This window comes from Sphingomonas sp., from assembly GCF_003248515.1.
GTDB lineage: Bacteria > Pseudomonadota > Alphaproteobacteria > Sphingomonadales > Sphingomonadaceae > Sphingomonas_I.
This window is the reverse complement of sequence record NZ_QFOB01000008.1, coordinates 54,769-112,439: the sequence shown is the minus strand read 5'-3', so window position 1 is coordinate 112,439 and position 57,671 is coordinate 54,769. Positions and strand designations below refer to the sequence as shown.

Sequence of the window (57,671 nt, the reverse complement as noted above, 5' to 3'; positions counted from 1 at the left end):
CGCCCCCGCCTCTTCGGTCGCGATGCGCGGGTTGGGATGATGCCAGTCGACAACGCTTTCCAGCGCGGGGCTGCCGGGAACGGTGCTGCCCATGCCGACCCCCGACGTGACGATAAGCGGACGCGACGAGCCGGCAAGCGCCTCCGCCAACGCCCCGATCACGCGACGGTCCTTCTCGCAATTTGCGGCGAGGCGCGAGAAATCGTGATCGAAGGCCGTGTGTATCACCGCGTCGGCCGTGGCCGCCGCACGCGCGAGGCCGCCGGGATCCTCAAGTGTGCCGCGATAGACCTCAATGCCCTTATCCTCGAGCGCACGCGCACCAGCATCGGAACGCGTCAAACCCACCACCTTGTGCCCGGCGCCGAGAAGCTCCGATGCGATCCGCGAGCCGATGAAGCCCGTCGCACCAGTCAGAAACACGCGCATGCCGAAACCCTCCAGATTGTCCGAAGGCCGATTTCGCGCTACTCCTGTCCCTATTAAAGTAGTGATCTTATACTGGTATAATTTCCAACAGGATCACTGCCACGGGATCGCCCATGCCTCAGCCCGCCGACACATTGGGATCCTATCTTCGCGATCGCCGCACCCGGCTCGATCCGGCGACGTTCGGCGTTGCGGGCGGGCGACGGCGCACCACCGGCCTGCGGCGCGAGGAGGTGGCGCAGCGGGCCAATATCAGCCCTACCTGGTATACGTGGCTGGAGCAGGGGCGCGGCGGCGCTCCGTCTGCCGCCGTGCTCGATCGGATCGCGCAAGGGCTGATGCTCACCGAACCCGAGCGCGAGCATCTCTTCATGCTGGGGCTCGGCCGCCCGCCCGAAGTCCGCTACTCGCCCGTCGACGGCATCACCGCCCGCCTCCAGCGCGTGCTCGACGGCATGGAACTGAGCCCGGCGATCATCAAGACCGCAACGTGGGACGTGGTGGGTTGGAACAGGGCCGCCGCCGCCCTGCTGACCGACTATGCGCAGATCCCACGGGAGCAACGCAATATCCTGCGCCTGATGTTCGGCAATTCGAAAGTCCGGGCGGTACAGGATGATTGGCAGAGCGTCGCCCGTTTCGTCGTTGGCGCCTTCAGGGCGGATGTCGCCCGCGCCGGCGCCAGCCGCAGCGAGGAATGCGCGATGCTCGTCGATGAACTCTGCGGCCTGAGCCCGGAATTCGAGGCGCTGTGGCGGGACAATGACGTGATCGCGCATGGCGAGGGCACCAAGCGGATCCATCACCCGGCTGCGGGAACCCTCAGTCTGGAATTCTCCTCCTTCGCCGTGGAGGGACGCCCCGAACTGGCGATGATCGTCTACAATCCCGCATCAGCGACCGATGCCGATCGCATCCGGCAGCTCATCCTCGCGAAGGACAAGCCATTGCCCCCTAGCCTGACGGATCGCTGAAGAAGCACGCTGCCAGCCGACGGCCCGACGCCCCGGGGCTCGCGGTCACCGCACGAGTTGCCTCGTCAGCAGCACCTCCAGCCAGTCCGCGAAGACCTGCACGCGGCGGGATCGATGCCGGCGATGCGGATAAAGCAGGGCCATGGGCAGTGGCTCCGCGAGATGATCGGGCATTACCTCCACCAGTTCGCCCGCATCGAGATGGCCGCGAACGTCATAGGCCGGAATCTGGATCAGGCCGAGCCCGGCGAGGCAGCAGGCGATATAGGCCTCCGCCCCGTTCACCGTCACGCGGCCGCGCATCGGCAACGCCCGCAGCGCGCCCTCTTCCATCCATTCCCACGGCTCGACCCGCCCGGTCGAAGGCGACGCGTAATTGACCGCGAGATGATCCCGGAGATCGTCGGGCGTGCGCGGCATGCCGTGGCGCGCGAGATAGGCGGGGCTCGCGACATTGACGAGCGCGAGGCTGCCGAGCGGCCGCGCGACAAGCGTGGAATCGGTGAGCGGGCCAACGCGCAGAACGCAGTCCACGCCACCCTCCACCAGATCGATCGCCCGATCGGTAACGCCCAGGTCCAGATCGATCTCCGGATAATCCTCCAGGAAGGCCGGAAGCGCCGGGGCGAGGATCAACCGGCCGATCCGGCCTGGCACGTCGACGCGCAGCTTGCCGGAGGGTTTGGACGCGCTCTGCCGGAACAGGCCCTCGCTTTCCTCCACATCGGCGACGAGGCGCAGACATCGTTCGTAGAAGACGGCGCCGTCCTGCGTGGGCGAAACCCTGCGCGTCGTGCGATTCAGCAGCCGCGCACCGATGCGCTTTTCCAGTTGCGCCACCGCCGCTGAGACGGAGGAACGCGGCATCCCCAGCGTGTCCGCCGCGCGGGTGAAGCTTGCCGCCTCCACCACGCGAATGAAGATGCGGAAAAGATCGATCCGGTCCATGCGCGCCCGCCGATTGTTCGCCATTTCTGACAGATGATGTCAGATCGAGGGTCTTTATCGGAAATATCCCGGACAGCATCCTCTTCTCGACAGCGGCCATCGCTGCGCGTCTCGAGGAGCTTCGTTTCATGACCGATCATTCCATCCGGAACAAAACCGTCATCATTGCCGGGGGCGCCAAGAATCTGGGCGGCCTGATCGCGCGCGATCTGGCGGCGCAGAGCGCGAAGGCGATCGCCATTCACTATAACAGCGCCGCCACCAGGGCGGATGCGGATGCCACCGTCGCGGCGGTCAGGGCGCTCGGAGCCGAAGCTGCCGCCTTCCAGGCCGACATGGGCACGGCGGGCGCGGTGGAAACGCTCTTCGCCGAGGCCGTCGCCGCCTTCGGCCGCCCGGACATCGCGATCAATACGGTGGGCAAGGTGTTGAAGAAGCCGATCCTCGACATCTCCGAAGCCGAATATGACGAGATGGCCGCCGTGAACGCCAAATCGGCCTTCTTCTTCATCAAGGAAGCGGGCCGGCATCTCAATGACAATGGCAAGCTGGTGACGCTCGTCACCTCGCTTCTGGGCGCCTTCACGCCTTTCTATTCCACCTATGCCGGCACGAAGGCGCCGGTCGAACATTTCACGCGCGCCGCCGCGAAGGAATATGGGGAAAGGGGCATTTCGGTCACGGCGATCGGCCCCGGCCCGATGGACACGCCCTTCTTCTATGGGCAGGAAGCCCCCGAGGCGCAGGCCTATCACAAGTCGGCGGCCGCTCTCTCAGGCCTCTCGAAGACGGGGCTCACCGATATCGAGGATATCGTGCCCCACATCCGCTTCCTCGTGTCGGACGGCTGGTGGATGACCGGCCAGACAATCCTCGTGAACGGCGGCTACACAACGAAGTAAGGGCGCGCGACGCGCCCCCGCCCGCCCCCGCCCTACCAAAGTACAGGCGATCCTGAGCCACGGCTCATGATCGCCCCGTCCGCCCGGCTTATGAAAAGGGTGCAGGCGGGGTCGCCCGTCGGCAAATGGGTATGGGGCGTCGGGATACCCCTCTTACCTGCCGTCCGGATCGGTCGAAGATTCCCTCTCCCCCGATCCGGACGGCGCCTCGCCTGACAGCCCCCCGTCGCCGCGGGCTATTGTCAGCCGAAGCCCAGTATCGCCTTGGTCTCCAGATATTCCGCCAATCCGAACGCCCCATATTCGCGGCCGTTGCCGGATCTTTTGTATCCGCCGAACGGAGCATGAGGATCCCAGCCCGGATGGTTGAGATTGACCTGGCCGGTGCGGATCCGGAGCGCTACCGCGCGCGCCGCATCAATATCCGCGCTCTGGACATGGCCGCCGAGCCCGAAGACGGTATCGTTGGCGATCGCGATCGCCTCCTCCACATCGTCATAGGGCATGATCGACAGGACCGGACCGAAAATCTCCTCCTGCGCGACCCGCATCGCACCCGTCACGTCCGAGAAAATGGTCGGCCGCGCGAAGAAGCCCGTTTCATGCCCCTCGGGGCGCCCCGGCCCGCCGCATAGCAGCCGCGCGCCCTCCGCCATGCCGGCCGCGATCATCTGCTGCACGCGATCGAACTGGGCGCGATTGGCGATCGGGCCGAGGACGGTGCGTTCGTCCGCCGGATCGCCGATGACGATCGCTTCCGCCGCCGCGCGCGCCATCGCCTCGATCTCGGCCAGGCGCGCGCGCGGCACGATCATTCGCGTGGGCGCCGCGCAGGACTGGCCGGCATTGCGAAACGCCGTCGTCACGCCCAGCGGCACCACGCGCGCGAAATCGGCATCCGGCAGCATCAGGTTCGGGGATTTGCCCCCAAGCTCCTGCGTCACCCGCTTGATGGTCGGTGCTGCCGCCTGAGCCACGAGCATCCCCGCCCGATTCGATCCGGTGATCGAGATCATGTCGATATCCGGATGCGCCGCCATGCCCGCGCCGATCTCCGGCCCGCTGCCGTTCACGAGATTGAAGACACCCTTCGGCACGCCCGCATCCTGCACGATCCGCGCGAACAGCAGCGCGTTCAGGGGGGAAAGCTCGCTGGGCTTCAGCACCATCGTGCAGCCCGCCGCCAGCGCGGGCGCCACCTTCGCGGCGATCTGATAGAGTGGCCAGTTCCAGGGGGTGATGAGCCCGCACACGCCGATCGGCTCGTGCACGATCGCGGTTGTCCCGCGCATCGTCAGAAACGGATAATCCGCCAGGGCATCGGCGGCGGTGCGGACATGGGCGGCGGCGAGCGCGACATGAGATGCGCGCGCATGGGAAATCGTGGCCCCCATCTCGCTGGTGAGGGTGCGCGCCAGCGGCTCGGCGCGTTCGAGGATCAACGCGCGGATCCGCTCCAGCAGGGCATGCCGTTCCGCGACCGGGGTTTGCGAGAAAGCAGGAAAGGCCGCCCGCGCCGCCGCGACCGCACGATCGAGATCCGCCGCGCTGCCGGCCGCGACGTGGGCGATCGCCGTTTCGCGCGCGGGATCGATCACCGGCAGCATTTCGCCGCCCGACGCCTCCACCCATGCGCCATCGATATAAGCGGATGCATGAACCGCATCCGTGCAGACGGATCCGCCCGCAAAATCCATCGTCATCCCGTCACGTCCCATGGCCGATGTCCGATCCTGTCGCTCACCATCCCCCCATCCTCGGCCATTCGGCCACCACCATCCGGCTGCCCGTCTCGATCACGTGATAGGATAGGTGCTGCGCGCCGGTGGCGCAGGCATGGTTGGGCAGGATCCGCACGCGCGAGCCGACCGGCAGTTCAGCCAGCCCGGCCGCGCTTCCGGGGCGGATCCTGACGATGCCATGCTCCTGGCTCGCATCCCCCACGATCAGATCGCCGAACGGCCGGCCGTCGATATCGCAGACCAGCCCATAGCCCTGATCGATCGGATGCGCCTGCGTGCCACGATCGCGCGACATCGCCATCCAGCCCGCGTCGATCAGGATCCAGCCCTTTTCGGGCCGGTGGCCGATCACCGTCGCCAGCACGGAGAGCGCGATATCCTCCACCGTGCAGACGCCGATGCCCAGCATCACCAGATCGAAGAACATGAACACGCCCGCGCGCACCTCGGTCACGCCATCCAGCGTGCGGGCGAAATGCGCGGTGGGCGAGGAACCGACGCTGACGACAGGCGCGGCATGGCCCTGCGCGCGCAGGATCGCCGCCGCCGTGACGACCGCCGCCCTCTCCCGCTCGGCCGCCTCGGCCAATCCCTCGCCATTGCGGCAGGCATAGGATTCTCCGGCATGGGTGAGCACCCCGCGCACCTCCACGCCCCCCTCGCGCAATATGCCCGCAATTTCCGGCAGCGCGGGATCCTCCGGCACCACGCCACCGCGATGGCCGTCGCAATCGATCTCAATCAGCACGCCCGGCATCGCATCGCCGGCCCGCGCCGCATCCGCCAGCGCCGTCGCCTGCTCGCGCGTGTCGATCAACACCGAGAGAGTCACGCCGCGCGCGACAAGCGCACGGGCTCGAGCGATCCTGTCCGGGGCGAGGCCCACCGCGTAGGTGATGTCCGCAAAGCCCGCCGACGCGAAATATTCGGCCTCGGCCAGCGTCGAAACCGTGATCGAGCCAACACCATCCGGGAATAGCCGCCGCGCCACATCGATCGATTTCGCGGTTTTCACATGCGGGCGAAACAGAACCCCCAGCGCATCCAGATGCGCGCGCAGCCGCGCGATGTTGCGATCCACCTTCACGATATCCAGCAGCAGCGCAGGCGTCCCGATCGCGTCGAGGCTTGCGCCTCCGATCGTGGCGGGCGGCGGGTTCGGGGCGTGGGCCATCGGGATCTTCCTGCTCCTGATTGTCCGCCGGAGATAGCCCTCCCCCGCCGCCGGCGCACGCCATCAACGCGGCCTTCCGCGCAAGTGACCGCGCAGGTCAGAACCAGGTGCGTATTCCCGCCACCGCCGCCGTGCCGCGCACAGCCTCGCCGGCGGCGCGTGCATAGCGCGCCGTCCGCCCGGCCCTCCCTTCCCATGACACGCCGACATAGGGCGCGAATGCCCGCCGCACCTCATAGCGAAGGCGCAGGCCCAGTTCGGCCATCGAAAGGCCATGGCCGATCGCCTGCTCGCGCACGTCCTGCGCCGCCAGATTGAGCTCGACGCGTGGCTGGAGGATCAGGCGCTGGGTGATGCGCTGGTCATACCATGCCTCCACCCGGCCGAGCAGATCGCCCTTGTCGGAAAGGAACAGGCTGCCCTCCGTCTCGAACCAATAGGGGGCCAGCCCCTCGATCCCGATCACGGCATAGGTGCGCCGGGGGCCACGCCCCAGATCCTGGCGGATGCCGGCCTGGAGATCGTGATAGGGCCCGATCGCGCGCGAGAAGAGTGCCTGCGCCTCTGCCGCTTCCAGCGATCGGCCGAACCGGCCCTCGCCCTCGCTCTTCACGACGAAGCGGTTGATGTCACCGCCCCACCAGCCCTCGGCATCCCAGCGATAGCCCTCGCGGCCGCGCCGGGCCTGTATCTCGGCCAGATTGAAAAGGATCTGGTGCAGCCGCATGCCGCCATGCTCGCGCCGCAGATCCGCGCGCGCCGCCGCCATCGCACCGGCATCGTAAAAGGCATCGGCGGCATGATCCGCAGGCGCGGCCGGCGCGGGCGCGGCGTCGGCCGACACAGGCAGGTCCGTCCCGGCGGGAGCGGGCATGGATGCGGGGGCGGCGGCCGGCTCGGACAGGACGGGCGCGGAGTCCCCCGTTGGCGTCGGCGTCTGTTCCTGCGTGGACGCGGGCGGGGGCGCCGGCTTTGATTTCCGTGTCGGCTTCGGCTTCGATTTGGGCGGCTGTACTTTCCCGGTGGCGGGAGCCGCCGGCGATGCGTTGCCATGCTGATGGCCGGACATGTCCATGCCTTGCATCGTCATGCCCGGCATCATCATGCCGTGCGATCCGTGCTGCATCTGCATGGTGGACTGGCCGTGGCCCCTGCCCGTTATCAGCAGGGCCGCCAGAAGCGTCGCCACTCCGCGCCCGCTCATGCCGCCGCTCCCGGCCGCACCGTGACGACCTGCATCATGCCGGCATGCATGTGATAGAGCATGTGGCAGTGGAACGCCCAGTCTCCCACGGCATCGGCCGTGAGATCGAAGGTGACGGTGCCGCCCGGCTGGACGTTCACGGTATGCTTGCGCGCCGCATGATCGCCCTTGCCCGTGACCAGTTCGAAGAAATGGCCGTGCAGGTGGATCGGGTGGTTCATCATCGTATCGTTGACGAGCGTGATGCGCACCCGCTCGCCGGCGGTGAAGGCTATGGGTTCCTTCACCTCATTCAGCTTTAGCCCGTCGAACGCCCACATATAGCGTTCCATGTTGCCGGTGAGGTGGATGCGCATCGCACGGCCGGGCGCACGCACATCGGGATTGCGCTCCAGTGCCGCGAGATCGGCATAGATGAGCACCTTGTGCCCCACGTCCGCAAGGCCCTGTCCCGGCTCGCCGGTCCGGTCCGCCGGCATCGGTGCGATCGTCTGGACGCCGGGGCCAAGCGGCAGGGCCGGTGCGTTTCGCCGGTCGCGCATGCCCATGTGCATCTCCGGCATCGGCGCGTCCGGCATCGGCATATCCGTCATATCCGTGTGGGACATGCCCTTCATGTCATCCCCCATGGCGGACATATCCATGCCCATGTCCCGCATCGTGGCGAGCGGGCGGCGGCGGAGCGGCGGCGCCGCCGCGGCAAGGCCAGGCCTCGGCGCGAGCGTCGCGAAGGCCATGCCGGAGCGATCGATCGCCTCGGCCACCAGGCCATAGGCACGATCGTCGGCCGGCGTGACGATCACGTCATAGGTTTCGGCATTGGCGATCTGGAATTCCTCGACCGCGACGGGACGCACCGGGATGCCATCGGCCGCGACGACCGTGAGCGTCAGGCCGGGGATGCGGACGTTGAAGATCGTCATCGCCGCCGCATTGATGAAGCGCAGCCGCACGCGTTCGCCCGGCCGGAACAGCGCCGTCCAGTTGTCCGCCGGGCCGTGGCCGTTGACCAGATAGGTATAGGTGGATCCCGTCACGTCCGAAATGTCGGCCGGGTCCATCCGCATCCCGCCCCATGCGAACCGGTCACGCCCCTTCTGGTCCCGCCCGGCCCATTGCCCGGCGAGAGTCTGCTTCTGATAGTTGAAATAGCCGCCCTGCTGCTTCAGCCGGGTGAAGATCTTGTGCGGGTGAAGCGGGCTGTGATCGGAAAGCAGGATCACATGCTCGCGATCATGGCCGATCGGATCGGCGGCGGCCGGATCGATGATGATCGGGCCATAATGGCCGATCTGCTCCTGCAGCCCGGAATGGCTGTGATACCAGTAGGTGCCCGCCTGCCGCACCGGAAAGCTGTAGCTGAAGCGGGTGCCCGGCCTGATGCCCGGAAAGCTCACGCCGGGCACGCCATCCATCTGGAAGGGCACCAGCAGGCCATGCCAGTGGATCGAAGTATCCTCGTCGGGAAGATCGTTGATCACGGTCAGGCGCACATCCTGCCCCTCGCGCAGGCGCAGCAGCGGCCCCGGCACCATATCGTTCAGCCCGATGGCGTGCATGTCCCTGCCATCGATGCGCAGCATGCGGTGGGCCACGCGCAGCTCGATATCCGTGCCTTCGAGTGCGGGCGACGACGGCGCCAGCCCCGGCGAGACAGGCGCCGCCCAGGCCGGCCAGAAGGGCGCCAGCAGCGCCGCGCCGCCCGCCTTCAGCACATGCCGCCGTCCCAGTTCCGCCGCGCCGCGCGCCATCCGTGTCCGTATCATGCAGGCTTTTACGCGCGGCGCGCGATCAGCCCTCGCCCAGCAATGCGGAAAGGTGTGCTCGGGCGCGATAGAGGCGGGTTTCCACGGCCTTCTCGCTGATCGAAAGCGTGCGTGCCGTCTCCGCCTGGCTCAGGCCCTCGATCGCGCGCAGCAGCAGCGTTTCACGCAGCCGTTCGGGCAGTTGCGCGATCGCGGCCCAGACGCGCTCGAGTTCGATCCGGCCGGCCGCCACCGTCTCGGGCGAGGGCGCGTCGTCAGGAACCGTCTCTGCCGCCTCCGCATCGCCGAAGCCGAACAATCTGCGGATGCGGCGGCGGCGATGCCAGTCCCGGCTCCGGTTGATCGCGATCCGCGCGAGCCAGGGCCGCAACGGCAGCGCCGGATCGAAGCGCGCGAGATGGCGCCATGCGCTGGCAAAGGATTCCTGGACGAGATCCAGCGCCGCATCCTCATCGCCGATATGGCCACGGATCAGGCGATAGAGCGGCTCGCGGTGGCGCCGCATGATTTCCCGGAAGGCATCGTCGCGGCGCGCGGCCGCCAGAACGACGAGCGCCCCATCGTCGAGCGCCGCGAGATCGTTGCTCACCGCCCCGGATCGGTCAGGCTTCCGGCCACCGCCGCATCGAAGCGCGCGATCTGATCGGCCCGCAGCAATTTGCGGATCGCGAAGATGTGCGCCACCGTTTCCTTCTGGAGCGTCCCCATCGCGACATGGGATGCGTTGATCGCGGCGGCCACTTCCGGGCCATAGCCATGTTCGCTCTCGATCGCGGCGGCGAGCCGGGCATTGTCCGCCCGCATCTCGGCCTCCAGCGCGGCCCGCCGTGTCGCATAGAGCCGCTCCAGCACCTCCAGCTTCCGGCTCTGCCCGGCATCGAGATCGAGGCGATCGTGGAGAAGGCTGTGCAGTTCGGCGCCCGGCTCCCGGCTCGCCGGCCAGATCGCCCGCCCGACGCCGACACCCGCCACGGCCGCGGCGAAGACGAGCACCAGCGTCGCCACGAGAACGAGCCCTCGATTCACGGCGTGCTGTCGAGCAGGGTGGAAGGCGCCAGCATGGTCGGCACGAGCATGGAGGCGCCTCGGTCGGGATGGCCGGTCGGGATGGCCGCCCCCGCAAGGCCCGCCAGCGTCGCCGTGCCGATCGCCGCGATCATGCCCTTGCGCATGCTGCGTCCGGCGCGCGCATCCTCGGCGATCCGCGCGAACACACCTGCCTCCACCTCATCCAGCCCGGGATGCGCGGCGGATGCGGCCAGCCTCGCCAATGTGTCGTCGATCGTCATCTCTGCCTCCGCACGGGATCATACGCGCCCGGCAGGCCCATCCCTCATCCCGGCGCCCCGAAGCGCGCCGGAAGCGGATGGCCCGCCGCCGCGCATTCTGCCCGCGGGCGCCATTCTGACAATGGCGTTCGTGCGGAGAGCTATCCCGCCTGCGTCACGCCATCGAACAGTGTGACGGTCCGGCCGCCGACCCAGACCTGCCCGTCACCGTCCCGCGAGACCGGCACCCGGCCCGTCCGCCCCAGCCGCGTGCCCTGCGCGGCCGCATAGGCGCACGTCACGCGGCCGCTTTCGAACAACCACTGGCCGATCGAGGCGTTGAGGCTGCCGGTCACCGGATCCTCGATCAGCGCGCCGAACGCATCATTGAAGATGGCGCGTATCTCGAACGCCGCATCGCCGCCTGCCGTATGCGGCCCGACAATGCCGATCGCGGTCGGCCGGTCATGATGGCGCATCGGTTCCACCGCGAGCACGGCTTCGGCCGAGGGCAGCAGGATCGCGATCCAGCCGGGCCCATTATCCACCCAGCGCGCATCGACGATCGCCGCGGGATCGATCCGCAGCACCGCGCAGGCATCCCCGATCTCTTGCCGGGTGGGGCGATCGCCGCGCAGCAGGGGAGGAGCGGCGAAGGCCAGTTGCCCGCCATCGCTGCGGACGCGCACCAGCCCCGCGCCGCATTGCTGCACGATCATCTCCTCCGCCGCCGGGCGGCCTCCCGCCTCGAGCCAGGCGTGGCAGCTTCCCAGGGTGGGATGCCCGGCAAAGGGGAGCTCGTGCGCGAGCGTGAAGATCCGCACGCGATAATCGGCGCCGGGCATCGTCGGCGGCAGCAGGAAGGCGGTTTCGGACAGATTCAGCCAGCGCGTGATGCGCTGCATCTCCCCGCTCGAAAGATCATCGGCCCCGGCGATCACCGCCAGCGGATTGCCGGTGAAGGCGCCGGTGCCGAAAACGTCGACCAGCCTGAACGGATAAGCCATACCCGCCCCTCCTCAGGGGCGCTGCGCATAAGCGAGGCGCAGCGCCGGATCGCCGATGCGCGCCACTGCATCCGCCATGCCATCCTTCCAGCAGGCCGACTGGCGGGTCGCGGCCTTCACCTCGCGCAGGCTGAAGTCCGAAGCGCCGCAGACTTCCAGCAAGGCGCGATCGATCCGCACCAGCACGCGCCGTGCGGCCGCCGGCGTGGCGGGATGGCGATCGAGGCGTGCGATCCGCACGGTGGCGGTGGCCGTGCCCGCTTCTGGCTGGCGGGCAGCCGCCGGCGCGACGAGGGCCAGCCCGAACAGGGCGAGCACGAACGGGTGGGCGGGCGTCTTCGGGTTCATCATCATTCTCCTCCGGCGCGGCAGATGCGCCGAAGGGGCTGGCGGGAACAGGGACGGACAGGTACGATATCGATAAACTGTACTGCCCAATGAAAGAGTACGATCAGGATGAACGACGGCGGAGACACGCGCATCGGAATGGTGATGGAAGCCGTGCGCCACCGGATCGAGCGGCGGACGCTGACGCCCGGCGCGCAGCTTCCCTCCGTCCGTGCGATGGCGGGCCAGACCGGCTTTTCCAAATCGACCATCGTGGAGGCCTATGGCCGGCTTTCGGCCGAAGGCGTGATCCGCCCGCGCGCCGGATCCGGCTTCTATGTCGCGGCCCCGCTCGCCCCGCTCGCGCTGGACAGGATCGGGGCGGCGGTGGAGCGCGAAGTGGATCCGCTCTGGATGCTGCGCCAGTCGCTCAACGGGCGCGCGGGCGCGATCCTGGCCGGCTGCGGCTGGCTGCCCGACGATTGGCTGCCGGGCGATGCGCTGCGCAAGGCGATGCGCGCCGCCGCCCGCATCGACGCGACCGAGGCGCTGACGGCCTATGCCACCGCGCAGGGCCCGCTCCCGCTGCGCGCGCTGCTTGCGCGCAGGCTGGCCGATCAGGGCGTGGATGCGTCACCGGATCAGATCCTGCTCACGGACAGCGGATCCCACGCCGTGGATCTCGTGTGCCGCTTCCTGCTTTCGCCCGGCGATACGGTGCTGATCGACGATCCCTGCTACTTCAATTTCCTGGCGCTGCTGCGGGCGCATCGCGCGAAGGTGGTGGGCGTGCCGATGACGCCGCACGGGCCGGATGTCGCCGCCTTCGCCGCCGCCGTCGCCGAACATCGCCCGCGTTTCTATCTCACCAATTCGGCCGTCCACAATCCCACCGGCGCCACCCTCTCCGCCCCGATCGCGCACCGGCTGCTCAAGCTTGCCGAGGCGCACGATCTGATCGTGGTGGAAGATGATATCTTCGCGGATTTCGAACATGTCACCGCGCCGCGACTGGCGGCCTTCGACGGGCTGGAGCGCGTGATCCGCATCGGCAGCTTTTCGAAATCCGTCTCGGCGGCTGTGCGCTGTGGCCATATCGCGGCCAAGCCCGCCTGGATCGAGGCGCTCACCGATCTGCGCATCGCCACGTCCATGTCCGGCAATCCGCTCTCGGCCGATCTTCTCTATGCGGTGCTTACCGACAGCAGCCATCGCCGCCATATGGAGATGGTGCGCGCGCGGCTCAGTTGCGCCACCGCGCGGACGCTCGCGCAATTGCGCGCGGTGGGCATCGAACCCTGGATCGAGCCCGCCGCCGGCCTGTTCGTCTGGGCGCGCCTGCCGGAAGGCATGGATGCCGTGGCGCTCGCCCGCCGGGCGCTGGAGGAGAATATCGTGCTCGCGCCCGGCAACGTCTTCAGCCCTTCCGGCGCGTGGGGCGATCATCTGCGCTTCAATGTCGCGATGAGCGAGGATGACCGGATCTTCGCCTTCCTCGCCCGCGCCTGCCGCGAATAGGGAGGGCCGGCCCATCGCCGCCCTCCCCGCGCCGCCGGAGACTATTCCGCCGCGCCCTTCGCGATGATCTCCGAAGCTTCCTTGCGCCCCTCATCCGGCTTGATCTCGCCCGAGGCGATATCGTCCGCGATGAGCATCAGTTCGTGCCCGGTGACCGAGCCGTTGTCCGCCTCCTCGCCGAGGCGAAGCCCCTGCCCCTTCGCGATCGCCTTGTCCCAGTCCGCGCGCACCGATGCCCAGTAATCGGCGGTCTTCGCCCAGTAGGTTTCGGCCGCCGCGATCGGGAAATCGCGCGCGGGCACATAGGAGTTGATCACCACTTCATGGACGAAGGTGGCGTCCGTGCCGTCCTTCGGCCCGATCTTGGCATTGTCCTGCTCCTGCACCCAGCCATCGGGTGTGAGCGCGTGACGATTGGTGCCGAGATAATGATCGTAGGGCGGATGGCGGGTCGCGTCGCGCCGCGCGAGCGGGCGGCGCGTCTCCTCGCTCATCCAGCGCGCGACGCCATCGTCATAGCGCCAGCGCCCGATCGCGCCGTAACGCGGGCTGTCGTCCGTCTGCCACACGGTCTGCGACCAGTTCCCCTGCGCCTCGGCCGCCGAAAGCGGGCGCAGCGTCCAGCGGCCCGGGCCTGTATAAACGAGCACGGATTTGGGCTGCCACGTCCAATCCTGTCGCCAATGCTTGATGACGAGCGGCTTGGCGGTGCCCGTATCCACCACCAGCAGATGCTGGAGGATGATGTGGCCGGGCGTGTCGAGCACGGCCTTCACCACCTCATGCCCGCCACTGATCTTGGCCTCATAGGGCTTGTAGCCGGCGACGAAGGGCACCGTCTCGCGCATGTCGAACGTCACCTTGTAGGTGCCGGCCATGCGGAGGATCGAGGCATGGTCGCGCGCTTGATCGGCCTGTGCCGCGCCGGGACCCGGTCGGGCCGAGATGATCGCAGCGGGGCAGACGGCCAGCGCGAGCGCGGCGGCGATGAGGGGGGAACGGATCATCCTGTTGCTCCGGATCACAGCGAGAAGCTCAGCGAGGCGCCCGCCTTGCGGCCGGGCTGCGAGAAGGCGTCCTTGATGGTGGAATTGGAGGCGAGGCCGCGCACGTCGCTCCACCAGAAATATTTCTTGTCGAAGATGTTGAAGAGGCCCGCGCGCAGCGTCGCCCTGTCGAAGAGGCGATAGGAAATGGTCGCGTCGAACACCCAGAAGCCGGAAGGCGTGAAGCAGCTCGTCGTCGCCGTGTTGCAGCTGTTGTTGGTGCGCGACAGCTTCTTGCCGGCCGAATGCGTGGCCATGATCTGGCCGCTGAACGGCCCCTCGTCCGGCCGGTAGAAGACGCCCGCGACGATCTTCACGGGCTCCACGCTGTCGAGCGGACGCGATCCGGCAACGCCGGTCTGGCGCACGCTGCCCTTCGCATAGGAGAAGGCCGCCTGCGCGCCGAAGCCGCTGGGATGACGATAATCCCCCTTCGCCTCCAGCCCGTGAATCTTCACCCGGCCGAGATTCACATATTGATAGACGGCCGGATCGGCGGCGGTGAAGGATCCCCGGATCTGGATCTGATCGATGAAGTTCCGGTAGCGGCCATTGAAGGCCGTGGTGCTGACGGACCAGCCATCGCCGTTCAGGCGCACGCCGCCCTCATAGCTTTCGCTCGTCTCGGGCTGCAGATCCGGATTCGGAATGGACTGATAATTCACGACGACATTGGCGAAGCCGTTGTTGATCTGGTTCGGCTCGGGCGATTTGAAGCCGCGCGTATAATTGGCGAACAGCCGGATCATCTCGGTCGCCTTCACCACCGCGCCGATGCGCGGCGTCACCTTCGATCCGCTCTGGCCGCGCGGCACGAAGGTGGTGAAGAGCGGATCATTCTTCGGATCCAGCCTGTAATGATCGTAGCGCAGCGACGGAAAGACCGTCAGCAGCCCGCCGCCGATCGAGATTTCATCCTGCACGAAGGCGCCGATCAGCGTGTTGTCAGTCGTCGGGAAGGCGCGCGTCGGATAGGTTTCGCCCACCGGCGCCACCGTGCCGTCGCGCACGCCCGTCTGGCGGTTATGCGCGTAATCGGCGCCATAGACGAACAGATGCTCGATCGCGCCGGTCGTGATGCGGCTCTCCAGTTGCAGCATGCCGCCATAGATTTCGTTGCGGAACCTGTTGATGCGCGTGCGATCGGCGGCGGTGTTCCGGTCCTCATAGGCATCCTGAAGGTTGCTGCTGCGCTGGTAGTAGCCGGCCGCGCGGATGCCGCTGACGAAGCCGTCGCCCTTGTAGCGATAGTCGATCGTGCCGCGGTTGCGCCGCGTCTCGTCGGTCGCGGAGAGGCCGATCACGGAGGTGGAGGTGAACGTCGGCTTGGCGATCGCGCTCAGCACGTTGGTATCCACGTCGGAGTCGAAATGCTCGTAGGTGAAGCGCAGGCGATGCGCGTCGCTGGGCGACCAGACGGCCCGGGCCAGCACGGCATTGGAGAAAGTGTCCTGCGGATTGGGCGTGGTGCGATCCGTATTGGCGGAATCGTTCGTGCCCTTGTTGTCGATCTCGTGGCCGTCGCGGCGCGTATAGGCCAGCATGGCCGAGACGGTGCCGCTCTTGCCGGCGACGACGAGGCTCTCGGCCCAGCTTTCGTCGCTGGCATCATAGCCGACACGCATGCCACCGCCCAGCGCCTGCCCCTCCTTCAGGAAATCGCCGGGATCCTTGGTGACGAAGCTCACCGCGCCGGCCACGCCATCGCTGCCGTAGAGCGCGGAGGCAGGGCCGCGCAGGATCTCGACCGATTTCACCAGATCCAGATCGACATAGTCGCCACGGCCCACGGATTGCGCGCCGAAGCTGAACGCGTCGGGCACGCGCACGCCATCGACCGTAATCATCACGCGATTGCCCTCGATGCCGCGAATATTGAATCCGCTGTCGCGATCGCGGCCGGTCGAGGCACCTGCGGCGGTGAAGCGGGCGGGCGCGCGGCGCACCGTGACGCCGGGCTCGTAACGGATCAGATCCTTGATATCGTTCACGAAGCGATCGGCGATCTGGCGTGCGTCGATCACGGAAACGGTGGCGGGCACATCCTCCACCGGCTTTTCGGTGCGCGTGGCCGTCACCGTGATCGTCTCGGCCGCATCCACCCCAGCGGCGGCATCGGCATCCGCCAGCCCGGCGGCATGGAGCGGGGCGCACAGCGCCAGAAGAGCCACGGGTGCGATGCCGGCGCGCAGATATTTCGTGTTCATCGAGGTCCCTTTTTCGTTGTCGGCTTGCTAGTGCGAGTCATTCTCATTAGCAAGCCGACAACGAAACGATCGGGACGAAGTGATGCGACGCTCCAGAACGGGACATATGACATGGGCGGCGGTGGTGGTGGCAGGGACGGGAATCGCCCTGGCCCTGACCGGGACCCCGGCCGGCGCACATATGCCCTATGTGCTGCCCAGCACCTTCGAAGCCGGCGCACGCAAGCAGGTGACGATCGAGGCGGCCTTCGGGGAGGATGCCTTCCGGCCGGAAATCGGCATGCGGGACGCGCCCTTCGAGATCACAGGACCGGACGGCATGACGACCCGGCTGGACACACCCGCCCTGCTCACGGACATGACGATCGTGGAAGCCCCGCTGGCGCGGGATGGCCTCTATCGCCTCTCGTCAGGCCAGCGGCTCGGCCGGATGAACAAGATGTATCGGGAGGGCGGCGCCTGGAAGATTGCCGGGGAGGATGGCGAGGTGCCGGCGGGTGCCGCGATCGTCACCGCGCAGAGCACCACCCTTGCCGACGCCTACGTGCTGCACGGCCGGCCCGGGAGCATGGCGGCACTGAAGCCGCGCGGTACGGCGCTGGAAATTCATCCGCTCGGCGATCCCAGCGCCTATGGTGCGAAGGAAGCCGCGACCTTCGAAATCCTCTATCGGGGCAGGCCGCTCGCCGGCACGCTCGTCACACTGTTTCGCGAGGCCGGCTATTATGACGGCACCAAGCAGGTGATCGAACTCAAAACGGATACGGCTGGCCGCGTCTCGCTCACGCCGCCCGATGCGGGCCGCTATCTGATGCTGGTGCGGCACCGGGATGCGGCACCCGCCGGGGCCGCCGCGCCCTATTACAGCTACACGGTCACGCTCGCCTTCCAGGCGATGTGACGCGCCCCGTCAGGAATCCAGGCGCAGGCGATAAATGTAGGTGTCGCCCCGGAACACGCCCTCGACATATTCCACCATCGGCCCGTCGCGCAGATAGGTGCGCCGCTTGATGAGCAGGCATGGCACCGCCTCCTCGAAACCGAATATGTCGCGTTCGGATTGGGTGGGCGGCGTCGCCTCGATCGTCTGGTCGCAATGGGCCGGGATCAGCCCCTCCGCCGCGAGCTGGCCATAGATGGAGCCTTCGAGATCGGCGCCCTCGAGGAAGGGCGCCGCATCCAGGCTGTACCACGCCGTCTCGCGCGAGAGCGGCACATCGTCTCCCAGACGAATGCGGACGAGGAAGAGGAAGCGTGCCGTCGACGGCAGGCCGAACAGCGAGGCCACCGAACGATCCGTGACGATGCGATGCTCGAGAACGCGGGTGGAGGCGGTACGTCCCAGCTCCGCCATTTCCTGCGTGAAGCCACGCAGCCTGTCCATTCCGGAACGCAGGCGGGCGGCCTCCGCCGGCACGATCGAGCCTTGTCGCCCCTGCCCCACGATCATCCGCCGTTCGCGCAGCATCGTGTAGCTCTGCTGCACGGTGGAGCGGCTCACTCCCAGATCCTCGGCCAGCTGCCGTTCGGAGGGAAGGCGCGTGCCACCGGTGATCTGGCCGGTGGTGATGAGTTCCGAAATCTGTTCCTCCAGCTGGAGGTAGAGCGACCGGGTGGATTCGTGATCGAGGCGGATCAGATGCTGCAATGGAACGGATCCTGCCGCATGCTCGTCACATCATCGGGGGAGGATTCGTGACGAGAAATAGGGGCGTCGTGCATGATGGGGGGCGTCTGGCTCGTCTATTGGGGAAGCGAGACTCACCTATAACAGAATCGCGGAGAGCGTGAACAGCAACTCACCTCTTTTCGTGATCGGCAGTTTCGTCGCGGCGCTCTCGATGAAGGTCGCGCGGCTGCCCGTTCCTGGCCAGTCCCTGCTGGGCGAGGATCTGCTGCTGGAAGCAGGCGGCAAGGGCCTGAACGTCGCGATCGCCGCGCGCCGGCTGGGCGCCCTGGTCGACGGGATCGTCGCGATCGGCAGCGACAGTTTCGCGCCGATGGCGGTGGAGGCGCTGGCGAAAGCCGATCTGCCCGAAGACATGCTGGTGCGCTTCGCCGGGCCGAGCGGCACCGGCGTCGGCCTGATCGACGCGCATGGCGAGAATATGATCGCCGTCTATCCCGGCGCGAATGGCCTGCTTTCGGCGCGCGAGGCGAAGGCCGCCGCCGCCCGCATCGCCGCCGCGGGCGCGGTGATCGCGCAATATGAGGTGGGAGACGAGGTGATCACCGCCGCCTTCGCGATCGCGCGCGCGGCGGGCGTGCCGACCATCCTGAACCCCTCGCCCTATCGTCCGATCCGGGCAGACATTCTCGCGACGACGGACATGCTGGTCGTCAACACGACCGAGGCGGCGGCCCTGATCGCGGAACTCGCCGCGCCGTCGACCGAAGGAAGCGGGGGCTTCGCATCCCTTGCCCACGCGCTGTTTGAAAATGGGATCGAGACGCTCGTCGTGACGCTGGGAGCCGAAGGCGCGCTCCTGTGGCGGCGCGACGGCACGCATCTGCGCCAGCCCGCTTTCCCGGTGGCGGCGGTGGACGCGACAGGCTGCGGTGACGCCTTCCTTGCCGGGCTCGTCGTCGCGCTCGCACGGACGGGCGATCCGCAGCAGGCGTTGCGCATCGCTTCGGCCTGTGGCGCGATCACCTGCGGCCGGATCGGCGTGATCGATGCCCTGCCGGACTGGACGGGAGCGATCGCACTGGCCGATCCGCCACGGCCCTGACCGGCGGCACGCCTACAGGGAACGCAGGCTTTCCGCCGGCCGCGTCGAAAGCAAAGCGCGGTTGCCGAGCAGGCCCACCGCCAGCGTCGTCAGCGTGGCCGCGCAAAGCGTCGCCGCCACGGCCCAGCCGCCCGGCGACCAGCCCAGCGCGAAGGTCTGCGTGACGACATACCAGCCGCCAATCCCGCCCACGATCAGCGCGATGCCGGCGAGCAGGGCGGACAGCAGGATATATTCGAAGGCCTGGACGAGCAGGATCTGCCGCCGGCTCGCGCCCAAGAGCTTCAGCACGACGACATCGTAGCGCCGGCTGCGACCGGAGGCGGCGATCGCGCCGATCAGCACCACGATTCCGGCGGCGACCGTCACCGCCGCTGCCGTGCGGATCGCGATCGTCAGCCGGCCGAGCATTTCCGCCACCTGCCCGATCACGTCGCCGGTGCGGATCATCGTGACGGAGGGCAAGGCACGCGCGACCGCATCGGCGATGCGCCCGTCGCGATCGGGCGGCGCATAGATGCTGGCGAGCAGGCTGTGCGGCGCCTCCTCGATATAGCCGGGCGAGAAGATCAGCGCGAAATTGATGCCGAGCCCGCCCCAGTCGACCTGCCGGAGCGCCGCGATCCGCGCCGGCACCTCCACGCCCAGCACCGCGACGGTGATGCTGTCACCCACCTTCAGCCCCAGCGCCCTGGCGCCCGCCTCGTCCATCGAGACGAGTGGCGGCCCGCGATAGGAAGCGGGCCACCACCGGCCGGCGACGATGCGGTTGCGCGGCGGCACCGAGGCGGACCAGGTGATCGTCCGATCGCCCCGGATCAGCCAGCTGTCCGGCGCCGTCTTCATGTCCGCGATGCGAACGCCCTTGAGCCCCACGATCGATCCGCGCAGCGAGGGCACCACCTCGATCCGCGCGCCGGGCGTGGCATCCGTCACGGCCCTGCGAAACACCCCCGCATCTTCCGGTTGCACGTCGATCGCGAAGAAGCGGGGCGCCTTGGCCGGCGCCACATCGGCCAGTTCGCCCGCCAGGCTGGTATCGACGATGGCGAGCGCCACGAAGAGCGTGAAGCCGAGCCCCAGCGCGACCGTGAGCCGATCGGTCTGCGCGCCGGGCCGGTGCAGGTTGGTGAGCGCGAGGCGCAGCAGGGGATGGCGCGGCCGGGGCAGGCGCACGAGCACCCACCGTATCCCAAGACCGAGCAGCCACAGCCCCAGCAGCAGCGCCGCGACCGCCCCCACGAAGCCCAGGGCGATCCAGCGATCGCTGGCGGTGAGCACGGTCAGCGCGACAAGCATGGCCAGCAGCAGCGCCATTCCCGCGAGCACGGATCGCGTGGGGCGGCCCGCCGGCAGCAGGGCATCGCGCAACAGCGCGGCCGCCGGCACGGATCGCGCGCGCGACAGGGCCGGCAAGGCGAAGAGCAAGGCGATCAGCAGGCCGAGCGCGGCAGCCACGGCAAGGGGTTCCGGATAGAGAGCAAGGCGCGGCGGCACGGGAAGCGCCTCGCCCGCCACCGCCGCGACGATCCACGGCACCGCCGCGCCCAGCGCCAGCCCGGCCAGTATGCCGATCGCGGCCGTCAGCCCCAGTTCGATCAGGAAGAGGGACGCGATCGTCGCCGCCCGCGCGCCCAGCACGCGCAGCGTGGCGATCATGCGCGTCTTGCCCGCGAGATAGGCGCTCACTCCGCTGCCCACGCCCACGCCGGCGATGACGAGCGCGGCGAGCCCGACGAGCAGCAGGAACTGGCCGAGCTGGCCGATGCTGCGGCGAAGCGCGTCGGATGCCTGATCGGGCGTGCGGGCCGTCCATCCGGCGCTGGGGAAGCGATGCACGAAATCCTGCCCCAGCCTGCCCGCATCGGTGCCGGGCGGCAGCAGCAGCCGATAGCGGCTTTCATAGAGGCTGCCGGGCTGGATCGTGCCGGTCGCATCCAGCCCGGCCATGTCCACGATCACGCTCGGCCCGAAGGCGAAGCCCTGCCCCAGCGCGCCCGGCTCCTCCGCAATCAGGCCGATCACCTTCATGCGCGCCGCGCCCAGCCGCATCCCGTCGCCCACATGCAGACCCAGCCGATCCGCGAGGACGGGCGCGATCGCCGCCTGCAATCCCTTCGGCCGTGGGCTCAGCGCGCCCGGCTGCAACCGCAGCGTGCCGACGAGCGGCCAGGCGCCGTCGGCCGCTTTCAGCGTGACGAGCACCGGTGCCGTACCGTCCGATCCCTGCGCCATGCTGCGCGTGGAAATGCTTTCGGAAAGGCGGCCGGCGCGCGCAAAAGCTGCGGCTTCCTCCACCGTGGCGCGGCGCTGCGACACGCGCATTTCCAGATCGCCGCCCAGCATCGCGCGGCTCTGCGCCTCGATCGCGGTGAGGATGCTGGCGGAAAGGCTGCCAATCCCGGCCAGCGCCGCCGTGCCCACGAACAGGCAGATCGCCAGCAGCATCAGCCCGCGCCCGCCGGCGCGAAGATCGCGCAGCGCCAGTCGCCAGGCGATCATGCCGTGCCGCGATCCGCGACGATCAGGCCGTTGGCCAGTTCCACGATCCGGCGGCAGCGCGCCGCCAGCGCCGGATCATGCGTGATGACGAGCAGGGTAGCGCCGGTCGCGGCGTGGCGTTCGAACAGCAGATCCATGATGATCCGGCCGGTCGCGCCATCCAGATTGCCGGTCGGCTCGTCCGCAAACAGCAGGGCCGGGCGCGGTGCCAGCGCGCGGGCGATCGCCACGCGCTGCTGCTCGCCGCCTGAAAGCTGGGTGGGATAATGGTGGATGCGGTGCGAAAGGCCCACCGCCGCCAGCTCCGCCTCGGCCCGCGCGAAGGCATCCCGCTCGCCCGCAAGCTCCAGCGGCACGGCGACATTTTCCAGAGCCGTCATCGTCGGCAGCAGGTGGAAAGCCTGGAGCACGATGCCGATCCGGCCGCGACGCGCCACGGCGAGCGCATCCTCGTCCATCGCCTCGAAGGCCAGGCCCGCCACGCGCACGCTGCCGCCGCTTGGCCGCTCCAGCCCGGAGAGCACCGCCATGAGCGAGGATTTGCCCGAACCGGACGGGCCTAGCAGCGCCACGCTCTCGCCCGCCGCGATCGTAAGATCGATACCGCGCAACACCTCCACCCGCGCGGGCGGGCGGCCCAGCGCCAGCGTGAGATGGCGCGCATCGACGACGATGCTATCGGGATCCCGGAATGGCGGAAGGAGCGAAGATGGCACGGCGCAAGGGATATGGAGCGGTTCGCGCTTTTGTCTATCTCCTCCTCGGCCTGATTGCCGGTTTTCCGGCGCGGGCGACCCCGGTCGCCCCCGTGATCTGGGCATTCGGCGACAGCCTCACCGCCGGCTATGGCCTGCCTCCCGCCGATGGCTTTCCCGCGCAATTGCAGGCGGGCCTCCGGCGCGGTGGCCTGTCCGCCACGGTGCGCAACGGTGGCGTCGCGGGCGATACCACCGCGCAGGGCAAGGCCCGGCTGCGCTGGGGCCTGCGCGGCCTCGGCACGCCGCCTGATCTCGTGATCGTGGAATTTGGCGGCAACGATATGCTGCGCGGCCTCCCACCCGAAGTGGCCGAGGCCAATCTGGATGCGATCCTGACCGAGCTGGGCCGCCGCCGCATCCCCACCCTGCTCGTCGGCATGCGTGCCGCGCCCAATCTGGGCGAGGCCTATCGCGCCAGGTTCGACAGCCTCTATGCGCGGCTCGCCGCGCGGCATCGCGTGGCCTTCTACCCCTTCTTCCTCGATGGGGTGGTGGGCCATCGCGATCTTTTCCAGGCGGATGGCATCCACGCCAATGCGCGCGGCGTGCGGATCATCGTGAGCCGCATCGCGCCGGCGGTGCGCAAGGCGCTGGCCGCCCCCCGTCCATAGAGACCGGCCCGGCTGGAGGGGGCCTGAGCCGAAGGTTGCCGATCAGCCCAGCGTCTTGTGAATGCCGGGTTCGCGCGGATCGAGCGTGAAGCGGGCGATATCGGCAATCGCACTGTCTTCCTTCAGCGCGTTGGCAAGGCCCCGGAACGCGACATCGCCGCCATCGGGGGTCAAGGTCGCGAGGCCATAGCCGCGCACCTCATTCTCCGCGAAGACAAGCCCGTTGGCCGGCGCCTGCTGCTTGAAGCTCGCATCGTTGAACAGCGAGGTGATCGATCCGCCGACGAACTCGGCGCCGATCGGCGCCGCATCGGGCCGCGCGGGATCCTGGATCGAATCGGCGGCGAAGGCGTGGATGTCGCCGCCGATCGAGAAGGGATTGGCGGTCCTCGCCTCGGCCCAACGGCGGAAGATGCGATCCCGCGCCACCGGATAGGTGGACCATGTATCGGCCGAAAGCAGCGGGCCCTTTTCGGGATGCGCGGCGTCGATCCGCCCCTGCCGGCGCATCAGCGTCTCCTGCGCGAGGATGTTCCAGCGCGCCTTCGTGGTGCCAAGCTGCCGCATCAGCCACTGTTCCTGCGCGCTGCCCAGCATCGTGCGGCCCGGATCATCGAGATCGGCGCAGGGCGGAACCAGCACCTGATATTGCTCGTGCCGCGCCAGCAATTCGGGCGGCTGGCAGGCGCGGGGGCCGCGATACTGGCGATCGTCGACGATCTGGAACTGGGCGAGCCCACCCCAGTCGACCGCCGTATAGAGCCGCATCGAAGGCCCCTTCGGCCGCGCCCACAGCGGCAGCGGCTGATGCTCGTAATAGGCCTGATAGGCGGCGGCGCGACGGAGCAGGAAGGCGCCACGATCGCCATTCTTCTCATCGAGATCAGCGGCATAATCGTTGGCCACTTCGTGATCGTCCCACGTCAGCAGCCAGGGTGCCGCCTGATGCGCGGCCTGGAGCAGCGGATCGCGCTTGTAGGTCGCGTAGCGCACCCGATAGCCGCCAATATCCTTCGGCTCCGGATTGAGGTGGAGGCGCACCGCATTCCTGGGATTGGGATCCGCCTCGTAGATATAGTCGCCCAGGAACACGACCAGATCGGGATCGTCGGCCACCATGTGGCGATAGGCGGCGTAGAAGCCCGCCTCATATTTCTGGCAGGAGGCGAAGGCGAAGCGGAAGCGATCGGGCATCACCCCCGCCGCCGGCGCGGTGCGCGTGCGGCCGACGGGGCTCGTCTCCCCACCCGCGATGAAGCGGTAATGATAGACTCGCGCCGGCCTGAGCCCGGCTGCCTCGACATGCACCGAATGGCCCCAGCCGGGTTCGGCGCGCGCGGTGCCCGATCGCGCGATGCGCGCGAAACCCTCATCCTCCGCCACTTCCCAGCGCACCGGAACATCGGCGGGCGGCATGCCGCCATCCGCCTCCAGCGGCTTCGGCGCCAGGCGCGTCCACAGGATTACCGATCCCGGCATCGGATAGCCGGATGCCACGCCCAGCGAAAACAGGCCGGGCGCAAGCGGCAGCGCCCCCTTCGCGCCGATCGCGATCAGCGCGGCGGATGCGCCCACGCCCACGATCAGGCTCCGGCGGGAGAGCGCCGCGATCTCGGATCCGGCGGGGGCGGCAATGTCATCCGGTGTGTGCATCGCATGGCCTTCGCAAGCTTCCATGTCCGTTCGGTGACAGGTGCGGGCAATTGCGGCCGGCTGCAAAGAAAACGTCATCGCTCCGTCACCGAAACATCGCGGGCGGGAGCTAGCGGACCCCATCTTCCAAGAAGGGGCAAAATGATGCGGAAACTCCTGCTTTCGGCGTGCGCGACGAGCGCCATCGCCTGTGCCACCGGCGCGCAGGCGCAGGCCGCGCCGGACGGCACCGACGATGCGATCGTCGTGACCGGCCAGCGCGCGCAGCAGGAGCGATCCATCCAGGTGAAGCGCGCGGCGATCGGCGTGCTCGATGTGTCCGCCGCCGACGAGATCGGCCGCCTGCCCGACAAGAATGTGGCCGAGGCGATCGAGCATCTGCCCGGCGTCGGCGTCACCTACGATCAGGGCGAGGGCCGCTACGTCGCGATCCGCGGCGTGCCTTCGAACCTCAACAATTATACGCTGAACGGTCTGGAGATCGGCAATCCCGACGGCACCACCCGATCGCTGCCGCTGGACATCGTTTCCGGCCAGATGCTGAACCGGATCGAAATCGCCAAGGTGAAGACGGCCGACATGGATGGCCAGGGCATTGGCGGCACCGTCAATCTCGTTACGCAGACGGCGTTCGACTTCAGGGATCGGTTCAACGTCGCGATCAGCGGCAAGGCCGGCTACCAGACGCTCAACAAGAAAGTACCCTATCAGGGCGATGCCACCATCGCCGGGCGCTTCGGATCGGATGAGCAGTTCGGCGTCGTGCTCGGCGGCAGCTATTCCTATCGCGATTTCGATAGCATGGGCTTCTATCCGGACAATTGGCGCCCGGATGCGCGGTTCGCGCGCGGGGGCGTGCCCGACAACATCAAATATACGCGCTATTCGCTCACCCGCGAGCGGATCGGCGGCACCGGATCTTTTGACTGGCGGGCGAGCGACACGCAGAGCTTCTACATTCGCGGCGTCTATTCAAAATTCACCGAAGATGAGGTGCGGCCGCGCTACCGGCTGGATTTCGCCACCTCCGCCCTCGCCTCCTCCTCCGCCTTCCAGCTCAATCCCGATGGGCTGACCGGCACGCTCACCGGCACGGGCGCGGAACGGCGCGAGGATCTGCGCCTGGATTACAAATCCAAATATCTGGCGACCGGCATGATCGGCGGCTCCACCGAACTGAGCCGCCTGAAGCTGGACTATGAAGGCGCCTACAGCCGCAATCGCACGCTGGATCGCTATCCGATCTGGCAGTTCCGCTGCAATCCGGGCACCGTAAACTTCGATTTCACCGACAAGGTCTATTCGGCCGCACCGGCCACGGAATGCTCGGCGAACCAGCTCCAGTTCCGCCAGTATCAGAAGTTCCATCAGGTGAACGTCGAGAAGATCTGGCAGGGCAGGATCGATGCCACCTATTCGCTCGACGGGCTCGGCGACGGCAGCTTCCTGAAGTTCGGCGGCAAATATCGCGATACGGATCGCAGCTTCGATCAGGACAATCCGACGTGGACGCGCGCCAGCGCCAGCGCCAATCGCTGGACGCTCGGCCAGTATGATCTCGGCGCGGCCGGCACCTGCGTCTATCCGAACAGCGCCGATACCGATCAATGCTATTATAACAGCCCGCTGTTCAACATCTCCGCGTTGCAGGCCTTCACCGATCAGAATCTGGGCGGCGCGCTGATGCCGCTGGATGCGGCGACCACGCTCACCAACAATACGGTTGCCGATTTCACGCTGAAGGAGAAGGTCGCGGCCGCCTATGTGATGGCGAACCTGAAGTTCGGCGCCGTCACGATCACGCCGGGCCTGCGCTACGAGCATACCAGGCTCGGCATCACAGGCTATCGCCTGCAGAATACGAATACCGTGATCCCCACCTCCAGCGACAACAGCTATGATGACTGGCTGCCCTCGCTGATCGTGCGGATCGAGCCCAGCCACGACACGATCTTCCGCTTCGCTTATTCGAAGAGCCTGGGCCGGCCGGAATATAGCACGCTCTCGCCCGGCGGATCGATCGACACGGTCAATGCCGCGCCCAACGTGGCGGTTTCGCTCGGCAATCCGGATCTGAAGCCCTATCGCGCCGACAATCTCGATGCGACGGCGGAATGGTATTTCGCCAAGGGCGGCCTGTTGAGCGTTGGCGTGTTCGCCAAGTTCATCCGCAATCCGATCTTCACCCAGACGACGGTGACGCTGAACGGCAGCTACAATGGCGTCACCTATCCGCAGGTCTCGATCAGCCAGCCGCTGAACGCCGCAAAGGGCGATATCGTGGGCATCGAGGCCCAGTATCAGCAGCAGTTCACCTTCCTGCCGGGCCTGCTCTCGGGCTTCGGCATTTCGCTCAACGGCACGCTGACCGATTCCACCCTGACCCTGCCGGATGGCCGCAAGTCGACCTTCCCCAGCCAGTCCAAATATCTCTACGGCGCGGAACTCTTCTACCAGAAGGGCCGCGTGGAGGCCTCGCTCGCCTATCACAATACGGGCCACTCGCTGCTCGCGATCGGCAGCCCCTCCTATAACGATCAGTATAATGACGATCTGCGCCGGCTGGATGCCAAGGCCAGCTTCGCCGTGTGGGAGAATGTCCGCCTGTTCGTGGAGGCGCAGAACCTGACGGACGAACCGACCCGCCAATATCAGGCCGGCAACAGGAATTGGGTGATCCAGAACGAACGCTATGGCCGCACCTTCTATGCCGGCGTATCGGCGAAGTTCTGATGCTGGCGCTTGCTCTTCTCCTCGCCGCCGCCACGCCGGAGCCGGGCACGCAGCCCGCGCCGGCGCCGCAGACGCTTCCGGCCGTAACGGAGGTCGCCCGCTTCAGCGCCGAGGAGGCGCGGCAGGGCGTCGTGGCGGATGGCAAATATGTCTATGCCATCTCCAATGCCGAGATCGGCAAATATGATCGGCGCACGCACGAACTGGTCGAAAGATGGCGGGGCGATCCCGCGCGCTTCCGTCACATGAACAGCTGCATCCTGGCAGGGCGGCAGCTGGTATGTGCCGCCTCCAATTATCCCGAAGTGCCGCAGGCCAGCTCGATCGAATGGTTCGATGCGGGCAGGCTTTCCCATGTCCGCACGCTTAGCCTGGGGCCGGGGCGCGGATCGCTGACCTGGCTCGATTGGCATGAGGGCAGCTGGTGGGCCTGCTTCGCCAATTATGCGGGCAAGGGCGGCGAGCCGGGCCGCGACCATCGCTACACGACGCTCGTTCGCTATTCGCCGGACTTTCAGGAGCAGGGCGCGTGGCTATTCCCGCCGAGCGTGCTGGAACGGTTCGCGCCCTATAGCTCTTCGGGCGGCGTGTGGGGGCGCGATGGCCTGCTCTATGTGACCGGCCATGATCGGCCCGAACTCTATGCGCTGCGCCTGCCGCCGGCCGGATCGATCCTCGAACATGTCGCCACCATCCCGCTGATGACGGACGGGCAGGCGATCGCCTGGGAAGAAGGTGCGAACCGGATCCTGTGGGGGATAGAGCGCAAGACCAGGGAAGCGGTGGCGGTGCGCGTTCCGGAAATGACGGGGCCATAGGGACTGATCGGCGGGGTGGAGCGCGCTCGCCGCGAAACCCGCCCGCACCCAGTCCGCTCGTCTTGAGCCTGTCGAAGGGCAGCCCTCCCGCACGGGATGCGCGCAGGCCGGATCCGTCCGGCCCAACGGGGCGCTCCCTCAGTTGAAGGCTTCCGCTTTCGCCTGTTCCCAGTTCTGCCGGTAGAATTCGTGATCGCACGTGCCATCGATCAGCGTGCCCGGCTTCACCAGATTGTGGATCTGCGAAAATTGCCGCACCTCGGATCGGCTGGTGCGGCGGACGAGGTGGCGCGGCCCCAGCTCGTCGGGATGGCTCAGCCCCGCCGCCGCCAGCATCTCGCCCAGCGCGTGCAGCGTATTGGCATGGAAGCGCGCGACGCGCTCGGCCTTGTCGGGCACCACCAGCGCGCGCTGGCGCAGCGGATCCTGCGTGGCGATGCCGGTGGGGCAATGGTTGGTGTTGCACGACAGGGACTGGATGCAGCCGATCGCGAACATGAAGCCGCGCGCCGCATTGGCCCAGTCCGCCCCGATCGCGAACAGGCTCGCCAGATCGAAGGCGCTGACGACCCGCCCCGCCACGCCGATCTTGATCCGATCGCGTATGCCGGCGCCGGTCAGCGTGTTGTGGACGAGCAGCAGGCCCTCGCGCATCGGCATGCCCATATGATCGCTGAACTCGACGGGCGCGGCCCCCGTGCCGCCCTCGGCCCCGTCGACGACGATGAAATCCACATAGATGCCCGTCGCCAGCATCGCCTTGACGACGCCCATGAATTCCCACGGATGGCCAAGGCAGAGCTTGAAGCCGATCGGCTTGCCGCCCGATAGCGCGCGCAGCTGCGCCACGAAGGCCATCATCTCCAGCGGCGTCGAGAAAGCGGTATGCGCCGATGGCGACACGCAATCCTGCCCCACCGGCACGCCGCGCGTCTCGGAGATTTCGGGCGTCACCTTGGCCGCCGGCAGTATGCCGCCATGGCCGGGCTTGGCCCCCTGGCTCAGCTTGATCTCGATCATCTTGACCTGATCGCTCGTCGCCTGCGCGGCGAAGCGATCGGGGCTGAAATTGCCATGTTCGTCGCGGCAGCCGAAATAGCCGCTGCCGATCTGCCAGACGATGTCGCCGCCATGTTCGCGATGATAGGGGCTGATGCTGCCCTCGCCCGTATCGTGGCTGAAGCCGCCGATCTTGGCGCCCTTGTTGAGCGCGCGGATCGCATTGGCGGAAAGCGCGCCGAAGCTCATCGCCGAAATGTTGAGCACGGATGCCGAATAGGGCCGGTCGCATTGCGGGCCGCCGATCGTGATGCGGAAGCTGGTGGCGTCGACATGTTTGGCCGGCTGCATCGAATGGCCGATCAGCTCATAACCGTCGCGATAGACGTCCAGCAGGGTGCCGAACGCATGTTCGCCTGCAATGCCCTTGGCGCGGCGATAGACGAGCGAGCGCTGCGAACGCGAGAAGGGCACCGCCTCCTCGTCCGCCTCCAGCAGATACTGGCGGATTTCGGGGCGGATCAGCTCCACCAGCCAGCGTATGTGGCCGATGATCGGATAATTGCGCAGCACCGAATGGCGCTCCTGCGCCAGATCGCGCAATCCCAGCAGCACGAAGCCGCTCGCCAGCAGGGCGGGAAGCGCGAACCAGTGTGAACGGGGGACAAGCGCCACCGAAACGAGCGCCACCGCCATGCAGATGAAGAAGGTCGCGAAGCGGCTGAGCGAAAATCTCAAATTCATGCCGTACCCCCGTGCCGCCCGAACCGATGCGACTCCCGATCGATACCAAGCACAACAGGCCCGCACCCACCAAGCGCAATGATCGCGGCGGCGCGAGCGGCAGTCCCGCCCCCGTCGCCCCGCCGCTGGACTTGGGCGATCGCCCCCTGCCCTTCGATCGTTACTGCGCCGTCCGTTTTCGGCGGAAAGCCGCCATCAATATTCGACGTAATAATCCTTGGCGAAATGTTCGCCGGCGAAGGCGCGCTTGCTGGTCCAGGGCTGGGGCGGGACGGTCCAGTAGGGATCGCTCGCGGGGAGGCCCAGCGCCAGCAGGCTCAGCGAGGCGAGATACATGCTGCCCGCATTCGAATACCAGTCGGCCAGGGTCGGCTGGTGGCCGGCGAAACCGATGGTGAGATAGCCCTGCTCATCGAAATTGGTGGGATGGGAGAAGACGGCGCGCTGCGCCGCCACGGTGGCGGCGCGCGCCTGCCCGGCGGGCAGCGCTTCCGGCAGCCACTGGCGCCAGGCGAGCAGGCCGATCGGCTGGAATACGGCGGTGCGATAGGTGAGCGATCGGCCGATCGGCGGATAGCTGCCGTCGGGCGCCACCATCCGCTCCAGCGAGGTGCCGTAGCGCTGCATGCGCTTCTTCGCCTGCTCCAGCAGCTCCTTGGCCTTCAGGCTGTTGAAATGGGCATTGGTGGCGACCAGCACCTCGAGGATCTCGATCATCATCGGATGGATCACGTAGGATCCGTAATAATCGAAATGGAAATGCGGCCCGTCCGCATACCAGCCATCGCCCACATACCATTCCAGCACCTTGCGCACGGCCAGATCGATGCGCACCGGATCCCATTCCTCACCGATCGAAAGCAGGAACGCCTCGTTCATCGCGGCGAAGAGCAGCCAGTTGGTGTAAGGCGGGGAGACGGAACGCAGGCCCTTTATCTCCTTCACGATGCGCGCCTTGGTCCTGGCGTCCAGCGGCTCCCACAGCGCCTTGGGCGCGCGGATCAGCGCGTTGGTGAAATAGGCGCTGTCGACGAGCTGCTGCTCCGCGATGCCGCCGAACAGATAGTCGCCGCTCGCCGGATCCACCGAATGGGCATAGCTCGCCAGCGCCTGCGTGCGCAGCGTGGCCCGCAGCCGGCTTTCCGCATCGCCCGTATCGGGCAGCGCGAGCCACGGCGCGAGGCCCGCGATCAGCCGCCCGAAACATTCGAGATACGCCACCTTCACCGGGCGGCCGTCCCAGGTGGGGCTCAGCTCCGGCTTGAAGCGCGCCTGAAGCTGCCCCTTGGACATCGGGCCCAGCACCGGCTCGGCCATGCGCCGCAGCAGATCGAGCATATAGGCGCGATCCTGCGCACCGCTGCCCAGGCCGCCTGCGGGAGCAGCGCTTCCCGCCCCCGCCTGCGCGGTCGCTTCCGTTCCCAGGCTGGTCGCCAGCGCGCCGGCGCCCAGCGCGGCCGCGATGAATTCACGTCGTTCCATGATGATCGTCCTGACTGGAGAAAGGGATCAGCCGCGCGGGGCCGGCGGGGCGGTGAAATCCACGGGCGCATCGGCGACATATTTGTCCCATGCGGCGCGCGTGCGGATGCCGGCATTGCCCTTGTCCCACACCGAGCCCGAATAATAGACGAAGGGCTTGCCCGGCTGGACGCGGAGCAGGACGAGATGATCGTCCGCATCCGCCTTCACATCCACGATCATCGCCGGATCCACCTTGATCGCGATGCCCATGCGGCCATGATCGCCCGTCTCGGGGCCCCACCAGCTGAGCCAGCCATGCGCCCTGTCCACGCTCAGCTCGCCATCCTTGTCCGCGATGGTGGTGCGCTTGCCGATGCCGATGCCGACGATCAGCTCGCCCGGCCTGTCGGACGAGAGCGTCGAGACGAGCCGCGTGAACTGCGTGCCGAGCGGCAGCGTGAAGCGCCGCGTCTCCCACACCTTGCGTTCCACATCCACCGGCCAGGGCGCGTAACGCACCTCGAAATCGGCGACGTCGGGGCCGTTCTTCAGGATGCGGTAGCTGCGGTAATTGCGCGACGACCAGAGCTTGTTGTCGAACCAGATGCCGAGGCCGCCCGCGCCGCGCGCGCTGCCCACATTATAGAAATCCATGCCCTCGCCATGATAGGCATGCTGGTCTCCGGTGCGCAGCTGCCGATCGGCGAAGGCCCAGGGCACATTCTTCCCCCACGCATCGATGCCCGATCCCGAAGGCGGCTCGGCCGCCTCCAGCGCCCGGCCGTAGATGCGATGCGCGGTGCGATCATTCTCCCACAGCAGATCATCATAGCGATAGGGCGCGAGCACCACCGACGCGCGCGGGCTGCGGTCCGCCGGCGGGGTCAGCGGCCTGGTGATGGCAGGCATCACCGGCTGATCCGCCTGCTGCGCGATCGCCGCACCGGCAAGCGTGAGGAGGGCAGAGGTGCTGAACAGCAATTGCTTCACGGGATGATCTCCGGGCTGGAGGTGGCGCTGGCCGGTCGTGCGGCCTCGGGCGTGGTGCCGGCCCCCTCGAAGGGCTTCAGGCGGAAGGCATAATGGAGCGGCCCCGAAGGCACGCGATATTGCGGAAGGGCACGCCCCCATTTCGTCCACTGGTCGTCACCGCCGACGCCCACCTGCGCGGCATCGATCAGCAGCGAAACCCGATCGTGGGGCACGATGTCGCTGCTCTTCGCCGTCCCCGGCGCGCGGCGCGCCAGATCCTCATAGGGAAAAGCCAGCGCGTTCATCGACAGGGGCGCCGCCCCTTCGACGCGCAGGCCGGGGGCACCCGGCCGGGTCAGCTCCATCCAGCGGACGTCCACCTTGTTGCCGGTTTCCTGTGGCCGCATGTAATCGTGATTCTGCTCCGCGATGCGGCCGCGCCACAGCGCGATCGGGGCACCCGTCTTGCGATCCGCATAGCTTTCATGCGGCCCACGCCCATACCATTCCAGCGTGTCGAACGCGAAGGGCATGCGATAGGACAGGCCCACGCGCAGCGGATCGGGCAGGTCGCTGCCCGTGGGCGTCATGTCGCCCTCCACCGCCAGAGATCCATCGCCGTTCATCACATAGCGCGTCACGAAACGCGCCACGCCCCCGCCAACTGCATGGCGCACCGTCACTTCGGCGCGGCCGTCATCCAGCCGGCGGGGCGTGATCGCCTCGACGGTGCGTACATCCGATGCCTGCTGCCAGATCGCATGCGTGCTGATCGTGCGGGTGCCGATATCATTGTCGGTGGCGGCGCGCGTGAAATTGGGCGCGCCGCCGCTGAGCAGGGTCTGCCCGCCGGCCGCATAATGATCGACAAGACCGGTCGCGCGATCGATCGTCAGTTCGGCGCCGCCGGCCGACAGGCTCACGCGCCCGCCCCGGTCCGTCAGCGTCACGCGGCCCGCCGGCAGCGGCGCGTCGGCCGGCTGCACCGTCCCCATCGCGAACTGCTCCCAGCCGATCACCTGCCCCGCCGCGACGGCGGGCGCGGTATCCGCCCTGGCGCGCGCGACGATCGTCAGCAGCAATTCCGATCCCGGCGCGCGCTTGATCGTCGGCAGGGCGAGCGCAACCGTCTCCTGCCCGCGCGCGGGCGTGGCCAAGGGGGGCAGATCGCCGCGCGCCACGATCACGCCGTCATTGGCGATCTGCCAGCTGAACGCATAGCGCGAGAGATCGACGAAATCGTTGCGGTTGATCACCCGCACCGTGCCGGCCTTCGCATCGAAATCGGCGAACTGCACCGGCGCATAGACCTTGCGCAGCTCGAACAATTGGGGGTTGGGCGTGCGATCCGATTGGGTGAGCCCGTCGCCAAATTCCAGCTCGCCGCCGGGGTTGGGGCCATATTCGCCGCCCATGCCCCAATAAGGCCGCCCATCGGCCGTCTTGCGGTACATGGATTGATCCACCCAATCCCAGACGAAACCGCCCTGCAATTTATCCGGATGGGCGTAGATGACGTCCCAGTAATCCTTCAGGTCGCCACCCGAATTGCCCATCATGTGCGCATATTCGCACTCGATCAGAGGCTGGCGGAAATTGAAGTTGGTCGCATAATCTTCCAGCTTGGCGGCGCTGTCATACATGGGCGCATAGATGTCGGCATAATCGTTGGGCCGGTGCTCGCGCTGATTGTCCCACGTGCCCCAGCCGAGATAGGAGATGAGCCGCCCCGGATCGCGCGCCCGCGCGGCGGCGGCGGCCTTCGCGAAATTGGGGCCGATGCCGGCCTCGTTGCCCAGCGACCAGAAGATCACCGAAGGGTGGTTCTTGTCGCGCTCCACCATGTTCATCACGCGGGAGACATGCGCGCCCTCCCAGGCCGGATCGAAGCCGATCTGATATTTTCCGCGCACCTCGGGATGGTTGTTCGACCATTCCATATAATGGTGGCTCTCGATATCGGCCTCATCCATCACATACAGGCCATAGCGATCGGCCAGCTCATAGAGGCGAGGATCGTTCGGATAGTGGGATGTGCGCAGAGCATTGATATTGTTCTGCTTCATCAGCTGGATATCGCGCTCCATCGATTCCAGCGACACGACATGGAAGGTTTCAGGGTCATGCTCGTGGCGATTGACGCCGCGGATCGTGACCGGCTTGCCGTTCACGGTGACGAGGCCGTTCCGGATCGCCACGTCGCGAAAACCGATCCGGCTCCAGGTGGATTGAAGGATATTGCCCTTCGCGTCGTACAGCTCCACCAGCAGCATGTAGAGATTGGGCGTTTCCGCCGACCAGGGCCGCACGTTCGGCAATGTGGCGGAAAGCGTGACGGCGCGCTCCTGGCCGCCCTTCACCGGCGCCGATGCCGTCAGCAGCTGCGTCCTGTCGTCCCTGTCGAGCAGCACGATCCGCGCCGTGGTGGCGGCGACGGAGGGCGTGACGGCAAGGTCCACCTTCAGCGCGCCGTCGCGATAGCCGTTTTCCAGCCCGGCATGGACGAAGAAGTCGCGGATGCGCGTCCTGGGCGCCGCCATCAGGAACACTTCGCGCTCGATACCGGAGACGCGCCAGAAATCCTGATCCTCGAGATAGGAGCCATCCGACCAGCGATAGACCTGGATCGCGATCGTGTTGCGCCCGGGATGCAGGAAGCGCGTCACATCGAATTCGGACGGCAGCTTGCTGTCCTCCGAATAGCCGACCTTCTGGCCGTTCACCCAAACATAATAAGCGGATCCCGCCGCGCCGATGTGCAGGATCACATCCTGCCCCGCCCAGCCCGCCGGGAGATCGACATCCCTGCGATAGGAGCCAACCGGATTGGTCGCATGCGGGATCAGCGGGCGGTTCGCCGGGAAAGGATAGGTGATGTTGAAATAGCGGGCCTGATCGTAGCCCTCGGCCTGCCAGTCGGACGGGACCTTGATCTCCTTCCAGCCCGACACGTCATAATCGGGCTTTTCAAAGCCCCGCGGCAGCGCATCGGCGCTGGGCGAGAAGGAGAAACGCCACATCCCCGTCAGCAGCAGGAAGCGATCGGATTTGGTGCGGTGGCCGGCGATCGCCTTGGCGCGGCTTTCGAATGGAAAGCCGGTGGCGCGCGCGGGCTCCTTGCCGATCGCGTAGATGGCCGGATTTTCCCAGTCCGGGCGGCTCGCATCCACCTGTGGCTGGATCGGCGGCGCCGGATCCGGCACGGCCGCCACGGCGCGCATGGCATACAAGCCGGCAAGGCTCGCGAGGAGGGGGCGGAATGATTTCTGCACGGCTTCGGGCCTCTCGCTCTCCGTGACGCCGTCCGGAGGATCGACCGGTGCGCTCTTCGATGTTAGGCTCTGGCTACATCCGTCGAATTGGTATTACAAGTGAGCCGATGACCGTTCGATGATGATGGTGGGCGGTAGAACGGGAGACGGATGTGGCGGGAAGTGCAGGCTCATTATCGGATAGCCTGTTCCGCAAGCTGGAAGGCCGGATCGTCTCGGGCGAGATGGCGCCGGGATCGCGCTTTCCGACCCAGAAGGAACTGGCCGAAACCGAGAAGGTAAGCCGCACCGTGGTGCGCGAGGCCGTCGCGCGGCTCGCCTCGCAGGGGCTCACCACCTCTCGTCAGGGATCGGGCGTGTTCGTTGCCGAAACCGCGCGCTACCGCGCCTTCCAGGTCACGCGTGACGAGCTGGGCGAGCTGGCGGACGTCATCAAGCTGCTGGAAATGCGCCTTGCCGTGGAAACGGAGATGGCGTCGCTCGCCGCCGCCCGCCGCACCACGGCCAATATCGGCGAGATACGCGATGCGCTGAACCATATGGAGGAAGTGGGCGACGATCCGGCGGCCGCCGCGCGCGCCGACAGCGCCTTCCATCTCGCCATCGCCCGGGCCACGCAGAATGATTATTTCGTGCGGCTGATCGATTTCCTCGGCGTGCGGCTGGTGCCGCCGCGCAACCTCTATCTGCGCGACCAGTCCGACGAGGCGCATGCCAGCTATGCCGCCAAGGTGCGCGGGGAGCATGATGCACTGCTCGATGCGATCGTGCGCATGGATTCGGCCAAGGCGCGCGAGGCGGCGCGCCATCACATGCAGGAAAGCCTGAGCCGCCACAGCCAGCTGAGCGAGACGGCGCGCCTGCGCGGGAAATGAGCGACGGTCAATGCGGGCGTCTGCCGCTCGCATTGACCGTCGCCGCAGACTTGTACTACAACATTGGGAAACGCGGCCCAAGTCCGCGTGAGGAGAGCCTGTGGCTGCAGCGTTTCACGATGGGCGGACAAGATGCGCGACGGGAATGCGCCCATGACGCCCCCGCCCCATTCCGAAGCCGCCATCGCCGGCGCCACCGGGCGCGCGAGCCGCTATCGCTGGGCGATCTGCGCGCTGCTCTTCGCCGCCACCGCGATCAACTATGTCGATCGCCAGATGATCGGCGTGCTGAAGCCGGTGCTCCAGGCCGATCTCGGCTGGAAGGAAAGCCAGTATGCGGACATCGTCTTCTGGTTCCAGGCGGCCTATGCGATCGGCTTCCTGTTCATGGGCCGCTTCATGGACGCGATCGGCGCACGCTTCGGCTATGCGATCGCCTTCGGCTTCTGGACGCTTGCGCACATCGCCCACGGCTTCGTCCGCGGCGTCACCGGCTTCGCCTTCGCGCGTTTCGCGCTGGGGCTGGGCGAATCCGGCAATTTCCCGGCGGGCCTGAAAACCGTCGCGGACTGGTTTCCCCAGCGCGAGCGCGCGCTGGCGGTGGGCATATTCAATGCGGGCGCGAATGTGGGCGCCATCGTCACGCCCCTGCTCGTGCCCGCGATCACGCTCGCTTATGGCTGGCGCGCGGCCTTCATCATCACCGGCCTGTTCAGCGTGATCTGGATCGTCGTGTGGCTCGTCCTGTTCCGGTCGCCGGCCGAGCATCCGAAGGTGAATGCCGAGGAGCTGGCGCTGATCCAGAGCGATCCCGTCCAGCCGGCCGGCCGCATGGCCTGGGGCAGGCTGTTCACCCGGCGCGAAACCTGGGCCTATGCCGCCCCCAAGTTCCTCACCGATCCCATCTGGTGGATGTTCCTGTTCTGGCTGCCGGATTTCCTCGGCAAGCGTTATGGCCTCGATCTCAAGAGCTTCGGGCCGCCGCTCGTCGTGATCTATCTGATGTCGGATGGCGGCAGCGTGATCGGCGGATGGGCCTCGTCGCGGATGATGAAGGCCGGCATCTCGGTCAATCGCGCGCGCAAGCTCACGATGCTGGGCTGCGCGATCGCGATCCTCCCCGTCATCTTCGTCCAGAATGTCAGCTCGCTGTGGCTCGCCGTCATCCTGCTCGGCATCGCCACCGCCGGCCACCAGGCCTTTTCGGCCAATCTGCTCACGCTTCCCTCCGATCTGTTCCCGCGCTCCGCCGTGGGCTCGGTCGTCGGCATCGGCGGCACGGCAGGCGCGATCGGCGGCATGCTGATCGCGAAGTTCATCGGTTACGTGCTCGATATCTCGGACAGCTATGCGCCCATCTTCGCGGTGGCCGGCGGTTCCTATTTCCTCGGGCTCGTCGCGCTTCACCTGCTCAGTCCGCGCCTGGAGCGGGCCTCCTTCGACACACCAGCCTCCTAGGATCCATCATGATCGCACGCACCCTGGCCCTGCTGCTGGCCGCAGCCACACCGGCCGCCGCCATCGCGGCGCAGCCGGCGCACGGGGCCGCCGCGCAGCAGGCGCCGCTCACGCTCGCCACCAAACTGGCCGAGTGGCAGCTCGCCCGGCTCGACGATGCCGGCCACGTCTCCCGCGTCACCACCGAGACGCGCAATCCGCGCGCGTGGGAACAGGCCGTCTTCTGGGTGGGCATGACGGCGCTGGCCGATGCCGGCGGCCCGCCGGAGATCGCGAAGGCGGTGCAGGCGATGGGCAAGGCCAATGAATGGCTGCCCGCGCGCCGCCCCTATCATGCCGACGATCTCGTCATCACCCAATCCTATCTGTGGGCGGCGAAGCATGGCGCGGGGGCGGAGGCGATCGCCCCCGCCCGCAAGGCCTTCGATTTCATCCTCGCCAATCCCGCTCATGTGTCGCTGGCCTTCTACCAACCGCCCGAAGGCTATGATCACACCGAATGCCTGAAGCGCTGGTGCTGGTGCGATGCTTTGTTCATGGCGCCGCCCGCCATGCTGGAACTGAGCAACCAGACGGGCGACAATCGCTATCGCCAGTTCGCGCTCAAGGAATTCTGGGCGACGACCGATTTCCTGTTCGATCCGGCCGAGCATCTTTATTATCGCGACAGCCGCTTCTTCGTGATGCGTGACGAGGCGAAGCGGAAGCTTTTCTGGGCGCGCGGCAATGGCTGGGTGTTCGCGGCGCTGCCCCGCATGATCCCGCTGCTGCCGCAGGGCAGCGCCGACCGCCAGCGGCTGGAAGCCCTGTTCGTCGAGATGGCGGCGCGGCTGAAGACGCTGCAGAAGGCGGACGGCTATTGGGCGCCCTCGCTGCTGGCGATGGAGGGTTCGCCGCCGGAATCGAGCGGCACCGGCTTCTACACCTATGGCATGGCCTGGGGCGTCAGGGCCGGCCTGCTCGACAGGGCCGGCTATGAGCCCGTCGCCCGCAAGGGCTGGGCCGCTCTTGTGAAGAGCATCCAGCCCGATGGCCGCCTCGGCTGGGTGCAGCAGGTAAGCGACCAGCCCGAAAAAGTGCTGCCAGGCGACACCCAATATTATGGCGTCGGCGCCTTTCTGCTCGCCGCCACGGCGATCGACGCGCTCGATCGCGCCCCTGCGGCCAGCCCCCTCGCCGCCCGCTGAATCCCGGAGCCTGTTCCTTGTTCGAAAAGACCTATTACGCCACCCACCCGGATATGATGGCCGGCGCCTCCAATCAGGATCTGCGCGACCGCTATCTGGTGGGCGACATCTTCCGCGCGGGCGAGATCGTGCTGACCTATTCGCATGGCGAGCGCTTCATCATCGGCGGCGCCGTGCCGGGCGCCACCCCGCTCCCGTTGCCGCGCCACACGGAGCCGGAGAGCGCCCTGGGCCATCCCCTGCTGGAGCGACGGGAACTGGGCATCGTCAATATCGGCGGCCCCGGCAGCGTCATGCTCGATGGAGAGACGTTCACGCTCGACAAATATGAATCGCTCTACGTGCCGATGGGCACGGAGGACGTGATCTTCGCGGGCGAGGGCGCGCGCTTCTATCTGTTGAGCGTGCCCGCCCATCGCGCCTTCCCGCGCAAGAAGATGACGCTGGCGGATGCCGCGACGATGCAGCGCGGCAGCCTCGAAACCTCCAACGAGCGCGACATCTACCAGCTCGTCCTTCCGCACACCTGCTCCAGCGCGTCGCTGTGCCTGGGCATGACGCTGCTGAAGCCCGGCTCGGTCTGGAACACGATGCCGCCTCACGTCCACGAGCGGCGCAGCGAGATCTATCTCTATTTCGATCTCGAGGAAGGCGACCGCATCTTCCATTATATGGGCCAGCCCGATGCGCTGCGGCATATCGTGATGGAAAACGAGCAGGTCGTGATCTCGCCGCCCTGGTCGGTCCACATGGGATCGGGCACGCGCGCTTATTCCTTCATCTGGGCGATGGCGGGCGAGAATCTGGATTATGAGGATATGGACGTGAAGGACGTCTGCCAGCTGCGCTGAGCGGCCTGCCCGGCTCCCGCCCCTGCCACATGCGATCCTCTCGGCACGCGGCGGCGATGCCGGGGCCGGTGGTCTTGGATCGCGGCATTCCCGATGTCATCGGCTATCTGCGGTCTGCCGGTCGCCGACGCCACCCGGCGCGCGGCCGAGCGCTGTCGCTACGCCGCACGGATAGACATCGCGCCGCGCCGGCCGGCCATATTCGCGCGGGATGCCGGGCGGAAACAGTCTCCGGCCGAGGCCGAGGCAAACTGTCGCGCGATGGCGGATGTCTATGGCAAGCTCGGCTACGAGCTTGTCCCGCTGCCCCTCGCCCCGATCGCGGACCGCATGGCGTTCCTCCTCTCGCATATTTCGCAGCGGCCTCGGGGCCGGCCCGGAAAACCAAAAGGCCGGGCGCATCGCTGCGTCCGGCCAGTGGATCGGCAGGTGCTGGCGCACCTGTCGGGGTGAGGATCGGCTGCGGGCCGGGGCGGGAAAGAGCCGCGCCCTCCCCGCCGATCGACCTCAGAACTTGTAGGAGGCGCGCAGGCCGCCGTAGCGATTATAGTCGCGCGCCAGATAGCCCAGCGTCGCCAGCTGGTTGGCATGGTTGCCCGTATCGTTGTTCATGTTCGAGAAGTAATGCTTGTCGAACAGGTTGTTGACGAACAGCACGACTTCCCACTTGCGATCCGGCGCACGCACGCCGGCCGACAGGTTGGCGATGCCATAGCCCGACTGATAGGTCTGGGGATCCTGGTTGATCGAGAAATTGATCCCGCTCTGATAGCTGTAGCTCGCCTGCAGCACGCCATCCAGCGTGGGCGTCAGGCTCGGCGTATATTCGCCGCTCACGGAAGCCTTCCATTTGGGCGCCTGCGGCGGGCGATAGCCGGCGAGGTTCTGGCGCGCCGGTGTGCCGGTGCAACCCTGCGCGACGGTCTGGTTGGGATAGCATTGGGCGCCGGGGAATTCGGTGATCTTGGCATCGTTATAGGTCACGCCGCCAGAGAAATTGAGGTCGGTGGCGGCACGAAAGCTGCCCTCGATCTCGACGCCCTTGGTGCGCAGCCGGCCGACATTGGCGAGACGGAAATTGGTCGTCCCGTCGGACAGGGTCTCGATGCCCTGCGCCTGGAAGTTCTTGAACTTCGTGTCGAACAGCGTGACGTTGAAGGTCACGCGGCGATCGAAGAACTGCGTCTTCAGGCCGATCTGCCAGTCCTTCGAACGCTCCGGCTGCACCGGGCCCGAATTCTGGCGGACGAGGTTGAAGCCCGTGCCGATATCATAGGCCTGCCCCTTATAGCCGGTGGCATAGGTCACGAAGCCCATGATGTCGGGCGTGAACTTCTGCTGCACGCCGGCCTTGTAGGTTTCGTAGCTGGCGCTGTCGTTGCCGGCGAAGGTCGGCACGCCCGCGGCCGCATAATCGGTGAAGCGATAGTCGATCTTGTTCTTGCCGGCGCGCGCGCCGCCGATCAGCGTGGTGTTCACGAACAGATCATATTCCAGCTGGCCGAACGCCGCATATTGGCGGGTGCCGTTGGTGGCATACCAGTTGGCGATCGAGAAATAGGGCCCGCGCTGGAAGACGCGGCTCAGCTCCAGATCCGAATAATAGAGGCCGAGCGTGTAGCGGAAGCGGTTCTTGCCCGGCGCCACGAGCCGGAATTCCTGGCTCCAGCTATGCGTGCGGAACGTGCCGAACTGGCGATTGTCGAGTGCGGCGACCGGCGATTCATCCTGATCGAGAATGTCGAACTGGCGGAACTTGTCATAGCCAGTGATCGACATCAGGCTGGCGAAGCCCAGATCCAGCGAGGCGCGCAGCGAGGCCGAATAATCGCTGTAATCCGTGCCCGAATTGATGTTGTTGGTAACCTTGGTGTTGTCCTCGGTCGCGACGATGCCAGGCGCGAACACCGACGGATCATAAGCGGCCACGCCACGCAGGCGGGCGGCAGCCCCGAGCCGGATGAACGGGCGACCGATCGTCGTCGTGCCGTCGATATAGCCGCCGGAAAGCGTGAGGTTCAGCGTCGAGGTGGGATCCCAGACGACCTTGCCCTTGATCGAAAGCGTGCGGAAACCATTCACCCGGTCGCCGGTCGTCAGGTTGCGGACATTGCCCTCGAACTTGTCGTAATTGGCGTTCAGGCGGAAGCCGGCCGTTTCGCCGATCGGGCCGGAAATCGCGCCGTTGACGGCATATTCGCGATCGGTGGTGACGACGCCGCCGATGCGGCCGGTGAAATCCGCAGTCGGATTCTGCGTGATGATGTTGATGAGGCCGGCCGAGGCGGCCCGGCCATAAAGCGTGCTCTGCGGGCCGCGCAGCACCTCGACACGCTCGATATCGCTCAGATCGGCGAAGGCGCGGGCCAGGAACTGCACGGGCACGTCATCGATCTGCACGGCGACCGAAGGCTCCACCGAAGGCGAGAAGGCGAAGGTGCCGATGCCGCGGATCGAGATGGAATTATTCACCGGCTGCTCGGAGGGGCGGATCAGCAGCGACGGGGTTGCCTTCGTGAGATCGGCGAACTGGCGGACGCCCTGCGCGGTCAGCGCCTCGCCCCCCAGCACCTGCACGGCCACCGGCACGTCCTGGATGCGCTGGGCGCGCTTCTGCGCGGTCACGACGATTTCGCCGGCGGCGGTAGGATCGGGCTGGGCGGAAGCGGCGGCGGGCTGCGGGGCGGCATCCTGCGCGAAGGCGGCGCTGCCGATCGAGGCCATACCCGCGAGGATCAGGCACCGGGCCATGGCGGTATTATTCGAAAGACGCATGCTCTTCCCTCCCCTTTGATACGCCGACTCTGTCATCGGCTTGATGCCGCCCTCTAGATCGGACTGGAGAGGCGTTCAAGTGTTGTATGACAAATTTTGTGCCGAATCGCGACAAATTGCCGGCTCGGGCCGGGGGAGGCGGAAATTGAAATGCCAAATCTGGCCGATTGTGGCGGCCGGATCACACCGGCGCCGGCCTCAATCCTCGAACGGCGCGACGCTGCGGCGCTCGCCGCGCAGGAAGGCATCGGCGACGAGCCGGAGCGGCCGGAGATCAACCTCGCTGCGACCATCCCGGACCAGCCCGAGGAAACGATCATATAGCGCGGGATATTCGTGAGGCCCGGATACGGGCACCTCCACGCCATCGGCCAGCAGGCGCGCGCCGCCATCGATCAGCGCCAGCCGGCCGGCGTCCGTTTCGATCCGCACCGTCCAGGTTTCGCGATCGGTCGGCCCCCAGTCGAACCGGGCATGTGCATCCGCCGGCACGCCTTGCCCGCCGAAGCGGAGCGCGGCCGCGATCGGCTGGCTCCGGTTCGAAGGCACGTCCAGCGAGGCCGCCTCGATCGTGAGGTGCACGGGCAGGATCTCGGTCGCGATCGAAAGCGCGTTGATGCCCGGATCGAACACGCCGAAGCCGCCCGGCTGCCAGATCCACGCCTGGCCGGGGTGCCATTTGCGAACGTCCTCGCGCCATTCGATCTCGAATGCCCTGATCCCGGCACCCGCCAGCCGCGCCCGCGCCTCCGCCACGGCCGGGGCGAAGCGCGAATGCCAGGAAGCGAACAGGGTGATCCCCGCCTCCACCGCCGCCGCCTCGATCTCCGCGACCGCGCCCAGCGTGGCCGCCGGAGGCTTTTCCAGGAAGACATGCCATCCGGCCGCAATGGCCTCATGCGCGGTGGCGGGGCGATCCTCAGGCGTGTTGCACAGCGCGACCGCATCCACCCTCAGGCCAGACGCGCGCAGATCCGCGATCGAGGCGAAGGCCGGCACGCCGGCGGGCGCGGCCTTCCGGCGGCTGACGCAGGCGATCAGTTTCAGCGCGGCGTTGCCGGCGATGGCGGGGACATGCTGGTCCTCCGCTATCTTGCCATAGCCGACGATCGCGATGCGCAGCGGTTCGCTCACAGGGCGTGGACAGCCGCCACGAAGCGGGTGGCCTCGGCCGCGACCTCGGCGGCGGGCTTGCCCGCGCGATACAGGTTGGAGCCGAGCCCGAAGCCATCGGCGCCGGCGGCGCGCCACTGCGGCATCACCTCCGGCGTGATGCCGCCAACCGCCAGCACCTTCGTCTCCTTCGGCAGCACCGCGCGCTGTGCCTTCAGGAAAGCGGGCGATGCCCCCTCGGCCGGAAACAGCTTCAGCCCGTGCGCGCCGGCGGCAAGCGCGGCGAAGCCCTCGCTCGGCGTGAAATAGCCGGGCAGCGAAACCATGCCCGCCGCCACCGTGGCGGCGATCACCGCAGGATCGCTGTTGGGCGAGACGACGAGCTTTCCGCCCGCCGCCGCCACCAGCCCCACCTGCTCCACCGTCAGCACCGTGCCCGCGCCCACCAGTGCCTTGTCGCCATGGCGGCGGACGAGCTTCGCGATGCTTTCATAGGGGTCCGGCGAATTGAGCGGCACTTCCAGCATCGTGAAGCCCGCGCCCACCAGCGCATCGCCCACATCCTCGCTCTCGGCCGGCGTCAGGCCGCGCAGCACCGCGACCAGCGGGCAGGCCGCGAAGGCATCGAGGAAAAGCGTCTTGGGATCAGTCATCGATCATGCTCCGGATATGGTGGATGCCGGCAAGGAAGGCAGCCTGGCCGTCGATCTCGGTGGCGGTGCCGCCGAAATGCGCGATGGCGGTGGCATAAAGCGGGCCGAGATTGGGATCGGAAAGGATGTGCACGGCCCGCCCCGCCACATCGCGCGCGGCGACATCGCTGCCGATCAGGAGGCCACTGGCATAGGCCGCGCCATCCCCGGCCATCCGCCTCCCGAGCAGGACGGAGGCGCGGATGCCGAACAGGCGCGACAGCAGATCGCCCTCCGCCGCGTCCGCCAGCCCCTCGCGAAACGCGGCGCCGTCCGCCACCCTGCCACCCATCATCTCGGCCAGAATGCTATGATCGCGCAGCAGCGCGAAGAGTTCGCCGGTCATCGCGGTGGTAATGCGGACGATCCGGCCGCCCTCCAGCGTGATCCACTTGTTGTGCGTGCCCGGCTGGCAGAACAGGGCGTCGCCCGGCGTGAGCCCGGCAAGCGCCGCGCCCACTGCCTGCACCTCCTCGCCCCGCATCACGTCCGGCCGCTCGTCCGCGCCATTGCAGGCCACGCCGGGGACGATCGCGAAACGCTCGCCCGCGACATGGCCGAGCCCGGCGGCAAGCTCCGCCACGCCGGCGGGTGCCATTACATAGGGCACCTCGATCCAGCCGCGCGTGGAGCCCACCATGCCGGCGACGAGCGCGGGCAGATCGCCGAAGCGCGCGCGCAGCCCCGCCAGTTCCGTCGACCAGCCGCCCGCCGCCACGCTCTTGATGCCACGATCGTCCCGCGCGGTCGCGAGCACGAGGCCATCGCCATCCATCACATAGACGCGCCGGTTGGTCGTGCCCCAGTCGATCGCGAGAAAGCGCCCCTTCGCCATCAGAGCGCCCCTCGCCCGCCCGCCACAAACGCGCCCGCGCACCGCTCGGGCAGGCGACCGTTCATGCCGCGCCGATCCCGCATGCCATGGTCTGAGGCCTGACGAAGCCCGGCTTTGCTGTCATCGATCATCGAACCCGGCCGCTCCCTGAAGCCTTCGGCTGCCCGCTCCCCTACTAGGCCATCGGCACGATCGACAACCGGGGTGGCAAGCCGCATTTCGCTTGCCTTGCGAAGACTTGTCATACAAGTCCGTCCCGAGATCACAAGGGGATGCGAGGCGGCATGACAGCGGTGCGATGCGTGGCGGATATTTCCGCCCTCCTCGGCGAAGGCCCGCTGTGGGATGTCGCCCGCGAGACGCTCTGGTGGGTCGATATCAAGCGCGCACGCCTCCACCGCCATTCGCCCGCCACGGGCGAGACGCGCTTCCTCCAGCTCGACCGGCGGATCACGGCGGTGGGGCTAGCGGCGGGAGGGCGTTTCGTCGCCTGCGGGGATGAAGGCTTCGTCCGGCTCGATCCCGAGACAGGCGCGATCGAGCCGATCGCGACGCCGGAGGGCGAGGCGCCGGGCAACCGCTTCAACGATGGCAAGGTCGATCCGCTCGGCCGCTTCTGGGCCGGCACGATGGACGATGCCGAGCAGGAAGCATCGGGCGCGATCCATTGCCTGGAGGCGGATGGAAGGGCGCGGCGCGTGGCCGAAGGGTTTCGCGTCCCCAATGGCCCCGCCTTCGATTCCGCCGGCCGCATGTATCTGGCCGATTCGGCGTTGGGCCGGATCTACGCCTATCCGGCCGGCGGCGACGCGCCGCGCACCCTCTTCGCCAGCTTCCGCGAGGAGCAGGGCTTTCCGGACGGAATGACCTGCGATGCCGAGGATCATCTGTGGGTGGCCTTCTGGGATGGCTGGTGCGTGCGCCGGCTTTCCCCGGATGGAAGGATCGTGGCCGAGGTGCAGATGCCGGTGGAGCGGCCGACGAGCCTTGCCTTCGGTGGCGAGGGGCTGGGGACGCTCTTCGTCACATCGGCCAGCGTGGGCCTGAACGAGACGGCGCTCGCCGCGCAGCCGCTGGCCGGCGGCCTCTTTGCCTTCGAGCCCGGCATGGTCGGCAGGCCCGCATCGGTTTACGGACGAACGCGCGGCTGATCCGCGCCGCCTGGCGCGCGTGCCGCACCGGGCATGCGCTGCCGAGGGCCGTATCTCCCGCGCGGACGCTCAGTCCGGCGCGGAAGCACGGCGCCGGGATCGGGCACTATCGGGAGGCGCTTATGCCCCGCACTGGGGCGGCAGCGTGATCGGGCCGGTCTTCACCGCCCAGGCACCGCCGATATTGTAGGCGCGCCCCGCCTTGAGGCCCGCGAGCGTGCGACACCCGATCGAGGCGGCGAAGGCTTCGATCGGCACGTTCTTGCTCTGCGCGACCTGCGTATACCCCTGGCGGCGCTTGATGTTGATCGCGTCCACCTTGGCCTTGAGGCCGCCGACAGGCGCCCGCGCGAAGCCGAGATAGCCATCCGCCTGCTCGCCCACGGTGCCGGCATCCAGTGCCGCCTCCACCTCGCCATCCATCTGGGCGAGCGCGGGTGCCGCCGCGAACAGCGAGAGGCCGATCAGGCCGGAAATCAGGAGCGTTTTCGTCTTCATTTCGGGAACAGGTCCGGATTGTTGGCGATGAAGTCGTCGGCGTCCTTCTTCAGGCTGACGACGACCTCCTGCTTCACGTTGATGTTCAGGTTGATCTCGATCGGCTTGTCCGGCGCCTTCACGGTGATGCAACCCGCAAGGGCCATAGCACCTGAAGCCACCGCCAGCCATCGCATCGCGCCCGTCATCATCTCCGTCAAGCACGGGCCTTTCATCGCACAACTCCGCTTTCGGGGGCCTGAATAGGGGGTTCAGCCGCCGTTGTCGCGGGCGGGCTGGCGGCGGAGGTCGCCGCAGGGGTGGCGGCCGGTTGCCGTACCGAATTCAGCAGCAGGCTGGGATCCATATAGGCCCGCGCCGTGCCGACAAGACCACGGAAGGGCGCGCGGATCGCGATATTGAAGCGGAAGGGCAGGTTGCGGATCAGCCGGGTGATCAGGCTCTGCTCCGGCGTCGCCTCGCGCACGCCGGTGAAGCGCACGTTGCTCACCATTTCACCGTCCAGGCGCCCGTCGAGGCTGATGTCCAGCGCCGAATAGCGGATCGCCTTCAGCGCATCGAAGGCCAGCTTGCCCATCGCGCCCAGCTGCGCCGTCGTAAGCTCACCCACATAAGCGAGAGTGCCGCCGCCGCGCGCCGTGACGAAACCCTTTTCGATCCGGCCGCCATTGTCATCGAAGATCATCGGCAGTTCGCCGTCGAACGTGCCGGTGGCGGCGATGTTCGGGAAATCCAGCTGCTGTATGAAGACGGCAGCATTCACAGTTTCCACGCGGAAGGTGAGCCGCCGTTCGGCCGCCTTGTTGAAATCCAGCGTGGCGGGATCCAGCCGCAGCGTGCCGCCCGCAAAGGGGAAGGTGGCATCCTCGATGCGGACGCGATTATTCCCGATCAGCTGATAATGGGCTGTCCCCTCGCTCACCTGCACGCCCGGATTCAGCTCCGCGATCGTCACGGCCTGCCCCGGCGCGCTCACCAGGCCGAGCAGATCGGTGAAGACGATCTGCCCCCTGATGCCGGAAACGGGGCCGAAGGCGGCGGCGAGATCCAGCCGCTCGGTGGCGAACGTGCCGCCGCTTGTCACGCCCGCCGCTCCCCAGTCGATGCGTCCATGGCCCGCGACCGTGCCCGCGACATTGGCGATCACGCCCAGCGTGAGCGGCGTCAGCGCATCGGGCTGGAGCCCCTTGGGCACGAAGGTGATGCCGGCCACGTCGAGATCGGCATGTCCGGTCCCCGCGCCCAGATCATGCGCAAGCGTGACCCGCGCAACCGCCGTGCCGCGCGCGGGCTGGCGAAGGATGCCCGCAGCGGTGATCCTCCCGCCGGCCAGATCCAGCGTCACGTCATCGGCATCCAGCGGATGGAAGCGCGGCTCGGCCGCCTGATCGCTCACTTGCAACCTGCCCCTGATGGCCAGCACGCCGCCACGCAGCGCCCACTCGCCCGCCGCCCCCTTCAGATCCAGCGGCACATTCGTGATCGCGCCGTTCGCGCCTTCGAAGCGGCCACCGGGGCCGGCCGCGCCGAACGCGCCGTCAAGCGTCGCCACGTCCAGCCGCGTCGGCCTTGCGGGATCGCCCAGCATGGCGGCGAGACCGGCCAGATGAAAACCGCGCGCATCGGCGTGCGCGCCACTTGCCGTCAGCAGCAGCGGCGCGGCGCCGCTCCGCCCGGTCAGCCGGATCGGGCCGGCCGCCGCATCGATCCGCAGCGCGCCCCCCGGCGCCCGCGCGACGAGCGGGCGGCCGCACAAACGCAGGCGCGCGGCATCGAACGTCACCGCGCTCTGGCGCATCGCGCGGAACGAGACGTCACGGCATCCGGCATTGATCGCCAAGCCATCATCGGCAGACACGCGCCCGTCGAGCGGCACCTCCAGCCCGCGCACCTCGCCGTCGCCCAGCGGCCCATCGATCAGCAATCGCGTTGCGAACCGGGCCACGCCATCATCCCAGGCGAAGGACAGCTTCGGCGCAGCGATCGAGGCATCCGCCGAGCGGAAGGGATCGAGCCGGCCGGTGGCGTTGAGCGGCGCGCCATCGCCCGCCTGCCGGATGCGCAGCCGCAGGGGCGGCAGATCGCCCCCGCCGCTCGCAATATCGGAATCGATCCGCCAGCGGCCCGGTGCCCAGCGCAGGCCATCGCCGCCCGTGGCGCTCAGCCGTGCGCGATCGCGGCCGGCAAGCATCGCGCGCTGAACATGCAGGCTGGCATCCAGCCCTTCGATCAGCCCGGTAAATTCCACCCGCGCATCGGAATCGCGCAGCAGCCGGGTGAAGCCCCGCGCGGCGCGCGTGGCCGTGGGCGAGACGGGAAGCCCCGCCGGAAGCGGAAGCCCGGCAATCGCCGCCGCCTGATCCGGCAAGGCGAAATGCGCGAGCGTGATCTCGCCCCTGGCATCCAGATGGCCGAACGATCCCACCGCCTCCACCACGCCGCTCATGCCGCCGAAGCGCGCTGGCCCCGCCCCGCCGCCAAAGCCCGTCGGCCGCGCCTGCAAGCTCACCCGATCGAAAGCCTTGCTGGAGGTCGCCGCGATCCGCAACTCGCCCCGGCCGAGCGTGAGATGGGGGCAGCCCGTACCCAGAATCCGCACCGGCCCCTCCACCCGGGGCGCGCCAGCGAGGGTGGAGATCTGCATCTCCGCCTTTACCTGTGCCAGCGAGCAGGAGGCGAGCCGCAGCATATCCGCATCCGCCCGCGCGCTGCCCCGGAAGCTGCCGGCCGGATTGCCCGCGCCCGCCAGCGCCACGCGGATCGCCCCGTTCGGCGTATCCAGCGCGAGCGTCACGTCATTCAGCGCCATCGCCAGATCGGGCAGCTCGATCTTGCCCCCGCTTTCCGGCAGCAGCCGATCGATCGCGCCCAGATGCAGCCCTCCGCCATCCAGCCGCGCCCGCAGCATCACCCCATCCACCGCGATGCCGCGCACGATCGGACCGGCCAGCCCATAGCCGATCGTCACGTCGATCCGTTTCGCAACGAGATCGGGCCGGTGCGCATCGCCGATCCGCACATCCTCCATCCGTTCGAGGAAGGGGCCGACCTTCGTGATGCGATAGCTGGCGGGCACATGGGCCGCCTCCAGAGTGCGATCGACGAGCAGCCCCGCGATCCGCAGCCGCAGCGCCCATGTCAGCACCAGCAGCAACGCAACAACGCCCAGCACCGCGAACAGGCGCGGCCGCCTCATCGCCGCGAGAGCCCCCGCATCATCGCCGTCACGCGCGCCCGTTCGCCGCGCGATCCGCGATCGCGGCGTGGATCTGCGAAACCACGGCGGCGCCCTCGCCCACGGCCGCGGCGACGCGCTTGGTGGATTGCGCGCGCACATCCCCGATCGCGAAGATGCCCGGCCGGCTCGTCTCCAGCGAAAGCGGGCCGCCACCCGTCACCAGAAAGCCCTTGGCATCCGTCTCCACGCAATCCTTCAGCCAGCCTGTATTGGGATCGGCGCCGATGAACAGGAACAGATGCTTGAGCGTGCAGCGATGTTCTGATCCGTCCGCCCGCTTGCGGAAGGTGGCGGCGATCAGGCCGCTCGCGCGATCGCCCTCCAGCGCCACCACTTCGCTGCCGACATGGATCTCGACATTGGGGAGCGCCGCGATGCGATCGATCAGATAGCGCGACATCGTCTCGGAAAGATCGCGCCGCACGAACATGTGCAGCCTCTTCACCTGCGTCGCCAGGAACACCACCGCCTGGCCCGCCGAATTGCCGCCGCCCACCAGCGCCACAACCTCGCCCGCGCACAGCCGCGCCTCGATCGGCGTGGCCCAATAGGAGACGCCGGCGCCCTCGAACGTGGCCAGGTTCGGAATATCCGGCCGCCGGTAGCGCGCGCCGGATGCCACGACGACCGCGCCCGCGCGCACGCGCTTGCCGTCCGTCAGCTCCAGCGCGGGCTCCGGCCCGTCGCAGTCCAGCGCGGCGATCTCCACGGGGATGGCGATCTCCGCGCCGAATTTCAGAGCCTGGTTGAAGGCGCGGCCGGCCAGCGCCTGCCCCGATATGCCGGTGGGGAAGCCCAGATAATTCTCGATCCGGTTCGATGCGCCCGCCTGCCCGCCCACGGCGCGCTCGTCGCACACCAGCACCGAAAGTCCCTCCGACGCTGCATAGACGGCGGCCGCCAGCCCGGCCGGCCCGGCCCCCACGATGGCGACGTCGTAGCGCGCATCCGGCGCCAGATCGGGCGTGATGCCAAGGCAGGCGGCCAGCTCCGCCTCGCCCGGCCGGCGCAGCATCGCGCCGTTCGGGCAGACGACCAGCGGCAGTTCCTCCGCCGTGACGCCGATCCGTTCGATGAAGGCATGGCCATCATTGTCGGCGGCGGCATCCACCACCTTGTTGGGATAGCCGGCCCGCGCGAGGAATCCCTGCAGGCGCACGATGTCGCGGCTGCCCGGGGTGCCGATCAGGATCGTGCCGGCGCCGCCCTGCTCGATCAGGCCGACGCGGCGCAGGATCAGCGCGCGCATCACGATCTCGCCAATCTCGGCCGATCCGATCATCAGCGCGCGCAGATGCGCCTGATCGAAGGGAAGCGCGGTGCAGCCCTCCGCACCCGCTATGCCCGCCGCAATCGAGGCGCGGCCCGCCAACTGGTTCACCTCGCCCGAAAACTGGCCGGGATGATGCGTCGTCAGCAGCACCTCACGCTCCAGCCCGTCGCGGCGCATCACCTCGATCGTGCCTTCCAGCACCAGCCAGGCGGGCGCATCGCGCGCGCCGATCGCATACAGTGCCTCGCCCGGCGCGAAGACGCGCTCCGGCCCGCTGGCGAAGCGCCGTGCCGTCTCCATCTGCGCAGCGGACAGCACGGGAAACATCTGGTGTTCGCGGCTGTGCAGGTCGCTCATCGGGTGGCTCCGGTCGGGTTGAATCCAAAGGCTAGCCGAGGTGCGTTGCGATCCCAAGTCCCCGGGACGCACACCGTTTCCCGCCGGTCTGGCTCGCGCTGATCGGGAAACCGACGGCTTCGCGCGAAGCCGGGACGCGGGACAGGGCATGCTCGCTTCCCGACTTCGGTTCCCGATACGCTCGAACCTCCGCCAGAAACGAACGGGCGGGGAAAGGCGCCGGGAGAAAGTCTGTCTTACCCCAGCCGCGCCAGCGCCGCGCGCAGCCGATCGGCCTCGGCCGACTTGGCCTCGTGATCCTCGCGCGCCTTGGCGACGGCCTCGGGCTTGGCCTTCTCCACGAAGGAAGGATTGCCCAGCCGCCCGGCCAGCGACGCGGCCTCCTTCTCGGCCGCCTGCGCCGCCTTTTCGAGGCGCGCCTTCTCGGCGGCGAGATCGATCACGCCTTCGAGGGGGAGAACGAACGTCGCCTCGTCGATCACGATCTGGGCGGCACCGCCCGCCACGACATCGCCCTCGGCCATCTCGACGCGCGCCATGCGCGCCAGCGGCGCTGCATTGGCGGCGAGCCGTGCCAGCGTCGCCTCGCCCGCGCCGCGCGCGTGCATCGGCAGGCGCGCGCCCGGCGGAACGTTCAGTTCGGAACGGGTCGCGCGGATGCCCTGCACCGCGCGGATCAGCCATTCCACCTCGGCGCTCGCCTCCGGATCCAGCGAGCGCGCATCCGCCATCGGCCATTTGGCGACGATGATGTCATGATCGCGGCTCGCCAGCGCGTGCCACAATTCCTCGGTGATGAAAGGCATGAAGGGGTGGAGCAGGATCAATATCTGATCCAGCACCCAGCCGGCGACGGCCTTGGTTTCCCGCATCCCGTACCAATCATCAGCCTGCGCGTCTCCAGGGCCGGCCGTGTTGATGGTAGGCGTCAAGACAGGCTTGATGAGTTCCAGATACCAGTCGCAAAACTGGCTCCAGACGAAGTGATAGATCGTGTTCGCCGCCTCGTCATAGCGCAGGTCCGCCAGCGCCAGATCCAGCGCCTGGATCGTCTTGATCGCCTCGCCGAGGATCCATTTGTTGACGGCGAGCGTCGCCGCCGGCGGCTCGATCGTCGCGGAGCCGCCAATGCCGTTGGACTGGGCGAAGCGCGCCGCATTCCACAGCTTCGTCGCGAAATTGCGATAGCCCTCCACGCGCCGCTCATCGAGTTTGATGTCACGCCCCTGGCTTTCCATCGCCGCCAGCGTGAAGCGCAGGGCGTCGGCGCCATATTTTTCGATCAGGCCCAGCGGATCGACGGTGTTGCCCTTGGACTTGGACATTTTCGATCCGTCCGGCGCGCGGACGAGGCCATGGAGATAGAGCGTCTTCCACGGCACTTCCTTCATGAAGTGCAGCCCTTGCATCGCCATGCGCGCATCCCAGAAAAACAGGATGTCGAAGCCGGAGATCAGCACGTCATTGGGATAATGGCGCCTGAGCGCGGTCGTGTCGTCCGGCCAGCCGAGCGTGCCGAACGGCCAGAGCGCGGAGGAGAACCACGTGTCGAGCACGTCATTGTCGCGGCGCAGCTTCCTGTTTCCGGCCAGCGCCTGCGCCTCCTCCTCGCTCTCCGCGACGAAGGGATTGCCGTCCTCATCGAACCACGCAGGGATCTGGTGCCCCCACCAGAGCTGGCGGCTGACGCACCAGGGCTGGATATTCTCCAGCCACTGATACCAGGTCTTCTTCCACGTCTCCGGCACCACGCGGATCGCGCCCGATCGCACCGCCTCCAGCGCCGGCCCCGCGAGCGTCTTGGCATCGACATACCATTGATCGGTCAGCCACGGCTCGATCACCACGCCCGATCGATCGCCATAGGGCGTCTGGATCACGCGATCCTCCACCTTCAGGAGGACGCCGTCCTCCTCCAGCAGCTTCACGATCCAGTCGCGCGCCTCGAAACGGTCCATGCCGATCAGGTCGATCGGGATCAGCCCGTCCGCCGTCTGCGCGATCTTCGCCTCGGCATCCAGCATGTTGAGCATCTCGGCCGGCTTGATCCCCGCGCGCACGCCCACTTCGAAATCGTTGAAGTCATGCCCCGGCGTGATCTTCACCGCACCCGATCCCAGCGCCGGATCTGCATGCTCGTCCGCCACGATCGGGATCAGCCGGCCCGTAATCGGCAGGCGCACCTTCCGGCCGATCAGCGCGGTGTAACGCTCGTCCTCCGGATGCACGGCCACGGCCATGTCGGCCAGCAGCGTCTCCGGCCGCGTCGTCGCCACCGTGATCGTGCCCGATCCGTCGCTGAGCGGATAAGCGAGGTGCCAGAACTTGCCGTTCACCTCCCTGGTCTCCACCTCGAGATCGGAGATGGCGGTGCGGAAATGGGGATCCCAGTTCACCAGCCTTTTGTCGCGGTAGAGCAGCCCCTGCCGATACAGCTCGACGAACACCTTCACCACGGCTTTCGAAAAGCCTTCGTCCATCGTGAAGCGCTCGTTGGCCCAATCGCAGGAGGCGCCGAGGCGTCGAAGCTGGCGGGTGATCTGGCCGCCGCTCTCGGCCTTCCATTCCCACACCTTCTCGATGAAATTGTCGCGGCCCAGTTCCTGCCGCTTTATGCCGTCCTTCGCGAGGTTGCGCTCCACCACCATCTGCGTGGCGATGCCGGCATGATCGGTGCCGACCACCCACAGGGCATCCTTGCCCTGCAGGCGCGCATGGCGGACGAGAATGTCCTGCAGCGTATTGTCCAGCGCGTGGCCGATATGCAGCGATCCCGTCACGTTCGGCGGCGGAATCACGATCGTGAAGGGCTCGGCCTCGCCCCGTTCGGGCCGGAACAGGCCGGATTGCTCCCAATGCGGATACCAGCGCGCCTCGATCGTGGCGGGGTCGAAGGTCTTGTCGATCGTCATGCGCACGCTCCTAACGAGGAGCCGCGCCTGCGCCTAGGGTGTGATCCGCCCGCGCGAGGCGCCGGCGATCAAGCGCCTGCCCACCCTGCGCGCTAGTTCAGCAGCGCGGCCAGCAGGCCCGTCACCTGGCTGCTGCGATAGGGCTTGGGCAGGAAGATACCGCCTTCGGGCAGGGATTCGTGCGAGACCACCATTTTGCCGGAGGTGACGACCACCACCATTCCGGGATGCCGCGCATGCGCGATCCGGGCCAGTTGCACCCCGTCATAGCGGCCGGGCATGTTCACATCGGTGAAGATGGCGCGGATGTCGGGCCGCTCCTCCAGCCGCTGGAGCGCCTGATCGCCATCCAGCGCATCGATCGCCTCGAACCCCGCCTCCTCGAAGGCATCGATGGTGCTCATAAGGATCAGCGGCTCATCCTCGACGACGAGAATGGCGGGCTTCGGGCTATTCATCTTCGGGAATCGCACGAAAGGCGACCTCGTTCCGGTTGATCCATGATAATTTTTGTACGCAACCGGACCTAACGCGGCGTCAATGCTTGTCCGACCCCACATTTTGCTGGAGAAACCGCAATATCGTCTGCCAGACATGCGTCTGCGCACCTTCGCCGGAAACGCCGTGCGTCTTGCCGGGATAGACCATCATTTCGAACGGCACCTTCGCTTCCTGCATCCGCGCGAACAGCATCGTCGAATTCTGGAAGACGACATTGTCATCCGCCATGCCGTGTATCACGAGCAGCGGATCCTTGATCTTCGTCGCATCATCCAGCGCGCCGGCCGCCGCATAGACTTTGGGCAATTGGGTCGGATCGCCGAGATAACGTTCGGTATAGGCCGTGTCGTAAAGCTCCCACTGCGTGACCGGAGCGCCCGATATGCCCGCCGCGAACACGCCCGGCGCCGCCTCCAGCATCTTCAGAGTCATGTAGCCGCCATAGGACCAGCCATAGGTGACGACCTTGGTCGGATCAACATAATCCAGCGTCTTCAGCCACTTGGCTGCATCCACCTGATCCTGCACCTCCACGGTGCCCATCGCGTGATAGATCTGATCCTCGAAGGCGCGGCCGCGATTGGCCGATCCGCGATTGTCGATCTCGAAATAGATCCAGCCGCTGTCGGCCAGATACTGGCCCAGCGGATTGGCCCACGCGCGCTGCACCGTCTGCACGTGCGGGCCGCCATAATGCTCCATGAAGACCGGATATTTCTTCCCCGACTCCATCTTCGGCGCGATCATCTTCCAGTGGAGGATGCTGCCGTCCGCCGCCTTCATCGTGCCGAAGACGGGATCGTGGTGGCTGGCGAGATAGGGAAAGTAGGGATGCCCCTCGATCACCGCATTCTGACTGATCCAGGTCAATCTCTTTCCGTCCGCATCGGCCAGATAATATTGCGGCGGCTGGCTGGGGCTGGATCGGCGGATGATGAGCCGCTTGCCCGTGCGGTCCATCTGCGCATCGTTCCAGTATCCGCGCTCGGTCAGGCGCTGCGGCGCGCCGGGCTTCAGATAATCGATCGCATAGACCTGGCTTTCCAGCACATCATCCTTGTTCGCGGTGAAGAACAGGCGATGGCTCGCCTGATCGACGCCGACGAGCCCGGCGTTGAAGGATTGCCCGTCCGTCTCCAGCGTCCACGCTCCCTGCGTGAGCTGGATCCACTTGCCCGCCACCCAGCGATAGAGATGCTTGGTGCCGCTGCGCTCCGAACTCCAGATGAGGCTGCCATCCGCCAGCGCGCGGAAATCGTCCGAAAGGTTGATCCAGGTTTTCGAGGTTTCGGTGAAAAGGACGGCCGATTTGCCGGTGGCCGGATCCACCTTCAGCATGTCGAGCGTCTTCTGGTCGCGGCTGAGCCGCTGCACGTAGAGCGCCCCGCCATCGCGCGACCAGTTGACCCGGGCCACGTAGAAATCGGGATCGGCGCCCAAATCGGCCTTCACGCGATGCGATCCGTCCGCGTCCATCAGCCACAGTTCGACCTTCGCATTCGGCGTGCCGGCGGCGGGATAGCGCTGATCGATCACCTTGGTCTCGTTCGCGCCGATCGCCGCGCGGCTGACCAGCTTCACACCGCTCTCGTCGGTCCGCTGCACTGCGATGCGGCGGTCGCCGGGCGCCCACCAGTGGCCGGAGAAGCGGTTCAGCTCCTCCTGCGCGACGAATTCGGCCGTGCCCCAGGAAAGCGCGTCCTTGCCGTCCGTGGTGAGCGCATGCTCCTTCCCCGTCGAAAGATCGATCACGTACAGATTCTGGTCGCGCACGAACGAAACGTAGCGGCCGCTTTCCGAAACCTTGGGCTCGATCTCGGTCTGCGGGCTGTTGGTCAGCCGGCGCGCCGCTCCATCCAGCGTGGCGAGGTAGAGATCGCCGTCCAGCGGGACGAGCAGGCTCTTGCCGTCCGGCGCCCAGTCATAGGCAGTGATGCCCTTGAGGCCGCCGATGCGCAGCCGCTCGCGCCGCATCTTCTCCTCTTCGGAAAGCGCGGCGCCCGAGCCCACCTTTTCGCTGTCCACCAGCATGCGCTCGGCGCCCGTGGTCGTATCGATCGCCCACAGATCGTAGCGGTCGCGATCGGCGGCGCGATTCTTGAGCAATGTGGCGAGCCTGCCGTCGGGCGAGAGCTTCAGCAGGCGCGGCGCCGGCCCGGCCAGACCGGGGCTCTGGAACAGGCGC

47 protein-coding genes (2 of these 47 only partly in view) are annotated in these 57,671 nt (G+C 67.4%); 13 read left to right on the top strand and 34 right to left on the bottom strand.

The features are described from left to right. Positions 1-429, bottom strand: the 5' portion of a protein-coding gene (locus tag DI605_RS14320) for an SDR family oxidoreductase (protein WP_293975202.1). Its footprint begins 480 nt before the window's first position; only the first 429 of its 909 coding nucleotides appear in the window; the start codon lies at positions 427-429; its stop codon lies beyond the left edge, outside the window. Positions 430-542: 113 nt separating this feature from the next. Between DI605_RS14320 and DI605_RS14315 the strand changes: the two genes are divergently transcribed. Then, a complete protein-coding gene (locus tag DI605_RS14315) occupies positions 543-1,403 on the top strand; it encodes a helix-turn-helix transcriptional regulator (RefSeq protein ID WP_293975199.1) in 861 nt (286 codons plus the stop codon). Between the two features lie 45 nt (positions 1,404-1,448). Here DI605_RS14315 and DI605_RS14310 read toward each other — a convergent pair whose 3' ends face one another. Beyond that, the gene (locus DI605_RS14310; RefSeq protein WP_293975195.1) at positions 1,449-2,351 is read right to left on the bottom strand and encodes a LysR family transcriptional regulator; all 903 of its coding nucleotides are present in this window, start codon (positions 2,349-2,351) and stop codon (positions 1,449-1,451) included. A gap of 128 nt (positions 2,352-2,479) precedes the next feature. Here DI605_RS14310 and DI605_RS14305 point away from each other — a divergent pair, with 128 nt between their 5' ends. Then, positions 2,480-3,253: an SDR family oxidoreductase gene (locus DI605_RS14305; RefSeq protein ID WP_293975191.1), complete on the top strand. Its 774-nt coding sequence runs from the start codon at positions 2,480-2,482 to the stop codon at positions 3,251-3,253. Positions 3,254-3,495: 242 nt separating this feature from the next. Here DI605_RS14305 and DI605_RS14300 read toward each other — a convergent pair whose 3' ends face one another. From DI605_RS14300 to DI605_RS14260, 9 genes are all read right to left on the bottom strand, one after another. Continuing rightward, positions 3,496-4,956, bottom strand: coding sequence for an aldehyde dehydrogenase family protein (locus DI605_RS14300; RefSeq protein WP_293975188.1), 1,461 nt, complete (start codon positions 4,954-4,956; stop codon positions 3,496-3,498). Between the two features lie 37 nt (positions 4,957-4,993). Then, a complete protein-coding gene (locus DI605_RS14295) occupies positions 4,994-6,169 on the bottom strand; it encodes an alanine racemase (RefSeq protein ID WP_293975185.1) in 1,176 nt (391 codons plus the stop codon). A gap of 97 nt (positions 6,170-6,266) precedes the next feature. Beyond that, positions 6,267-7,373 (bottom strand): copper resistance protein B, encoded by a 1,107-nt coding sequence (locus DI605_RS14290; RefSeq protein ID WP_293975182.1) that lies wholly within the window; start codon positions 7,371-7,373, stop codon positions 6,267-6,269. Continuing rightward, positions 7,370-9,139 (bottom strand): copper resistance system multicopper oxidase, encoded by a 1,770-nt coding sequence (locus DI605_RS14285; protein WP_293975179.1) that lies wholly within the window; start codon positions 9,137-9,139, stop codon positions 7,370-7,372. Before DI605_RS14285 ends, DI605_RS14290 begins: the two co-directional genes overlap by 4 nt. A gap of 25 nt (positions 9,140-9,164) precedes the next feature. Continuing rightward, complete coding sequence (locus DI605_RS14280) at positions 9,165-9,728, bottom strand: RNA polymerase sigma factor (protein ID WP_293975176.1); 564 nt, start codon at positions 9,726-9,728, stop codon at positions 9,165-9,167. Continuing rightward, positions 9,725-10,165 (bottom strand): periplasmic heavy metal sensor, encoded by a 441-nt coding sequence (locus tag DI605_RS14275; protein ID WP_293975173.1) that lies wholly within the window; start codon positions 10,163-10,165, stop codon positions 9,725-9,727. The genes DI605_RS14280 and DI605_RS14275 overlap by 4 nt, the downstream gene beginning before the upstream one ends. Beyond that, a complete protein-coding gene (locus DI605_RS14270) occupies positions 10,162-10,428 on the bottom strand; it encodes a hypothetical protein (protein WP_293975170.1) in 267 nt (88 codons plus the stop codon). Before DI605_RS14270 ends, DI605_RS14275 begins: the two co-directional genes overlap by 4 nt. Before the next feature lie 140 nt (positions 10,429-10,568). Continuing rightward, positions 10,569-11,414, bottom strand: a complete 846-nt coding sequence (locus tag DI605_RS14265; RefSeq protein WP_293975167.1) for a PhzF family phenazine biosynthesis protein — start codon at positions 11,412-11,414, stop codon at positions 10,569-10,571. Positions 11,415-11,426: 12 nt separating this feature from the next. Further along, on the bottom strand, positions 11,427-11,762 hold the full coding sequence (locus DI605_RS14260) for a UrcA family protein (protein WP_293975164.1): 336 nt from the start codon (positions 11,760-11,762) through the stop codon (positions 11,427-11,429). 108 nt (positions 11,763-11,870) lie between these two features. Here DI605_RS14260 and DI605_RS14255 point away from each other — a divergent pair, with 108 nt between their 5' ends. Further along, positions 11,871-13,259 carry a PLP-dependent aminotransferase family protein gene (locus DI605_RS14255; RefSeq protein WP_293975161.1) on the top strand — a complete coding sequence of 463 codons (1,389 nt, stop codon included), beginning with the start codon at positions 11,871-11,873 and terminating at the stop codon, positions 13,257-13,259. 41 nt (positions 13,260-13,300) lie between these two features. On the opposite strand, the gene DI605_RS14250 is transcribed toward DI605_RS14255, so the two are convergent. Then, entirely contained in the window at positions 13,301-14,266 is a 966-nt protein-coding gene (locus DI605_RS14250) for a DUF6607 family protein (protein WP_293975158.1), read from the bottom strand. Positions 14,267-14,280: 14 nt separating this feature from the next. Next, positions 14,281-16,512: a TonB-dependent hemoglobin/transferrin/lactoferrin family receptor gene (locus DI605_RS14245; protein WP_293975154.1), complete on the bottom strand. Its 2,232-nt coding sequence runs from the start codon at positions 16,510-16,512 to the stop codon at positions 14,281-14,283. A 106-nt stretch (positions 16,513-16,618) separates the two neighbouring features. Here DI605_RS14245 and DI605_RS14240 point away from each other — a divergent pair, with 106 nt between their 5' ends. Next, on the top strand, positions 16,619-17,413 hold the full coding sequence (locus tag DI605_RS14240; RefSeq protein ID WP_293975151.1) for a DUF4198 domain-containing protein: 795 nt from the start codon (positions 16,619-16,621) through the stop codon (positions 17,411-17,413). A gap of 9 nt (positions 17,414-17,422) precedes the next feature. Here DI605_RS14240 and DI605_RS14235 read toward each other — a convergent pair whose 3' ends face one another. After that, a complete protein-coding gene (locus tag DI605_RS14235; RefSeq protein WP_293975148.1) occupies positions 17,423-18,160 on the bottom strand; it encodes a GntR family transcriptional regulator in 738 nt (245 codons plus the stop codon). 139 nt (positions 18,161-18,299) lie between these two features. Between DI605_RS14235 and DI605_RS14230 the strand changes: the two genes are divergently transcribed. Beyond that, positions 18,300-19,244 (top strand): ribokinase, encoded by a 945-nt coding sequence (locus DI605_RS14230; protein WP_293975145.1) that lies wholly within the window; start codon positions 18,300-18,302, stop codon positions 19,242-19,244. A 12-nt stretch (positions 19,245-19,256) separates the two neighbouring features. Here the strand turns inward: DI605_RS14230 and DI605_RS14225 are convergent, their stop codons facing one another. Continuing rightward, on the bottom strand, positions 19,257-21,746 hold the full coding sequence (locus tag DI605_RS14225; protein ID WP_293975143.1) for an FtsX-like permease family protein: 2,490 nt from the start codon (positions 21,744-21,746) through the stop codon (positions 19,257-19,259). Then, a complete protein-coding gene (locus DI605_RS14220) occupies positions 21,743-22,462 on the bottom strand; it encodes an ABC transporter ATP-binding protein (protein WP_293975141.1) in 720 nt (239 codons plus the stop codon). The genes DI605_RS14225 and DI605_RS14220 overlap by 4 nt, the downstream gene beginning before the upstream one ends. On the opposite strand from DI605_RS14220, the gene DI605_RS14215 reads away from it, so the two are divergent. Beyond that, positions 22,456-23,115 (top strand): arylesterase, encoded by a 660-nt coding sequence (locus tag DI605_RS14215; protein WP_293975138.1) that lies wholly within the window; start codon positions 22,456-22,458, stop codon positions 23,113-23,115. The two genes, DI605_RS14220 and DI605_RS14215, sit on opposite strands and share 7 nt — an antisense overlap. Positions 23,116-23,157: 42 nt before the next feature. Here the strand turns inward: DI605_RS14215 and DI605_RS14210 are convergent, their stop codons facing one another. Next, positions 23,158-24,768 (bottom strand): alkaline phosphatase D family protein, encoded by a 1,611-nt coding sequence (locus DI605_RS14210; RefSeq protein WP_293975135.1) that lies wholly within the window; start codon positions 24,766-24,768, stop codon positions 23,158-23,160. Between the two features lie 144 nt (positions 24,769-24,912). On the opposite strand from DI605_RS14210, the gene DI605_RS14205 reads away from it, so the two are divergent. After that, positions 24,913-27,501, top strand: a complete 2,589-nt coding sequence (locus DI605_RS14205; RefSeq protein ID WP_293975132.1) for a TonB-dependent receptor — start codon at positions 24,913-24,915, stop codon at positions 27,499-27,501. Further along, positions 27,501-28,319, top strand: a complete 819-nt coding sequence (locus tag DI605_RS14200) for a hypothetical protein (protein WP_293975129.1) — start codon at positions 27,501-27,503, stop codon at positions 28,317-28,319. The genes DI605_RS14205 and DI605_RS14200 overlap by 1 nt, the downstream gene beginning before the upstream one ends. A 138-nt stretch (positions 28,320-28,457) precedes the next feature. Here the strand turns inward: DI605_RS14200 and DI605_RS14195 are convergent, their stop codons facing one another. From DI605_RS14195 to DI605_RS14180, 4 genes are all read right to left on the bottom strand, one after another. Beyond that, positions 28,458-30,062 (bottom strand): FMN-binding glutamate synthase family protein, encoded by a 1,605-nt coding sequence (locus DI605_RS14195; RefSeq protein ID WP_293975126.1) that lies wholly within the window; start codon positions 30,060-30,062, stop codon positions 28,458-28,460. Between the two features lie 195 nt (positions 30,063-30,257). Further along, entirely contained in the window at positions 30,258-31,544 is a 1,287-nt protein-coding gene (locus tag DI605_RS14190; protein ID WP_293975120.1) for a DUF2264 domain-containing protein, read from the bottom strand. Positions 31,545-31,571: 27 nt separating this feature from the next. Next, the gene (locus tag DI605_RS14185) at positions 31,572-32,516 is read right to left on the bottom strand and encodes a DUF4861 family protein (RefSeq protein WP_293975117.1); all 945 of its coding nucleotides are present in this window, start codon (positions 32,514-32,516) and stop codon (positions 31,572-31,574) included. Then, the gene (locus tag DI605_RS14180; RefSeq protein ID WP_293975327.1) at positions 32,513-35,719 is read right to left on the bottom strand and encodes a glycoside hydrolase family 2 TIM barrel-domain containing protein; all 3,207 of its coding nucleotides are present in this window, start codon (positions 35,717-35,719) and stop codon (positions 32,513-32,515) included. The genes DI605_RS14185 and DI605_RS14180 overlap by 4 nt, the downstream gene beginning before the upstream one ends. Positions 35,720-35,922: 203 nt before the next feature. Between DI605_RS14180 and DI605_RS14175 the strand changes: the two genes are divergently transcribed. The 4 genes from DI605_RS14175 (at position 35,923) to kduI (ending at position 40,141) form a co-directional block, all read left to right on the top strand. Continuing rightward, on the top strand, positions 35,923-36,645 hold the full coding sequence (locus tag DI605_RS14175; protein ID WP_293975115.1) for a FadR/GntR family transcriptional regulator: 723 nt from the start codon (positions 35,923-35,925) through the stop codon (positions 36,643-36,645). A 153-nt stretch (positions 36,646-36,798) separates the two neighbouring features. Further along, positions 36,799-38,103 carry an MFS transporter gene (locus DI605_RS14170; protein WP_293975112.1) on the top strand — a complete coding sequence of 435 codons (1,305 nt, stop codon included), beginning with the start codon at positions 36,799-36,801 and terminating at the stop codon, positions 38,101-38,103. Positions 38,104-38,111: 8 nt separating this feature from the next. Beyond that, positions 38,112-39,290 (top strand): glycoside hydrolase family 88 protein, encoded by a 1,179-nt coding sequence (locus tag DI605_RS14165; protein WP_293975109.1) that lies wholly within the window; start codon positions 38,112-38,114, stop codon positions 39,288-39,290. 17 nt (positions 39,291-39,307) lie between these two features. Next, entirely contained in the window at positions 39,308-40,141 is an 834-nt protein-coding gene (gene kduI / locus DI605_RS14160; protein WP_293975106.1) for a 5-dehydro-4-deoxy-D-glucuronate isomerase, read from the top strand. 96 nt (positions 40,142-40,237) lie between these two features. On the opposite strand, the gene DI605_RS14155 is transcribed toward kduI, so the two are convergent. From DI605_RS14155 to DI605_RS14130, 6 genes are all read right to left on the bottom strand, one after another. Beyond that, on the bottom strand, positions 40,238-40,492 hold the full coding sequence (locus DI605_RS14155) for a hypothetical protein (RefSeq protein ID WP_293975103.1): 255 nt from the start codon (positions 40,490-40,492) through the stop codon (positions 40,238-40,240). 156 nt (positions 40,493-40,648) lie between these two features. Continuing rightward, complete coding sequence (locus tag DI605_RS14150) at positions 40,649-42,916, bottom strand: TonB-dependent receptor (protein ID WP_293975100.1); 2,268 nt, start codon at positions 42,914-42,916, stop codon at positions 40,649-40,651. Positions 42,917-43,114: 198 nt separating this feature from the next. After that, positions 43,115-44,050 (bottom strand): Gfo/Idh/MocA family oxidoreductase, encoded by a 936-nt coding sequence (locus tag DI605_RS14145; protein WP_293975097.1) that lies wholly within the window; start codon positions 44,048-44,050, stop codon positions 43,115-43,117. Continuing rightward, positions 44,047-44,682 (bottom strand): 2-dehydro-3-deoxy-6-phosphogalactonate aldolase, encoded by a 636-nt coding sequence (locus DI605_RS14140; RefSeq protein ID WP_293975094.1) that lies wholly within the window; start codon positions 44,680-44,682, stop codon positions 44,047-44,049. Before DI605_RS14140 ends, DI605_RS14145 begins: the two co-directional genes overlap by 4 nt. Beyond that, positions 44,675-45,556 (bottom strand): 2-dehydro-3-deoxygalactonokinase, encoded by an 882-nt coding sequence (locus tag DI605_RS14135; RefSeq protein WP_293975092.1) that lies wholly within the window; start codon positions 45,554-45,556, stop codon positions 44,675-44,677. Before DI605_RS14135 ends, DI605_RS14140 begins: the two co-directional genes overlap by 8 nt. Next, positions 45,556-45,774 (bottom strand): hypothetical protein, encoded by a 219-nt coding sequence (locus DI605_RS14130; protein ID WP_293975089.1) that lies wholly within the window; start codon positions 45,772-45,774, stop codon positions 45,556-45,558. The genes DI605_RS14135 and DI605_RS14130 overlap by 1 nt, the downstream gene beginning before the upstream one ends. Before the next feature lie 66 nt (positions 45,775-45,840). Here DI605_RS14130 and DI605_RS14125 point away from each other — a divergent pair, with 66 nt between their 5' ends. Next, positions 45,841-46,707: an SMP-30/gluconolactonase/LRE family protein gene (locus DI605_RS14125; protein WP_293975087.1), complete on the top strand. Its 867-nt coding sequence runs from the start codon at positions 45,841-45,843 to the stop codon at positions 46,705-46,707. Between the two features lie 120 nt (positions 46,708-46,827). Here the strand turns inward: DI605_RS14125 and DI605_RS14120 are convergent, their stop codons facing one another. The 7 genes from DI605_RS14120 to DI605_RS14090 all read right to left on the bottom strand — a co-directional run. After that, on the bottom strand, positions 46,828-47,205 hold the full coding sequence (locus DI605_RS14120; protein WP_293975084.1) for a YdbL family protein: 378 nt from the start codon (positions 47,203-47,205) through the stop codon (positions 46,828-46,830). Continuing rightward, positions 47,202-47,381 (bottom strand): YnbE family lipoprotein, encoded by a 180-nt coding sequence (locus DI605_RS14115; RefSeq protein ID WP_293975325.1) that lies wholly within the window; start codon positions 47,379-47,381, stop codon positions 47,202-47,204. The genes DI605_RS14120 and DI605_RS14115 overlap by 4 nt, the downstream gene beginning before the upstream one ends. A gap of 35 nt (positions 47,382-47,416) precedes the next feature. After that, positions 47,417-50,401, bottom strand: coding sequence for a YdbH domain-containing protein (locus tag DI605_RS14110; protein ID WP_293975081.1), 2,985 nt, complete (start codon positions 50,399-50,401; stop codon positions 47,417-47,419). A 28-nt stretch (positions 50,402-50,429) separates the two neighbouring features. After that, positions 50,430-52,073, bottom strand: a complete 1,644-nt coding sequence (locus DI605_RS14105; RefSeq protein ID WP_293975078.1) for a cyclic nucleotide-binding domain-containing thioredoxin-disulfide reductase — start codon at positions 52,071-52,073, stop codon at positions 50,430-50,432. 236 nt (positions 52,074-52,309) lie between these two features. Continuing rightward, positions 52,310-54,985, bottom strand: a complete 2,676-nt coding sequence (locus DI605_RS14100; RefSeq protein WP_293975076.1) for a valine--tRNA ligase — start codon at positions 54,983-54,985, stop codon at positions 52,310-52,312. Between the two features lie 92 nt (positions 54,986-55,077). Beyond that, positions 55,078-55,443 (bottom strand): response regulator, encoded by a 366-nt coding sequence (locus DI605_RS14095; RefSeq protein WP_293975073.1) that lies wholly within the window; start codon positions 55,441-55,443, stop codon positions 55,078-55,080. A 79-nt stretch (positions 55,444-55,522) separates the two neighbouring features. After that, positions 55,523-57,671, bottom strand: the 3' portion of a protein-coding gene (locus DI605_RS14090) for an alpha/beta fold hydrolase (RefSeq protein ID WP_293975070.1). It continues 116 nt past the right edge of the window; the window shows 2,149 of its 2,265 coding nt (coding positions 117-2,265); its start codon lies off the right edge, out of view; it ends in the stop codon at positions 55,523-55,525.

What these genes read in the sequence shown, in the direction of transcription:
- DI605_RS14300 (WP_293975188.1), bottom strand. Translation starts at nt 4,956, where the DNA reads ATGACGATGGATTTTGCGGGCGGATCCGTCTGCACGGATGCGGTTCAT.
- DI605_RS14250 (WP_293975158.1), bottom strand. Translation starts at nt 14,266, where the DNA reads ATGATCCGTTCCCCCCTCATCGCCGCCGCGCTCGCGCTGGCCGTCTGC.
- DI605_RS14190 (WP_293975120.1), bottom strand. Translation starts at nt 31,544, where the DNA reads ATGGAACGACGTGAATTCATCGCGGCCGCGCTGGGCGCCGGCGCGCTG.
- DI605_RS14200 (WP_293975129.1), top strand. Translation starts at nt 27,501, where the DNA reads ATGCTGGCGCTTGCTCTTCTCCTCGCCGCCGCCACGCCGGAGCCGGGC.
- DI605_RS14110 (WP_293975081.1), bottom strand. Translation starts at nt 50,401, where the DNA reads ATGAGGCGGCCGCGCCTGTTCGCGGTGCTGGGCGTTGTTGCGTTGCTG.
- DI605_RS14245 (WP_293975154.1), bottom strand. Translation starts at nt 16,512, where the DNA reads ATGAACACGAAATATCTGCGCGCCGGCATCGCACCCGTGGCTCTTCTG.
- DI605_RS14100 (WP_293975076.1), bottom strand. Translation starts at nt 54,985, where the DNA reads ATGACGATCGACAAGACCTTCGACCCCGCCACGATCGAGGCGCGCTGG.
- DI605_RS14265 (WP_293975167.1), bottom strand. Translation starts at nt 11,414, where the DNA reads ATGGCTTATCCGTTCAGGCTGGTCGACGTTTTCGGCACCGGCGCCTTC.
- DI605_RS14210 (WP_293975135.1), bottom strand. Translation starts at nt 24,768, where the DNA reads ATGCACACACCGGATGACATTGCCGCCCCCGCCGGATCCGAGATCGCG.
- DI605_RS14305 (WP_293975191.1), top strand. Translation starts at nt 2,480, where the DNA reads ATGACCGATCATTCCATCCGGAACAAAACCGTCATCATTGCCGGGGGC.
- DI605_RS14150 (WP_293975100.1), bottom strand. Translation starts at nt 42,916, where the DNA reads ATGCGTCTTTCGAATAATACCGCCATGGCCCGGTGCCTGATCCTCGCG.
- DI605_RS14225 (WP_293975143.1), bottom strand. Translation starts at nt 21,746, where the DNA reads ATGATCGCCTGGCGACTGGCGCTGCGCGATCTTCGCGCCGGCGGGCGC.
- DI605_RS14125 (WP_293975087.1), top strand. Translation starts at nt 45,841, where the DNA reads ATGACAGCGGTGCGATGCGTGGCGGATATTTCCGCCCTCCTCGGCGAA.
- DI605_RS14260 (WP_293975164.1), bottom strand. Translation starts at nt 11,762, where the DNA reads ATGAACCCGAAGACGCCCGCCCACCCGTTCGTGCTCGCCCTGTTCGGG.
- DI605_RS14255 (WP_293975161.1), top strand. Translation starts at nt 11,871, where the DNA reads ATGAACGACGGCGGAGACACGCGCATCGGAATGGTGATGGAAGCCGTG.
- DI605_RS14165 (WP_293975109.1), top strand. Translation starts at nt 38,112, where the DNA reads ATGATCGCACGCACCCTGGCCCTGCTGCTGGCCGCAGCCACACCGGCC.
- DI605_RS14115 (WP_293975325.1), bottom strand. Translation starts at nt 47,381, where the DNA reads ATGCGATGGCTGGCGGTGGCTTCAGGTGCTATGGCCCTTGCGGGTTGC.
- DI605_RS14155 (WP_293975103.1), bottom strand. Translation starts at nt 40,492, where the DNA reads ATGCGAGAGGAGGAACGCCATGCGGTCCGCGATCGGGGCGAGGGGCAG.
- DI605_RS14290 (WP_293975182.1), bottom strand. Translation starts at nt 7,373, where the DNA reads ATGAGCGGGCGCGGAGTGGCGACGCTTCTGGCGGCCCTGCTGATAACG.
- DI605_RS14215 (WP_293975138.1), top strand. Translation starts at nt 22,456, where the DNA reads ATGGCACGGCGCAAGGGATATGGAGCGGTTCGCGCTTTTGTCTATCTC.
- DI605_RS14310 (WP_293975195.1), bottom strand. Translation starts at nt 2,351, where the DNA reads ATGGACCGGATCGATCTTTTCCGCATCTTCATTCGCGTGGTGGAGGCG.
- DI605_RS14130 (WP_293975089.1), bottom strand. Translation starts at nt 45,774, where the DNA reads ATGCGGCTTGCCACCCCGGTTGTCGATCGTGCCGATGGCCTAGTAGGG.
- DI605_RS14240 (WP_293975151.1), top strand. Translation starts at nt 16,619, where the DNA reads ATGACATGGGCGGCGGTGGTGGTGGCAGGGACGGGAATCGCCCTGGCC.
- DI605_RS14270 (WP_293975170.1), bottom strand. Translation starts at nt 10,428, where the DNA reads ATGACGATCGACGACACATTGGCGAGGCTGGCCGCATCCGCCGCGCAT.
- DI605_RS14180 (WP_293975327.1), bottom strand. Translation starts at nt 35,719, where the DNA reads ATGCGCGCCGTGGCGGCCGTGCCGGATCCGGCGCCGCCGATCCAGCCA.
- DI605_RS14170 (WP_293975112.1), top strand. Translation starts at nt 36,799, where the DNA reads ATGACGCCCCCGCCCCATTCCGAAGCCGCCATCGCCGGCGCCACCGGG.
- DI605_RS14205 (WP_293975132.1), top strand. Translation starts at nt 24,913, where the DNA reads ATGCGGAAACTCCTGCTTTCGGCGTGCGCGACGAGCGCCATCGCCTGT.
- DI605_RS14195 (WP_293975126.1), bottom strand. Translation starts at nt 30,062, where the DNA reads ATGAATTTGAGATTTTCGCTCAGCCGCTTCGCGACCTTCTTCATCTGC.
- DI605_RS14095 (WP_293975073.1), bottom strand. Translation starts at nt 55,443, where the DNA reads ATGAATAGCCCGAAGCCCGCCATTCTCGTCGTCGAGGATGAGCCGCTG.
- DI605_RS14135 (WP_293975092.1), bottom strand. Translation starts at nt 45,556, where the DNA reads ATGGCGAAGGGGCGCTTTCTCGCGATCGACTGGGGCACGACCAACCGG.
- DI605_RS14285 (WP_293975179.1), bottom strand. Translation starts at nt 9,139, where the DNA reads ATGATACGGACACGGATGGCGCGCGGCGCGGCGGAACTGGGACGGCGG.
- DI605_RS14295 (WP_293975185.1), bottom strand. Translation starts at nt 6,169, where the DNA reads ATGGCCCACGCCCCGAACCCGCCGCCCGCCACGATCGGAGGCGCAAGC.
- DI605_RS14120 (WP_293975084.1), bottom strand. Translation starts at nt 47,205, where the DNA reads ATGAAGACGAAAACGCTCCTGATTTCCGGCCTGATCGGCCTCTCGCTG.
- DI605_RS14140 (WP_293975094.1), bottom strand. Translation starts at nt 44,682, where the DNA reads ATGACTGATCCCAAGACGCTTTTCCTCGATGCCTTCGCGGCCTGCCCG.
- DI605_RS14315 (WP_293975199.1), top strand. Translation starts at nt 543, where the DNA reads ATGCCTCAGCCCGCCGACACATTGGGATCCTATCTTCGCGATCGCCGC.
- DI605_RS14105 (WP_293975078.1), bottom strand. Translation starts at nt 52,073, where the DNA reads ATGAGCGACCTGCACAGCCGCGAACACCAGATGTTTCCCGTGCTGTCC.